This is a genomic window from Curtobacterium sp. MCBD17_032, from assembly GCF_003234855.1.
Taxonomy (GTDB): Bacteria; Actinomycetota; Actinomycetes; order Actinomycetales; family Microbacteriaceae; genus Curtobacterium.
In genome coordinates this window covers 57672-115342 of sequence record NZ_QKTO01000004.1, presented here as the reverse complement: position 1 = coordinate 115342, position 57671 = coordinate 57672, and the positions used below count along the sequence as shown (strand labels likewise).

The 57671-nt window shown below is 70.9% G+C and carries 52 protein-coding genes (2 of these 52 cut by a window edge); 26 read left to right on the top strand and 26 right to left on the bottom strand.

Going from position 1 to position 57671, the window contains the following annotated elements; all coding sequences use genetic code 11:
- Positions 1-528: the 5' portion of a glycosyltransferase family 1 protein gene (locus DEI91_RS08150; RefSeq protein WP_111051920.1), read on the bottom strand. 555 nt of this gene lie to the left of the window's left edge; 528 of the gene's 1083 nt are visible here — the first part of the coding sequence; its start codon is at positions 526-528; the stop codon falls past the left edge of the window.
- Between the two features lie 5 nt (positions 529-533).
- Positions 534-1574, bottom strand: coding sequence for an alpha/beta fold hydrolase (locus DEI91_RS08145; RefSeq protein WP_111051814.1), 1041 nt, complete (start codon positions 1572-1574; stop codon positions 534-536).
- 71 nt (positions 1575-1645) lie between these two features.
- Between DEI91_RS08145 and DEI91_RS08140 the strand changes: the two genes are divergently transcribed.
- From DEI91_RS08140 to DEI91_RS08080, 12 genes are all read left to right on the top strand, one after another.
- Positions 1646-2404, top strand: a complete 759-nt coding sequence (locus tag DEI91_RS08140) for a 3'-5' exonuclease (RefSeq protein WP_375537676.1) — start codon at positions 1646-1648, stop codon at positions 2402-2404.
- Positions 2405-2452: 48 nt separating this feature from the next.
- Positions 2453-3601, top strand: coding sequence for a DUF475 domain-containing protein (locus DEI91_RS08135; RefSeq protein ID WP_258374350.1), 1149 nt, complete (start codon positions 2453-2455; stop codon positions 3599-3601).
- A gap of 48 nt (positions 3602-3649) precedes the next feature.
- A complete protein-coding gene (locus DEI91_RS08130) occupies positions 3650-4234 on the top strand; it encodes a TerD family protein (protein ID WP_111051812.1) in 585 nt (194 codons plus the stop codon).
- A gap of 46 nt (positions 4235-4280) precedes the next feature.
- Positions 4281-4862 carry a TerD family protein gene (locus DEI91_RS08125; RefSeq protein ID WP_111051811.1) on the top strand — a complete coding sequence of 194 codons (582 nt, stop codon included), beginning with the start codon at positions 4281-4283 and terminating at the stop codon, positions 4860-4862.
- Positions 4863-4891: 29 nt separating this feature from the next.
- Complete coding sequence (locus DEI91_RS08120) at positions 4892-5470, top strand: TerD family protein (protein ID WP_111051810.1); 579 nt, start codon at positions 4892-4894, stop codon at positions 5468-5470.
- A gap of 52 nt (positions 5471-5522) precedes the next feature.
- Positions 5523-6743 carry a toxic anion resistance protein gene (locus tag DEI91_RS08115; RefSeq protein ID WP_111051809.1) on the top strand — a complete coding sequence of 407 codons (1221 nt, stop codon included), beginning with the start codon at positions 5523-5525 and terminating at the stop codon, positions 6741-6743.
- Positions 6744-6761: 18 nt separating this feature from the next.
- Positions 6762-7331, top strand: coding sequence for a hypothetical protein (locus DEI91_RS16240; protein ID WP_111051808.1), 570 nt, complete (start codon positions 6762-6764; stop codon positions 7329-7331).
- A complete protein-coding gene (locus tag DEI91_RS08105; protein WP_111051807.1) occupies positions 7328-7888 on the top strand; it encodes a TerD family protein in 561 nt (186 codons plus the stop codon). The genes DEI91_RS16240 and DEI91_RS08105 overlap by 4 nt, the downstream gene beginning before the upstream one ends.
- Positions 7889-8475: 587 nt before the next feature.
- The gene (locus tag DEI91_RS08095) at positions 8476-8889 is read left to right on the top strand and encodes a hypothetical protein (protein ID WP_111051806.1); all 414 of its coding nucleotides are present in this window, start codon (positions 8476-8478) and stop codon (positions 8887-8889) included.
- A gap of 3 nt (positions 8890-8892) precedes the next feature.
- On the top strand, positions 8893-10059 hold the full coding sequence (locus DEI91_RS08090) for an HpcH/HpaI aldolase/citrate lyase family protein (protein ID WP_111051805.1): 1167 nt from the start codon (positions 8893-8895) through the stop codon (positions 10057-10059).
- A complete protein-coding gene (locus DEI91_RS16235; RefSeq protein WP_111051804.1) occupies positions 10056-12800 on the top strand; it encodes a phosphoribosyltransferase domain-containing protein in 2745 nt (914 codons plus the stop codon). The genes DEI91_RS08090 and DEI91_RS16235 overlap by 4 nt, the downstream gene beginning before the upstream one ends.
- Positions 12797-13618 carry an HAD family hydrolase gene (locus DEI91_RS08080; protein WP_111051803.1) on the top strand — a complete coding sequence of 274 codons (822 nt, stop codon included), beginning with the start codon at positions 12797-12799 and terminating at the stop codon, positions 13616-13618. Before DEI91_RS16235 ends, DEI91_RS08080 begins: the two co-directional genes overlap by 4 nt.
- Positions 13619-13720: 102 nt before the next feature.
- On the opposite strand, the gene DEI91_RS08075 is transcribed toward DEI91_RS08080, so the two are convergent.
- From DEI91_RS08075 to glgA, 3 genes are all read right to left on the bottom strand, one after another.
- Positions 13721-13969: a type B 50S ribosomal protein L31 gene (locus DEI91_RS08075; protein WP_017887280.1), complete on the bottom strand. Its 249-nt coding sequence runs from the start codon at positions 13967-13969 to the stop codon at positions 13721-13723.
- 109 nt (positions 13970-14078) lie between these two features.
- Positions 14079-14861, bottom strand: coding sequence for an ABC transporter ATP-binding protein (locus tag DEI91_RS08070; RefSeq protein WP_111051802.1), 783 nt, complete (start codon positions 14859-14861; stop codon positions 14079-14081).
- Between the two features lie 146 nt (positions 14862-15007).
- On the bottom strand, positions 15008-16204 hold the full coding sequence (gene glgA, locus DEI91_RS08065; RefSeq protein WP_111051801.1) for a glycogen synthase: 1197 nt from the start codon (positions 16202-16204) through the stop codon (positions 15008-15010).
- A gap of 47 nt (positions 16205-16251) precedes the next feature.
- Here glgA and glgC point away from each other — a divergent pair, with 47 nt between their 5' ends.
- Both glgC and serB read left to right on the top strand, forming a co-directional pair.
- Complete coding sequence (gene glgC, locus DEI91_RS08060; protein WP_111051800.1) at positions 16252-17493, top strand: glucose-1-phosphate adenylyltransferase; 1242 nt, start codon at positions 16252-16254, stop codon at positions 17491-17493.
- Positions 17494-17608: 115 nt separating this feature from the next.
- A complete protein-coding gene (gene serB, locus DEI91_RS08055; protein ID WP_111051918.1) occupies positions 17609-18247 on the top strand; it encodes a phosphoserine phosphatase SerB in 639 nt (212 codons plus the stop codon).
- Positions 18248-18362: 115 nt separating this feature from the next.
- Here the strand turns inward: serB and fabG are convergent, their stop codons facing one another.
- Positions 18363-19076, bottom strand: coding sequence for a 3-oxoacyl-ACP reductase FabG (gene fabG / locus DEI91_RS08050; protein ID WP_111051799.1), 714 nt, complete (start codon positions 19074-19076; stop codon positions 18363-18365).
- Between the two features lie 165 nt (positions 19077-19241).
- Between fabG and DEI91_RS08045 the strand changes: the two genes are divergently transcribed.
- Genes DEI91_RS08045 through DEI91_RS08035 form a run of 3 tightly spaced genes read left to right on the top strand, consistent with a single transcriptional unit; the run spans position 19242 to position 20997 of the window.
- Positions 19242-19745 (top strand): DUF3099 domain-containing protein, encoded by a 504-nt coding sequence (locus tag DEI91_RS08045; protein WP_181439531.1) that lies wholly within the window; start codon positions 19242-19244, stop codon positions 19743-19745.
- Entirely contained in the window at positions 19745-20020 is a 276-nt protein-coding gene (locus tag DEI91_RS08040) for a hypothetical protein (protein ID WP_111051797.1), read from the top strand. The genes DEI91_RS08045 and DEI91_RS08040 overlap by 1 nt, the downstream gene beginning before the upstream one ends.
- Positions 20017-20997 (top strand): SURF1 family protein, encoded by a 981-nt coding sequence (locus DEI91_RS08035; RefSeq protein ID WP_111051796.1) that lies wholly within the window; start codon positions 20017-20019, stop codon positions 20995-20997. Before DEI91_RS08040 ends, DEI91_RS08035 begins: the two co-directional genes overlap by 4 nt.
- Positions 20998-21033: 36 nt before the next feature.
- Here DEI91_RS08035 and DEI91_RS08030 read toward each other — a convergent pair whose 3' ends face one another.
- The gene (locus DEI91_RS08030; RefSeq protein WP_111051795.1) at positions 21034-22632 is read right to left on the bottom strand and encodes an ABC-F family ATP-binding cassette domain-containing protein; all 1599 of its coding nucleotides are present in this window, start codon (positions 22630-22632) and stop codon (positions 21034-21036) included.
- A gap of 114 nt (positions 22633-22746) precedes the next feature.
- Here DEI91_RS08030 and DEI91_RS08025 point away from each other — a divergent pair, with 114 nt between their 5' ends.
- Positions 22747-23346, top strand: coding sequence for a biotin transporter BioY (locus DEI91_RS08025; protein ID WP_111051794.1), 600 nt, complete (start codon positions 22747-22749; stop codon positions 23344-23346).
- A gap of 133 nt (positions 23347-23479) precedes the next feature.
- Here DEI91_RS08025 and DEI91_RS08020 read toward each other — a convergent pair whose 3' ends face one another.
- From DEI91_RS08020 to sufB, 5 genes are read right to left on the bottom strand one after another with little or no spacing between them, the layout of a single operon-like run.
- A complete protein-coding gene (locus DEI91_RS08020) occupies positions 23480-23809 on the bottom strand; it encodes a metal-sulfur cluster assembly factor (protein WP_110825214.1) in 330 nt (109 codons plus the stop codon).
- 2 nt (positions 23810-23811) lie between these two features.
- Positions 23812-24582 carry a Fe-S cluster assembly ATPase SufC gene (sufC, locus tag DEI91_RS08015; RefSeq protein WP_111051793.1) on the bottom strand — a complete coding sequence of 257 codons (771 nt, stop codon included), beginning with the start codon at positions 24580-24582 and terminating at the stop codon, positions 23812-23814.
- Between the two features lie 56 nt (positions 24583-24638).
- On the bottom strand, positions 24639-24968 hold the full coding sequence (locus tag DEI91_RS08010; protein ID WP_111051792.1) for a non-heme iron oxygenase ferredoxin subunit: 330 nt from the start codon (positions 24966-24968) through the stop codon (positions 24639-24641).
- Positions 24965-26257 (bottom strand): Fe-S cluster assembly protein SufD, encoded by a 1293-nt coding sequence (sufD, locus tag DEI91_RS08005; protein WP_111051791.1) that lies wholly within the window; start codon positions 26255-26257, stop codon positions 24965-24967. The genes DEI91_RS08010 and sufD overlap by 4 nt, the downstream gene beginning before the upstream one ends.
- On the bottom strand, positions 26258-27676 hold the full coding sequence (gene sufB, locus DEI91_RS08000; protein ID WP_111051917.1) for a Fe-S cluster assembly protein SufB: 1419 nt from the start codon (positions 27674-27676) through the stop codon (positions 26258-26260). It lies immediately after the preceding gene.
- Between the two features lie 250 nt (positions 27677-27926).
- Here sufB and DEI91_RS07995 point away from each other — a divergent pair, with 250 nt between their 5' ends.
- Complete coding sequence (locus tag DEI91_RS07995; RefSeq protein WP_111051790.1) at positions 27927-28892, top strand: heme A synthase; 966 nt, start codon at positions 27927-27929, stop codon at positions 28890-28892.
- A gap of 477 nt (positions 28893-29369) precedes the next feature.
- Here DEI91_RS07995 and DEI91_RS07990 read toward each other — a convergent pair whose 3' ends face one another.
- Entirely contained in the window at positions 29370-30347 is a 978-nt protein-coding gene (locus DEI91_RS07990) for a heme o synthase (protein WP_111051789.1), read from the bottom strand.
- A gap of 386 nt (positions 30348-30733) precedes the next feature.
- Here DEI91_RS07990 and tkt point away from each other — a divergent pair, with 386 nt between their 5' ends.
- From tkt to pgl, 6 genes are all read left to right on the top strand, one after another.
- Positions 30734-32830, top strand: a complete 2097-nt coding sequence (gene tkt / locus DEI91_RS07985) for a transketolase (RefSeq protein WP_111051788.1) — start codon at positions 30734-30736, stop codon at positions 32828-32830.
- A 151-nt stretch (positions 32831-32981) separates the two neighbouring features.
- Complete coding sequence (gene tal / locus DEI91_RS07980; RefSeq protein ID WP_111051787.1) at positions 32982-34094, top strand: transaldolase; 1113 nt, start codon at positions 32982-32984, stop codon at positions 34092-34094.
- Positions 34095-34096: 2 nt separating this feature from the next.
- Positions 34097-35695: a glucose-6-phosphate isomerase gene (locus DEI91_RS07975; RefSeq protein ID WP_111051786.1), complete on the top strand. Its 1599-nt coding sequence runs from the start codon at positions 34097-34099 to the stop codon at positions 35693-35695.
- A 20-nt stretch (positions 35696-35715) separates the two neighbouring features.
- Positions 35716-37254, top strand: a complete 1539-nt coding sequence (zwf, locus tag DEI91_RS07970) for a glucose-6-phosphate dehydrogenase (protein ID WP_111051785.1) — start codon at positions 35716-35718, stop codon at positions 37252-37254.
- Entirely contained in the window at positions 37251-38195 is a 945-nt protein-coding gene (locus tag DEI91_RS07965) for a glucose-6-phosphate dehydrogenase assembly protein OpcA (RefSeq protein WP_111051784.1), read from the top strand. Before zwf ends, DEI91_RS07965 begins: the two co-directional genes overlap by 4 nt.
- A 118-nt stretch (positions 38196-38313) precedes the next feature.
- Positions 38314-39084 carry a 6-phosphogluconolactonase gene (pgl, locus tag DEI91_RS07960; protein WP_111051783.1) on the top strand — a complete coding sequence of 257 codons (771 nt, stop codon included), beginning with the start codon at positions 38314-38316 and terminating at the stop codon, positions 39082-39084.
- Positions 39085-39239: 155 nt separating this feature from the next.
- Here pgl and DEI91_RS07955 read toward each other — a convergent pair whose 3' ends face one another.
- The 11 genes from DEI91_RS07955 to uvrB all read right to left on the bottom strand — a co-directional run bounded on the left by DEI91_RS07955 (position 39240) and on the right by uvrB (position 53539).
- Positions 39240-39602 (bottom strand): RNA polymerase-binding protein RbpA, encoded by a 363-nt coding sequence (locus DEI91_RS07955; protein ID WP_110825022.1) that lies wholly within the window; start codon positions 39600-39602, stop codon positions 39240-39242.
- 1 nt (position 39603) lies between these two features.
- A complete protein-coding gene (gene secG / locus DEI91_RS07950) occupies positions 39604-39855 on the bottom strand; it encodes a preprotein translocase subunit SecG (RefSeq protein WP_110825023.1) in 252 nt (83 codons plus the stop codon).
- Between the two features lie 128 nt (positions 39856-39983).
- A complete protein-coding gene (gene tpiA / locus DEI91_RS07945) occupies positions 39984-40763 on the bottom strand; it encodes a triose-phosphate isomerase (RefSeq protein WP_111051782.1) in 780 nt (259 codons plus the stop codon).
- Positions 40764-40806: 43 nt separating this feature from the next.
- The gene (locus tag DEI91_RS07940) at positions 40807-42024 is read right to left on the bottom strand and encodes a phosphoglycerate kinase (RefSeq protein WP_111051781.1); all 1218 of its coding nucleotides are present in this window, start codon (positions 42022-42024) and stop codon (positions 40807-40809) included.
- A 4-nt stretch (positions 42025-42028) separates the two neighbouring features.
- Positions 42029-43033 (bottom strand): type I glyceraldehyde-3-phosphate dehydrogenase, encoded by a 1005-nt coding sequence (gene gap / locus DEI91_RS07935; protein WP_110825025.1) that lies wholly within the window; start codon positions 43031-43033, stop codon positions 42029-42031.
- A gap of 217 nt (positions 43034-43250) precedes the next feature.
- Positions 43251-44231, bottom strand: a complete 981-nt coding sequence (whiA, locus tag DEI91_RS07930; protein ID WP_111051780.1) for a DNA-binding protein WhiA — start codon at positions 44229-44231, stop codon at positions 43251-43253.
- A gap of 78 nt (positions 44232-44309) precedes the next feature.
- On the bottom strand, positions 44310-45197 hold the full coding sequence (gene rapZ / locus DEI91_RS07925) for an RNase adapter RapZ (protein ID WP_111051779.1): 888 nt from the start codon (positions 45195-45197) through the stop codon (positions 44310-44312).
- A 112-nt stretch (positions 45198-45309) separates the two neighbouring features.
- On the bottom strand, positions 45310-47400 hold the full coding sequence (gene uvrC, locus DEI91_RS07920; RefSeq protein ID WP_111051778.1) for an excinuclease ABC subunit UvrC: 2091 nt from the start codon (positions 47398-47400) through the stop codon (positions 45310-45312).
- Positions 47401-50424: an excinuclease ABC subunit UvrA gene (gene uvrA, locus DEI91_RS07915; protein ID WP_258374349.1), complete on the bottom strand. Its 3024-nt coding sequence runs from the start codon at positions 50422-50424 to the stop codon at positions 47401-47403.
- 48 nt (positions 50425-50472) lie between these two features.
- A complete protein-coding gene (locus DEI91_RS07910) occupies positions 50473-51459 on the bottom strand; it encodes an SDR family NAD(P)-dependent oxidoreductase (RefSeq protein WP_111051777.1) in 987 nt (328 codons plus the stop codon).
- The gene (gene uvrB / locus DEI91_RS07905; RefSeq protein WP_111051776.1) at positions 51449-53539 is read right to left on the bottom strand and encodes an excinuclease ABC subunit UvrB; all 2091 of its coding nucleotides are present in this window, start codon (positions 53537-53539) and stop codon (positions 51449-51451) included. The genes DEI91_RS07910 and uvrB overlap by 11 nt, the downstream gene beginning before the upstream one ends.
- A gap of 143 nt (positions 53540-53682) precedes the next feature.
- On the opposite strand from uvrB, the gene DEI91_RS07900 reads away from it, so the two are divergent.
- Positions 53683-55026, top strand: a complete 1344-nt coding sequence (locus DEI91_RS07900) for an MFS transporter (RefSeq protein WP_111051775.1) — start codon at positions 53683-53685, stop codon at positions 55024-55026.
- 49 nt (positions 55027-55075) lie between these two features.
- On the opposite strand, the gene DEI91_RS07895 is transcribed toward DEI91_RS07900, so the two are convergent.
- Positions 55076-56275 (bottom strand): acyltransferase, encoded by a 1200-nt coding sequence (locus DEI91_RS07895; RefSeq protein ID WP_111051774.1) that lies wholly within the window; start codon positions 56273-56275, stop codon positions 55076-55078.
- Positions 56272-57671, bottom strand: partial view of a class I adenylate-forming enzyme family protein gene (locus DEI91_RS07890; RefSeq protein ID WP_181439530.1) — the 3' portion only. It continues 166 nt past the right edge of the window; only the last 1400 of its 1566 coding nucleotides appear in the window; its start codon lies beyond the right edge, outside the window; it ends in the stop codon at positions 56272-56274. The genes DEI91_RS07895 and DEI91_RS07890 overlap by 4 nt, the downstream gene beginning before the upstream one ends.

The window sequence follows — 57671 nt, the reverse complement described above, 5'->3', positions numbered from 1 at the left end:
CCGTGTGACCGGGTCGGCCGCGTTGACCGCGACGGTCACCGGACGACGCGTGAGGCGGTGCTCGGCGATGAGCCCCGCGGTGGTCTCGGAGACCGTCACCACGCCGTCGGCGCCGTTCAGCAGGAGGCGCTGCGGCCACCAGGCCAGGTGGAACGCGCGCCAACCGAGCCGCAACGGCCAGGCGAACTCCCGCGGCGGCGTGCGGTTCCGGTAGTAGATGAGGTCGTGCAGGGTGAGGACGAGCGCGTACCGCCGACCGCGTGACCCCATCGTCTGCATGGGCGAGAAGACGGCGTCGAGGCCGAGCCGGTTCACGTGCCGGGCGACGAGGGGCTCGCCCGGCTCGGTCGGTGCCGGGATGCGCTCCCAGGGCAGCCCCGCGGGGAGCGACGCGAGCTGGCGTTCGTCGGACACGAGCAGGACGTGGTCGTGTCGGTCCGGCAGGTGCGCGACGACGCCCGCCGTGAACCGGCTGATGCCGTCGTGGCGACCGATCCGGACGTAGCGGCAGTCGATGCCGATGCGCAGGCGCGTCACGACGGCTCCCCACCCGTGCGCGGGGGACGACCCGCGGTACGGCCCGACGAGCCCTCGGGGGCGGGTGCCCGTCGCGGGACGCTCCGTCGCTTCCCTCGGCCCGGCGCGCCGGGGGTGGGCTCCTGCATCCTGCGCAGGACCGCCGACGCGGCCGCCTCCGGCGTCTCGTAGTGCACGAGGTGACCGACGCCCGGCACGACGACGAGCTCGGCGTCGCGGAGACGCGACGCGAGGGCGCGCTGCTCCGGCACGGCCGTGATGTCGTCGCGTTCGGCGGCGACCATGAGCACCGGGACCGGGATCCGGTCGGCGAACTGCGAGACGTCGGAGGTGACGGACGTGCGGAACGCCTCGAGGACGCTGGTCCGGTTCGCGAACGCGGAGAAGTAGCGGTCGTGCTGGTCGTGCACCCAGCGTCGGACCGTCGGGTCGGTGGACTTCAGCATGGCGATGCTCATCGCCCGGACGATGCCGCGGTTGCGGAGCAACGCGAGGCCGAGCGCGCGTGGCAGCCGGGCACCGAGGCGGTAGTACGCGATCGCGACGGCGGTGCCGATCGCTCGGGGACCCTGCAGGGCCGGCGCGGCGATCGGGTTGACGAGGACGAGCAGGCGGGTGTCGAGGCCGGCGGCGACCGCGGCGGCGACGACGATCGAGCCGAACGAGTGCCCGAGGACGACGGTGTCACGGTCGAGCCCGAGCGCGGCCCGGAAGCCGTCGAGCCAGTCGACGTAGGCGTGGAGGTCCGCCGTCGGCAGCGGGTCGGAGGCGCCGAAGCCGGGCAGGTCGGGCACGACGACGCGCACGCCCGTCGGGTGACCGGCCACGAGCTGGGCCGCGACGGACTCGAGGCCGTGGTGGTCCCCGCGGAAGCCGTGCACGGCGAGCACGGTCGCCGGAGGGGATCCGCCCGCCGCGTCCACTGCCGGTCCGTACTCCCAGTAGTGCGTCGTCCGGCCGTCGACCTGGACCGCACGGTGCACGACGGGCGTCGCCGCCAGGAGCGACTGGTACGGGGACAGGACGGGCGGTTGCATCGGCGCCAGTCTAGGGAAGGCCGCGGCACGTGCGGTCCGGTCGTGTCGGTGCGGTTGGCTAGCCTGGCCGCGTGACCTCCCCCGCTGCCGCCGTCGACCCGTCGACCCGGCCCCCGCAGGACCTGACGACCCGACCCTGGTGGCACGCGCTCGGTGTCTTCGACCTCGAGACGACCGGCATCGACGTCGAGACCGCACGCATCGTCACCGCGCACGTCGGGCTCATCGACATGACGGGTCGCTCCATCGTCGAGGGTGCGTGGCTCGCCGACCCCGGTGTGGCGATCCCGGAGCAGGCGTCCGCGGTGCACGGCATCACGACCGAGCGCGCCCGCGCCGAAGGCCGCCCCGCCGGAGAGGTCGTGGCCGAGATCGTCGCCGCGGTCGAGGCCGTGTTCGCCCGCGGGATCCCCCTGGTCATCTACAACGCCCCCTACGACCTCACCGTCCTCGACCGGGAGGCCAAGCGGCACGGCATCGCCTCGCCCGTGATCGGGAACGTCGTCGATCCGCTCGTGATGGACAAGGCCCTCGACACCTACCGCAAGGGCAAGCGCACGCTCGAGGCCGCCTCGGCGTGCTACGGCGTCCGACTCGACGACGCCCACGACGCCGGTGCGGACGCCATCGCGGCCGGACGGGTGGCGCAGGCGATCGCCGCGAAGTACCCCGACGACCTCGCGATCAGCGCGGAGGAGCTCCACCGCAAGCAGGTCGTCTGGTGCTCGGAGCAGGCGACCTCGTTCCAGGAGTACATGCGGGCGAAGCGGGACCCGACGTTCACCGCCGACGGCCGCTGGCCCCGCCGCCACTCTGCCCCGGGCATGTAGCATTCCGAACGGGGCGTGCTCGACCGTGCCGTCCCCTCACGACGCACCATGGGGAGATCCGCGCACGTGTTCCTGAAGACCTTCGGGTGGTCCCTGGCCATCACCGTGATCGCCCTGGCCGTGGCGCTCGTGTACGGCGGGTGGAGCGCGGTCATCATCACCGCGATCCTCGGCGTGCTCGAGATCAGCCTCAGCTTCGACAACGCGGTCGTCAACGCCCGCATCCTCGAGCGGATGAACCCGTTCTGGCAGAAGATGTTCCTGACCGTGGGCATCATCATCGCCGTGTTCGGCATGCGCGTGCTCTTCCCGCTCCTCATCGTCGGCGTCACGGCGTCGCTCAACCCGGTCGAGGCCGTCCAGCTCGCGCTGGAGAAGGGCCCGATCGACGAGCCCGGTACGTACGCGTACCTGCTGCACGAGGCACACCCGCAGATCGCGGCCTTCGGCGGCATGTTCCTGCTGATGATCTTCCTCGACTTCATGTTCGAGGAGCGCGAGATCCTGTGGCTCAAGTGGCTCGAGGCGCCGCTGCTGTTCATCGGCAAGCTCCCGATGGTCAACGTCATCGTGGCCCTCGCCGTCCTCGCGGTCGCGGGGACCACCGCCGGCGACCACCAGGCGATCGTCCTCGTGTCCGGGATCGCCGGCCTCGTCACCTACTTCCTCGTGACCGGCCTGGGCGGGTTGTTCGACGTCGACGACCCGGAAGACGACGGCAACTCCTTCGAGACCACCGGCGAGATGGTGGCCGAGGCGAACCGGATCAGCGGCAAGCGCAAGATCGGCACCGTCGCGGGCAAGGCCGCGTTCCTGCTGTTCCTGTACCTCGAGGTCATCGACGCGTCGTTCTCGTTCGACGGCGTCATCGGAGCCTTCGCGATCACGGCCGACCCGATCATCATCGCGCTCGGCCTCGGCCTCATCGGTGCCCTGTTCGTCCGCTCTCTCACCGTCTTCCTGGTCCGACAGGGCACGCTGGACGAGTTCGAGTACCTCGACCACGGTGCGCACTGGGCGATCGGTGCGCTCGCGGCGATCCTGCTCGTCACCATCACCACCGAGGTGAACGAGGTCGTCACCGGCCTCATCGGCGTCGTCTTCATCATCGCCGCGTTCATCTCCTCGGTGGTGCGCAACAAGCACAAGTCCGGCGAGCACCAGCCCGCCGACCAGCACGTCACCGTCGCGTCCTGACACCGGGACAGACCGCACCACCGCAACCACGACGAAGGGTTCACCGCCATGGGTCTCAGCCTCCAGAAGGGCCAAGCGCTCTCGCTCACGAAGAACGACGGGAGTGCACTCACCCGCGTCCGGCTCGGACTCGGGTGGGACGCCGTCACGACGAAGCGCGGGCTGTTCGGCCGCAAGGCGGCCGAGGTCGACCTCGACGCCTCCGCGGTCTTCTTCGGGGCTGACGGCCAGCCGGTGGACTACGTCTGGTTCAACCAGCTCCGGAGCAAGGACGGCTCGGCGCAGCACACCGGCGACAACCTGACCGGTGACGGCGACGGCGACGACGAGGTCATCCGCATCGACCTCAGCGCGGTGCACGGCGCCGTCCAGCAGATCGTCTTCGTCATCAGCAGCTACAGCCGCCAGACGTTCGACAACGTGCAGAACGCCTTCTGCCGGGTGGTCGACGACTCGACGGCCGGCGCGCCCGAGGTCGCGCGCTACCAGCTCACCGACTCCGGGCAGCACACTGCCATGGTCATGGCGAAGGTGTCGCGGACGGGAGCAGGATGGAGCTTCACCGCCATCGGTGAGCGGGCGGACGGCCGCACCGTGCAGGACCTCGTCGGTCCGGCAGCGGCTGCACTCTGACCCGCGACCGTGCACCGGTAGCAGCGCACTGACGGAAGGACGACCGATGGCGACCCTCTCGCTCTCGAAGGGCAACAACCTCTCGCTGACCAAGACCGACCCGGGCCTGCGTCGGGCGATGATCGGTCTCGGTTGGGACCCGCGCACCACCGCCGGGGAGCAGTTCGACCTCGACGCTTCGGCCCTGTTGGTCGGCGCGTCCGGCAAGGTGCGGTCGAACGACGACTTCATCTTCTACAACCAGCTGCAGTCGGTGGACGGCTCCGTCGTGCACCAGGGCGACAACCGCACCGGTGACGGCGACGGGGACGACGAACAGATCCTCATCGACCTCGACCTCGTCGCGGCCGACGTCGTCCGCGTGGTCATCGTCGTCACGATCGACCAGGCCGACGCCCGGCACCAGAACTTCGGTCAGGTCCGCGGTGCGTTCTGCCGGGTCGTCAACGACGAGACCGGCAACGAGGTCGTCCGCTTCGACCTCACCGAGGACGCGGCATCGGAGACCGGCATGATCTTCGCCGAGATCTACCGGTACGACGGCGAGTGGAAGTTCCGCGCCGTCGGTCAGGGCTACGCCACCGGACTCCGCGGTGTCGCGACCGACTACGGCGTCGTGCTCGACTGACACACTCCCCCAACCCGAAAGGACCGATCATGGCCGGACTCTCCCTCAGCAAGGGCGGCAACCTCTCCCTCACGAAGACGAGCCCCGGGCTCACCGTGGCCACCGTCGGCCTCGGCTGGGACCCGCGCACGACCGCCGGGGAGGCCTTCGACCTCGACGCCTCGGCACTGCTCGTCGGCGCCGACGGCAAGGTGCGCTCGGACGCCGACTTCATCTTCTACAACCAGCCCCGCAGCGCCGACGGGTCCGTCGAGCACAAGGGCGACAACCGCACCGGTCAGGGCGACGGCGACGACGAGCAGATCGCGATCGACCTGCAGAGCCTGCCGGCCGACGTCGACCGTGTCGTCGTCGTGGTCTCGATCGACCAGGGCGAAGCCCGTCGGCAGAACTTCGGGCAGGTGCGCAGCGCGTACTCCCGCGTGCTCGACCAGGACGGCACCGAGATCGTGCGCTTCGACCTGTCCGAGGACGCCGCCCCCGAGACCGCGATGATCTTCTCGGAGATCTACCGCAACGGTCCCGAGTGGAAGTTCCGCGCGGTCGGCCAGGGCTACCAGTCCGGCCTCGCCGGCGTGGCGACCGACTTCGGCGTCAACCTCAGCTGACCCGACCAACGCCCAGCAGCACCCGCACCCACCACGTCACAGGAGACCACCGATGCCCGGACCGCTCGCTCCGCCGGAGCCCACCGACCCGTCCCAGGACGCACTCGTCCTCCGCGCTGCCGACGCCGCCGAGGTGGTCGAGCCGGACGACGCCCCCGGGATGGTGCCGGTGGACGCCGGTCGGCAGGCGCAGATCGCGGCGCAGGCCCGCGAGTTCGTGGACGAGGTCGCCGGCCTCGACCCCCGGTCGCCGGCGTTCACCGAGAAGGTGGACGGCATCAACGCCATCGCGAGCTCGGAGATCGCGCGGTCGGGCGGCTTCTCGTCCCGGATGCTCGAGCGGTCGCAGTCGTCGGTGGCGGGTGCCAAGCGCACCGGCGACGGCGCCCAGGTGAAGGTCGCGGCGACCCTCGGGGACCTCCGCTCCACGGTGGAGGACCTCACACCGAACCAGGCCGACCTCAGCACGGGCCGGAAGATCCTCGGCATGATCCCCGGCGGCAACAAGCTGGCGAAGTACTTCCAGCGCTACGAGTCGGCGCAGACCCAGCTCGACAAGATCATCAAGTCGCTCATGGCGGGGCAGGACGAGCTCCGGAAGGACAACGCGACGCTCGCGGACGAGAAGGTCCAGCTGTGGGAGACCATGCAGCAGCTGAGCGAGTACGCCGTGTTCGCGAAGGCGCTCGACGCGGCCACCGTGTCGAAGATCGAGACCCTCCGCAACGGCGGTCGGGTGGAGGAGGCGCAGAAGCTCGAGTCGGACGTGCTGTTCCCCGTGCGCCAGCGGCACCAGGACATCCTGACGCAGCTCGCCGTCTCCGTGCAGGGGTACCTGGCGATGGACCTCGTGCGGAAGAACAACACGGAGCTCATCAAGGGCGTCGAGCGCGCCCGCACCACGACCATCGCGGCGCTCCGCACGGCCGTCGTCGTGGCGCAGGCCCTGGCGAACCAGAAGATGGTCCTCGACCAGATCGACGCGGTGAACAACACCACGAACGCGATGATCCTGCAGACGAGCGAGATGCTCCGTGACCAGACCACGCGGATCCACGAGCAGGCGACGAACTCCGGTGTGAGCGTCGAGACGCTGCAAAAGGCGTTCGACAACGTGTTCCAGACGATGGACGCGATCGACTCGTTCCGCTCGCAGGCCGCGCAGAACATGTCGTCGACCGTCTCGGCGCTCGAGTCGGGCATCCAGCGTGCGAAGCCGTACCTGGAGCGTGCCCGTCAGGGTGAGGACGACCAGCGATCGGTCACACGATGACGACCGCGGTCGACGCCCGTGCGTGATCGATTCCGCGCACTGTTCGGCCGCGACGACGACCAGGACCGCCGTGTCACCGCCCCGGACGCCGAGACGCCCGCGTCTGCCGCGGCTGCCGCGGCGGCGCGCATCGACGTCCGCGGCGGTGGCGGAGCCGCCGACGACGCGACCGCCGCGGCCGGTCTCGACGACCTCCGGGCCTTCGTCCGCGCGGCGGGTGCCGAGCTCCCCACGGTCGTCTCCTCGCGGGTGCGGCACGTCGAGGACCTCCTCCGCGAGGCCGCCGGGACCGTGATCGCGCGCGGTGCGTCAACCGAGCAGCGCTACCTGTTCCAGGCGATCGTCGACGACTACCTGCCCACGCCCGTCCGGACGTACCGGTCCCTGCCCCCGTCGGACCGCACTCCGGACAGCACCGCCACGGCGACCCTCGCCGGCCAACTCGACGTCGTCGCGGAGACGGTGGAGGACATGCACGAACAGATCAGGAGCGGGGCCATCGCCGAGCTCTCCTCGCACGGCCGCTTCCTGCGGGACCGCCTCGGCGACGGCGACGAGGGTCTGCGTCTCCGCGGAGCGGACTCGTGACCGGTCGGCTCGTCCCGGGAGCGAACGCGGCCGTCACCGCGGAGAACCCCGGGCTCACGGCCGTGGTCGTCGGCATCTCGTGGGACCAGATCGCGAGCCGCGGTCCGTCCGCCGAGCTCGTCCCGGTCGCCATCGTGTGCGGGCCGGACGGGAAGGTGCTCTCGGACGACGACCTGGTGTTCTTCAACCAGCTCGAGAACGCGGACGCCTCCGTGCGGTACCTGGACGAGTCCGACCAGGAGGAGATCGACGTCGACCTCGCGTCGGTACCGGACACCGTCGACAAGATCGTGTTCGCGGTCTACCTGGACCCCGACCCGCGGTCGCCGAAGGACCTCGGCTCGGTCCGCTCGATGTCCGTCCGCGTGTGTGCTCCGGACGGGCGAGAGCTCGTCGTCTTCCCGCTGCCGTCCGAGCGCAACCACATGATCGACGCGGTCATCCTCGGCGAGCTGTACCGGCACCGGTCGGAGTGGAAGTTCCGCGCCGTCGGGCAGGGCTACACGACCGGCCTGACGGGGCTGCGCACCGACCACGGCATCGGCCGCGCGCGATGACGACGGGGCACCCGTTCCTCCGCCGTCGCGTCCGTCCCACCCCGACCGGCCAGGAGGCCCGTCCCGGCGCCGCCGTGTCGGCCACGTCTGCCGGACACGGCACCCCGGCCCCGTCCGCCGGACCCGGCAGCCCGGCCACTGGCGCACAGGCCGGGCGGCCGGCCGTCGCGCCTCCGCACACGTCCCCGGCGCCGAGCGGGCCGCCCCTCGGCTCCGGCTCCGGCTCCGGCTCCGGCTCCGGCTCCGGCTCCGGCTCCGGCTCCGGACTGAGCCTGTCCTTCGGCCGACCGTCGCCGACGTCCTCGGGCGGGGCGCGACCGGCTCCGGCCTCCGCGACGGCCGGGCCGTCGTCGGCCGACCCGGCGGCGACCCGCGCGGCGACACCCCGCCCCGCGACCGCAGGGCCCGGCGCGTCGACCGGCCACACGCGCTCCCTAGCGACCGACGCGACCACCTCGGAACGCGTCGCGCGTCGCCTGGCCGAGCGCGCCTCACGAGTCCGTCCCTTCCCGGCACCGGACCCCCGTGACGTCCGCGTCCTCGGTCCTGACGAGCCGGTCGCCCGCATCGACCGTCGCCGGTCCGCCGTGGGCGCGCTGCGCGTCACCGGGTCGACGAGCGTGGCCTGGGAGTCCGACGACCGGGTGGTCGGCGCGATGACCGTCGACGGCGCCACCGCAGGTCGCGCCGTGCAGACGAGGGGCAACCGTCCGCTCGTCGGCTACGACGGCCGCGACGTGCTCGTCGCCCTGCGGCACGTCCGCGCGCTCCGCCGTGCCCTCGTGATGGGTCGGGGCCAGGAGCGCCTCGTCGTGGCACTCCACGACGGCACGACCCTCGCCGTCGACCCCGGCGACGCCGACACGACCGTGGTCCTGGCGCTCTCCGTCATCGACGGTGAACTCGAGCTCCGCGCCGAGCCGTTCCCCAGGGCGTCCCACGACGGGGACGTCTTCGCCGCGTTCGGGTTCGTCCTGTCCGCCCCGACAGTCGGAGTCTGACCCGTGCGCCACTTCGCCGCCATCCCCGACCAGGAACAGCTGTTCCTCCGCCCGCCCGAGGACGTCACCCGGGACAGCGACCAGGACCTCCGCGCGGTGGCCCTCGGAGCGACGCTGTACACGCCGGGGATCCGCCCCGACCTCGTCCGCGACGTCCGCAGGCAGACCGAGCTCGGTGCCGGCTCGATCGTGCTGTGCCTCGAGGACTCCGTCGGGGACGACGACCTGCCGCGTGCCGAGGCGAACGTCGAAGCAGCACTGCGCGCCCTGACCGAGGACGCCGACCCAGCCACGTTGCCGCAGCTGTTCCTCCGCGTCCGGACGCCCGACCACCTCGCCCGCCTCGTCGACCGTCTCGGTGACCGGGCCCTCGACGTGCTCAGCGGTGTCGTCCTGCCGAAGTTCGAGAACGGTGACGGGGCCGGTGCCCGCTGGTTCGACGTGCTCGACGCGGCGAACGTCGACCGCGGGTCCGCTCGTCGGCTGCTCGTCATGCCGATCCTGGAGTCCCCGGCGATCATGCACCGCGAGTCCCGGACCGATGCCCTGGCCGCCGTGCACGACCTGCTGCTCGCACGACGCCGGGACGTGCTCGCGGTGCGCATCGGCGCCACCGACCTGTCCAGCGTGTACGGGCTCCGGCGCCCATCGCACCTGACCGTCTACGACGTGCAGGTCCTCGCGTCGGTGATCGGCGACGTGGTGAACGTCCTCGGCCGTGCCCGCGACGGGTTCGTCGTCGCCGGTCCGGTGTGGGAGCACTACCCGGACTCCGACCGCGTGTTCCGCACCCAGCTCCGGGCGTCGCCGTTCCAGGAGGCCGGGGACCTGGCGCTCCGTCGGCAGCTGCTCCTCGAGGGGTTCGACGGGCTCCTCCGCGAGGTCACCCTCGACCGGGCGAACGGCCTCACCGGCAAGACCGTCATCCACCCGCGCCACGTCCCGCTCGTGCACGCGATGTCCGTGGTGAGCGACGAGGAGTTCTCGGACGCGTCGGACGTGCTCGCGAACGCCACGGGCGGGGTCGCTGCGTCGAAGTACGGCAACAAGATGAACGAGATGAAGCCGCACCAGGCCTGGGCCGAGCGCACCATGCTGCGTGCCCGCGCGTTCGGCGTGACCGCACCGGACGTGACCACCGTCGACCTGCTCGAGCGGAGCCTCCCGTGACCACGACCACGATGCCGACCCCCGCCGACCTCGGTGTCGTGCTCGTCGACGACCCGATGACGGCGGGCGAGGCGACCGTCCCGCTGTCGTCGCTCGTGCGGCTCGCGCTCCGCCGCAACCCGAAGCGGGCACACCTGCTCGTGTCGACCGTGCTCGCGAAGCACGTCCCCACGGTGCCGGCGGTCGCGCTCCTGGCCGGCGAGGCGCTCGGCGCACGCGTCGCCGACGTGCTCGACGGTGGCGCGCGCTTCGACGGTGCCGCGGCGGAGCGTCTCCGCGGGGTGCTCGACACGCAGGCCGCGGCCGTCGACGCCGGAGCGCACGACGCGCTCCACCGGGTGGCGACGACGCTGCGGACGGACCTCGCCGCGTCGCGTCCGACCCTCCCGGACGCCCTGGTCCTCGGTTTCGCGGAGACCGCGACCGCCCTCGGCGCGATGGTCGCCGAGTCGCTCGGTGCGGCGACCCTGCACTCCACCCGGCACGAGCTCCCCGGTGTGTCCGCCGCCGCGGGCTTCGACGAGGCGCACTCGCACGCGACCGCGCACCGGCTCCTCCCGGCGCACGACGACTGGTTGCCGACCGACGGCACGGTCGTCCTCGTCGACGACGAACTCAGCACGGGGGCCACGGCCCGCGCCACGATCCGGGCCCTGCACGCACTCGCGCCGCAGCGGCAGTGGGTGGTCGCGGCACTCGTCGACCTCCGCTCCGACGCCGACGTCGCGGCGACCGAGGCCCTCGCCGTCGAACTCGGCGCCCCCGTCGCCGTCGTCGCGCTCGGGCGCGGACACGTGACGCTCCCGGCGGACCTCCCCACGACCGCCGCGGACGTCGTCGCGACCCTGGCCGCCCCGCTGACCGCGCCCGCCCCGTCCGACCGGCCCGCCCCGTCCGACCGGTCCGGTGCGTCCGACTGGTCCGGTGCGTCCGACTGGTCCGATGCGTCCGGCTGGTCCGGTGCGTCCGGTGCGTCCGGTGCGGACAGGCAGGGCACGTCGGAGGCCGACCTGACCGCGGACGGGAGGCCCGTCCCGGCGCCGGCACGCGCCTCCCGTCCCGAGAGGGTCACCGTGGTGCCCGGCGCGCCGACCGCCGTCGACCGGACCGGCACGCCGGCAGCCCGTGTCCGCACCCCGCGCACCGACGTCGAGGGCACCGCCGCGGACGTCGCGACCGTGCTCGGCGACGTGCCCGGCCGGGTCCTCGTGCTCGGCACCGAGGAGCACATGGCGACCCCGCTCGCGGTGGCCGACGCCCTCCGCCGGCGGACCGGGGCCGGCGTCCTGTCCTCCACGAGCACCCGCTCCCCCGTCGCCGTCCTCGACGACCCGGCGTGGCCGATCCGGTCCGGCATCCGGCACCGCTCACACGACGACACCGTCGACGGCCCCGGCGACCGCTTCGCGTACAACGTCCGCGGCTTCGACGCGGTCGTCGTGCTCCCGGAGCCCGGCACCGATCCGGCCCGGCTGGTGGGCCCGGACGGCCTGCTCGCGGCCCTCGCCGCCGTGACCCCCCGCGTGGTGCTCGTCACGAGCACCCTCGAGGACGCCGCCGTCCGCGCGGGCCGGCCCGGCGCGTCGCCCCGTCCGCTCACGGGACCGTCCTTCGGCTCCTACGAGCCAGACGACGTCACCTGGCTGCTGCAGGACCTGGCCGACGCGGCGCTCGAGGCGGACACCGCGGACCGGGAGCGCGCGATCCAGCTCGAGGGCGCGAACTACGCCGAGTCGCTGCCCGTCGAGTACGTGCCCACCGAGGCCTACGAGGCGTTGTACCGCGACGCGCTCGACCGCTCGGCCGAGCGCATCGCCGAAGCGGTCGGCATCGTCACCGACCTCGTGCTCCGCGACCGCCCCCGCGCCGTGCTCGTGTCCCTCGCGCGCGCCGGGACACCGGTCGGGATCCTCATGCGCCGATGGGCCGCCGAGCAGCGCGGGCTGCGCCTCCAGCACTACACGGCGAGCATCGTCCGCGGGGTCGGCATCGACGAGACAGCGCTCCGCTGGCTCGCCGCGCACCACGACCCGACCCAGGTCGTCTTCGTGGACGGCTGGACGGGGAAGGGTGCCATCACGCGCGAACTCACGGACGCGCTCGACCGGTTCGCCGCGTCCGACGGCCTGCGGTTCGGCGACGAGCTGGCCGTCCTGGCCGACCCCGCCGGGTGCACCCCGCTGCACGGGACCCGGGACGACTACCTCGTGCCCTCGGCCTGCCTGAACTCGACGGTCTCCGGGCTGGTGTCCCGCACCGTCTTCAACCGGGTGTGGACGCCGGAGGGGACCCTGCACGGCGCGAAGCAGTACCGCGGGCTCGCCGGGCGCGACCGCTCCCGGTCCTTCGTCGCCGCGATCACCGCCCGCTTCCCGGCGGTCCGCGATCGGGTGGACGCCGCGGTCGCCGCGGACACCGGGCCGGCGAGCCGTGCCGCCGACTGGCGTGGCATGCGGACCGTCGAGGCCATCGGCGCCGAGTACGGCATCGCGGACCTGCACCTCGTCAAGCCGGGCGTCGGCGAGACCACCCGTGTCCTGCTCCGACGGGTGCCGTGGCAGGTCCTCGTCCGCGACCCCGACGAGGTCGACATCGCGCACGTCGTCGCCCTCGCCCGCGAGCGCGGCGTCCCGGTCGTCACCCGGCCCGACCTGTCCTACAGCTGCGTCGGACTCATCCACCCGCTCGGCAGCCGCGTGACCGGGCCGGCGGCGGCCGAGGCGACCGGAGGCGACGCGTGACCGCCCTCGTCGGGTTCGACCTCGACCGCACCGTCGTCTACTCGTCCGCCGCGCTCATGCTCGACGGTCCGGACGAGGCGGCGCCCTCCCTCGTCGTCACCGAGGTGTACCAGGGCGTGCCGCTGTCCTTCATGACCCGCACGGCGGAGCGCGCCCTGGCGGACCTCGCGGCGGCCGCGGTCGTCGTGCCGGTGACCACCCGGACGGTGGCGCAGTACCGGCGGATCCGCCTGCCGCTGCCCACGGTCGGGTGGGCCGTGACCACGAACGGCGCGGTCGTCCTGCACGACGGCGAGCCGGACCGGGCGTGGACCGAGACGCTCCGCAGCGAGATGGCCGCGACGTCGGCTCCGCTGCCCGAGGTCGAGGCGCGGCTCGCGACCGGTCTGCCGACCGGGGCGGTCCTCCGCACGCGGCGCGCCGAGGACCTGTTCGTGTACGCCATCGTCGAGCGGTCCGAACTGCCGGATGAGGCGGTCGAGTCGTTCGCCGCGGAGCTCGCCGGGCTCGGCTGGCGGGTGTCGGTGCAGGGCCGGAAGCTCTACGCGGTCCCGGCGCCGATCCGGAAGGAGCGTGCCCTGGCGGCCGTCGCCGAGCGGACCGGGGCGACGCGGACCGTCGCTGCCGGGGACTCGCTCCTCGACCGCGAGATGCTCGCCTGGGCGGACGTCGCGATCCGACCGGCCCACGGCGAGTTGCACGCGGTCGGCTGGACGGCACCGAACGTCGTCGTCACGGCCGCCCAGGGCGTGCTGGCGGGCGAGGAGCTCATCCGGCTCGCAGCCGACGCTGTCGCGGACGTCCCCACGCAGGTCTGAGCGGGACGATCGGTCCGACGCGGACCGGCAGGCCCGTCTGGCCGACACGACGAACGGGCGGCCCTCCCGCAGGAGGACCGCCCGTTCGGCGTGTGGGGCTGCTTACTTGCTGAAGCCCTTGAAGCGCTGGTTGAACTTCTCGACGCGGCCGGCCGAGTCGAGGATGCGCTGCTTGCCCGTGTAGAACGGGTGCGAGGCGGACGAGATCTCGACGTCGATGACCGGGTAGGTCGCACCGTCGAGCTCGATGGTCTTGTCGCTGTTCGCGGTCGAACGCGTCAGGAACGTCTCACCGGAAGCCAGGTCACGGAAGACGATGGCGCGGTACTCGGGGTGGGTGTCGGTCTTCATGGGGATTCCTCGGTGGATCGCGATGACGGGAGATGGGAAGTCGTTGGCGGACGCCAGCCGTCAACGTTACCAGAACGCGGGACGGATCGGGAGCGCCGGGTGGGGCGTGTCAGGCTGCCCGGGCGGTCCAGCGCCCGGCGTCCTTCGACACCGAGAGCTCGACACCGAACGCGGTGGTCAGGGTCCCGGCGGTCAGGACCTCGTCGATCGGCCCGGCAGCCTGCACGTGACCGTCCGACAGGACCAGGGCGTGCGTGAAGCCCGCCGGGATCTCCTCGACGTGGTGGGTGACGATGACGATCGCGGGCGAGTCCTCGCTCTGCGCGTAGCCGCCGAGCGTGCGCACGAGGCTCTCCCGCGCGCCGAGGTCGAGCGACGCGGCCGGCTCGTCGAGGAACAGCACCTCGGGGTCGGTCATCACGGCGCGGGCGATCTGGACCCGCTTCTGCTCGCCGTCGCTCAGCTCGCCGAACGTCCGGTCGGTGAAGGCGCCGAGGCCCCACTCCTCGAGCACGCGCTGCGCGCGACGGACGTCGAGCTCCTCGTACTCCTCGTTCCAGCGACCGGTCACCGAGTACGCGGCGGTGAGCACGACGTCGATGACCTTCTCGGTCACCGGGATCCGGCGCGCGAGGGCCGTCGACGCGAAGCCGATCCGCGGGCGGAGGTCGAAGAGGTCGGCGCCGCCGAGCTCGGTGCCGAGCACCTCGACGTCACCCGACGTCGGGAAGGTCTGCGCGCCGGCGATCTGCAGCAGCGTGGTCTTCCCGGCACCGTTGGCACCGAGCACCACCCAGCGCTCGTCGTCCTGCACCTCCCACGAGATCCCGTCGAGGATGGTGGCCCCGTTGCGGACCACGGAGACGTCTGACAAGCGCACGACCGAGGGCATGCGCCCAGCCTACGCGAGCGGACTCCGCTCCCCCGTCAGCGCCGCGCACGACGAGCCGGCGGCCGGACGGACGGGAGGCCCGGTGCCGGTCCCAGGGACCGGCACCGGGCCTCCAGGCGGTCGCCTCGGGCGCGCCTGCGTCGGGCTCAGCGCCCGGCGAGCACCGCGTCGTACACGGAGCGCGTCTTCGTCGCGATGGCGCCCCAGGTGAACTCGCTCTCGACGCGCAGGCGGCCGGCACGACCCATGAGCTTCGCGAGCCCGATGTCCCCGAGCACCTCGTTCAGGGTCGCGGCGAGGTCGGCGACGAACGCGTCGGGGTCCGTCGGCGTGCCGGTGCCGTCCGTGGCCTGGTCGATCGGCACGATGCGTCCGGTCAACCCGTCGGCGACGACCTCGGGGATGCCGCCGGTCCCCGTGCCCACGACGGGGATGCCGCAGGCCATGGCCTCGAGGTTGACGATGCCGAGCGGCTCGTAGATCGACGGGCAGACGAACACCGTCGCGCTGGAGAGCACGTTGACGACCTCACGGTGCTCGAGCATCCGGTCGATCCAGACGACACCGCTGCGGCGGGTCCGGAGGTCCTCGACCAGACCGGTGACCTCGGCGAGGATCTCCGGCGTGTCGGGCGCGCCGGCGCAGAGCACGATCTGGACGTCATCCGGCAGCGAGGCCACCGCGCGGAGCAGGTACGGCAGGCCCTTCTGCCGCGTGATGCGACCGACGAAGACGACGCTCGGGCGGTCCGGGTCGATGCCGAGCGCACGGACGGCGTCGTCGTCGCGCGCGGGTTTCCAGTCGTCGATGTCGATGCCGTTGTAGACGACCTTGACGCGGTCCGGCTCGATCGACGGGTACGAGCGGAGGATGTCCGCGCGCATCGCCTTCGACACCGCGACGACACCGTCCGCGTTCGTGAAGGCCTCGCGCTCCATCCAGCTCGACAGGCGGTACCCGCCGCCGAGCTGCTCGGCCTTCCACGGGCGGAGGGGTTCGAGGCTGTGTGCGGTGACGACGTGCGGGATCCCGTGCGTCAACTGCGCCAACCGGCCCGCGGAGTTCGCGTACCAGGTGTGCGAGTGCACGAGGTCGGCACCCGCCGCGTCGGCGGCGATCTGCACGTCGGTGCCGAGGGTCTGCAGGGCCGGGTTGGCCTGCTCGAGGCCGGCGGGGGTCCGGTAGGCCCACACGCCCTCCTCGTCGCGGAACCCGCCGAAGGCCCGGACGCGGACGTCGGTGTCCGTCCCGGACCGCAGCGCCGCGGTCAGCTGGGCAACGTGGACACCGGCTCCGCCGTACACCTCTGGCGGATACTCCCTGGTCAGTAGATCGACTCGCACGCGTTCACGGTAACGGTTTCCCAGTGCTGACGCCTACTGTGAACGACATGGCAACGAAGAAGGTATTCGGCATCGTCCTCGCCGGGGGCGAGGGCAAACGACTCATGCCGCTCACCGCGGACCGAGCGAAGCCGGCCGTGCCGTTCGGTGGGAACTTCCGCCTCGTGGACTTCGCGCTGTCGAACCTGGTCAACTCCGGGCTCCAGCGCATCGTCGTCCTGACGCAGTACAAGTCGCACTCACTGGACCGGCACGTGTCGCAGACCTGGCGCATGGAGGGGCTGCTCGGCTCCTACGTCGCCTCGGTCCCGGCGCAGCAGCGGCTCGGCAAGCGGTGGTTCGCCGGCTCGGCGGACGCGATCCTGCAGTCCCTCAACCTCATGCGGGACGAGCGGCCCGACATCGTCGTCGTGGTCGGCGCCGACCACGTGTACCGGATGGACTTCTCGCAGATGGTGGAGGCCCACATCGCCTCCGGCCGCAGCGCGACGGTCGCCGCGATCCGGCAGCCCATCGAGCTGGCCGACCAGTTCGGCGTCATCAAGGTGGACGACGCCGACCCGACCCGCATCGAGGCGTTCCTCGAGAAGCCCAAGGACGCCACCGGCCTGCCCGACTCACCCGGCGAGGTCCTCGCGTCCATGGGCAACTACGTCTTCGACGCCGACGCGCTCGTCGACGCGGTGCTCCGCGACGGCCAGGTCGAGTCGTCGAACCACGACATGGGCGGCGACATCATCCCGGACTTCGTCGCACGCGGAGACGCCGGCGTGTACGACCTGCAGCGCAACGAGGTGCCCGGGTCGACCGACCGCGACAAGTACTACTGGCGCGACGTGGGCACGATCGACTCGTTCTTCGACGCGCACATGGACCTCATCGCCCCGGTGCCGGTCTTCAACCTGTACAACCAGGACTGGCCGATCTTCAACCAGCAGACGAACCTGCCGCCGGCGAAGTTCGTCCGCGACGCGAACGGCAACACCGGCGCGACGGTCGACTCGATCGTGTCCCTCGGCTGCCTGCTCTCCGGCGCGCAGGTCGAACGCAGCGTGATCGGGCCGTGGGCGACCATCGACTCGCAGGCACGCGTCCTCGACTCGATCGTCTTCGAGCGCGCGACGATCGGTGCCGGCGCGGTCGTCAACCGGGCGATCCTCGACAAGGACGTCGTCCTCGCCCCGGGCGCCTCGGTGGGGCTCGACCGCGAGGCCGACGAGGCCCGCGGGTTCACCGTCACCGACTCCGGCATCACCGTGGTCGGCAAGGGCGTCCGCGTCGAGGCCTGACCCTCGGATCCTGCCTGACGAGGACCGGCGTCGCCCACGGTGGGTGACGCCGGTCCTCGTCGTCCGGCGACCCGGACCGCCGTCACACGACCCGGCCTCCCGCTACCGTGGTCGGGTGCCGCGCTTCCTCGTCGTCCTCGATGCCGACTCCACACTGCTCGAGGACGAGGTCATCGAGCTCCTCGCCGACGCCGCCGGGACCCGGCCACACGTCCAGGCGATCACCGAGCGCGCCATGCGCGGCGAGATCGACTTCGCCGCGAGCCTCCGGGAGCGGGTCGCGACGCTGGCGGGCCTCCCGACCGGGGTGTTCGCCGCGGCACAGCGGGCCGTCCGGGTGACGCACGGAGCGCGTGCGCTCGTCGACGGTGTCCACGCCGCAGGAGGAACTGTCGGCGTCGTGTCGGGCGGCTTCCACGAGGTCCTCGACCCGTTCGCCGACGGGCTCGGCCTCGACCACTGCCGGGCGAACCGACTCGAGGTGCGGGACGGCGTGCTGACCGGGCGGGTGCTCGGCGACGTCGTCGACGCGCAGGCCAAGGCGGACGCGGTGCTCGCATGGGCGGCGGCGGACGGGGTCGACCCGGCGCGCACCGTGGCGGTCGGTGACGGCGCGAACGACCTCGGGATGATGGCGGTCGCCGCGCTGGCCGTCGCCTTCGACGCGAAGCCGCGGGTCCGCGCCGAGGCCGACGTGGCCGTGGTCGACCGCGACCTGTCGGTCGTCCTCGCGGCGCTCGGCCTGCGCGGCTGACGGCGCGCTGCGCAGTGTCCGCCGGGCCGAGCCTCGGCGCCGCGGCCGGGCCGCGCCTCCCGGAGGCCGAGCGGTGTCCGCCGGGCCGAGCCTCGGCGCGTCGACGATCAGTGCGTCAGTGGCCCATCCCGAGGCCGCCGTCGACCGGGATCACCGCGCCCGAGATGTACCCGGCGCCGTCGCCGGCCAGGAACAGCGTGGCGTCCGCGACGTCGTCCACGCTGCCGTAGCGGGCCGCCGGGATCGCCTTCTTGAACTCGGCCTGCAGCTCGTCCGGGAGCGCCGCCGTCATGTCGGTCTGGATGAACCCGGGGGCGACGACGTTCGCGGTGATCCCGCGCGACCCGAGCTCACGGGTGATCGAGCGGGCCATGCCGACCAGGGCGGCCTTCGACGACGCGTAGTTGACCTGCCCGATCTGGCCGTAGGCACCGACGACGCTCGACATGAGGACGATCCGGCCGAACTTCGCCTTCATCATCCCCTTCGTGGCGCGCTTGACGACGCGGAAGGTGCCGGTGAGGTTCGTGTCGACGACGCTCGTGAAGTCCTCTTCCGACATCCGGAGCAGGAGCTGGTCGTTCGTGATGCCGGCGTTCGCGACGAGGACCTCGACCGGACCGAGTGCGGCCTCGACCTCGGTGAACGCGCGGTCGACCGAAGCGGTGTCGGTGATGTCGGCCTGCACGGTGAGGGCACCATCAGGTCCGCCCTGCCCGTTCCGCGACGTGACGGCGACCCGGTGCCCCGCAGCGACGAACCGGACCGCCAGCGCGTGGCCGATGCCGCGGTTGCCGCCGGTGATGAGGACGGTACGGGGGGTGGTCATGGGCGCTCCGTTCGCTGGTGGTCACTGGCGGGTCCGGACGCCGAGCCCGGACACGCCCGCACGAGCCTACCGGTGCGCTCCGGGCGAACGGCCGGTCCCCGCACGGCCCCGCAGATGTCGTACCCCGGGCGTAAACTGGAGGCCGGCAGACGGAGACCCCACCGCATGAACCGCAAGACGCAGAGCACGCAGCGCATCCAGCTCCAGCGCTCGACCCCGGAGTACGTCACCGCGCGCCCGGTGGGCGCGCAGAACGTCACGACGCTCCCCGACAACCCGGAGATCGATCGGGCGCACCGGCTCTCCCGCTACATCTGGCAGATGGCGTTCCGCGTCGTCTGCTTCGTGGCCGCGGTGCTCATCTGGAGCGCCTGGCACAGCTGGATCGCGGTCGTGCCGATCCTGGCCGCCGCGATCGTGCCCTGGGTGGCGGTCGTCCTCGCGAACGCCGGCAACCGTACCGGCGGCGACGTCGTCCGCCCCGGCGGAGCCGTCGAGCTGTACGCCGCCGACACCCGCCTCCGCGACGAGCAGGAGGAAGCCCGTGCCCAGGCGTACCGCTCCGAGCAGGAGCGACTCCGTAACGCCGCACAGCGGGCACAGGAGGACTGGCAGCGCAACGGTGACCGGTCCCGTGTCTGGCCGACCCGCAACGGTGGCCGCCGCTGATGGGAGCGACGTTCGACCTGTTCACCGAACCCGGGGCGACACCGGTCTGCTCGCGTGCCGGGTGTTCGTCGACGGCCGCGTGGCGTGTCAACTGGCGCAACCCGCGCATCCACGCCGCCGATCGCGTCAAGATCTGGGCGGCGTGTGACGACCACCGCGGCTTCCTCGCCGACTACCTCCGGTCCCGGTCCTTCCCCGTCCGGGTGACCGGCATCGACGAGGACGTCGACGACCTCGACGACACCGCCGCCCGCGTCGCGGGTGACGGGCGATGACGGACGGCTTCGACCCCGGCTCGCGGTACGGTCGTCGCCACGCCGAACGGCTCCGCCGCGCCACCGCACCGTCCACAGGCCAGCCCGACACCGAGGGTGAACGGGCCGGGCAGCCGATCGACCCGTTCGTCGGGTGGGGGTTCGTCCGCAGCCGCCGGTGGCTCGGGTACTTCGCGATCGCCGTCGCCTTCGCCGTCGTGTGCGCCCTGTTCGGCATGTGGCAGTGGGACCGTCGGAACGAGGCGGTCCGACAGAACGCCCAGATCGCCGCGAACTACGACCACGCCCCGGTGCCCCTCGACGACGTCCTCCCGCGCGCCGACACGTGGCGGGAGGACCTCACCTGGCTCCGGGTGAGCGTCACCGGACGGTACGACACCGACCACCAGATGCTCGTCCGGAACCGGGTGCACAACGGTCAGCCCGGGTTCGAGGTCCTCACGCCGCTCGTGACCGCCGACGGCCGGGCCTTCGTCGTGGACCGCGGTTGGGTGCCGACCGGGAACCGCCAGGACAGCCCGGACAGCGTCCCCGCACCGCCGAGCGGCACCGTGACCGTCGTCGTCCGGCTGCAGGAGTCCGAACCCCGTATCCCCGGCCGGAAGGACCCCGCCGGCTCCGACCAGGTGCAGTCGGTCACGCTCGCCGACGTCGCCGACAAGGCGGGGCACCCGATCTGGACGGGGGCCTACGGGCAGCTCGACAGTGAGTGCCCGGCCCCGACCGAAGCCCGTCCGCTCGGGTGGGAACGGCCGAGCGCCGACACCGGTCTGCACTTCAGCTACTTCATCCAGTGGTTCCTGTTCGCGATCGGCGGGTTCGGGTTCCTCGGCTACGTGATGCTGCAGGAGTACCGGAACCTCAACCAGGACGACCCCGAGGAGCGCGAGCGCGCGCTCGACCGCCAGCGTCGCAAGGAGACGAAGCCGAAGTCCGACGCCGAGATCGAGGACGAACTCCTCGAGGCCCGGGGCTGACGTCACGGTCTGGCGGCAGCACCGCCAGACCGTTGCCTACGCAAGCTCGATGAGCTCCGCGTACTCCTTGTTCCAGTGGTCCTCGGTGCCGTCCGGCAGCAGCAGGACGCGCTCCGGGTTGAGCGCCTCGACCGCGCCGGCGTCGTGGGACACCAGGACGACCGCACCCTCGAAGCCGGCCAGGGCGTTCAGGATCTCCTCGCGCGAGGCCGGGTCGAGGTTGTTCGTCGGCTCGTCGAGCAGCAGCACGTTCGCGCCGGAGACCACGATCATCGCGAGCGACAGCCGCGTCTTCTCCCCACCGGACAGGACCCCCGCCTTCTTGTAGCCGTCGTCACCGGTGAACAGGAACGACCCGAGCACCCGGCGGGCCTCGGTCTCGTTGAGGTCGGTCGACGCGGAGACCATGTTCTCGATCACCGTGCGGTTGACGTCGATGTTCTCGTGCTCCTGCGCGTAGTACCCGATCCGCAGACCGTGACCGGGCTGGATCGCCCCGGTGTCCGGCTCGTCGGCTCCGGCCAGGATGCGCAGCAGTGTCGTCTTGCCGGCACCGTTGAACCCCAGGATGACGACGCGTGATCCGCGGTCGATCGCCAGGTCGACCCCCGCGAAGATCTCCAGCGACCCGTAGGACTTGGACAGCCCCTCGGCCATCAGCGGGGTGCGACCGCACGGTGCCGGCGTCGGGAAGCGGATCTTCGCGACCCGGTCGGCGACGCGCTCGTCCTCGAGGCCCGCGAGCAGCTTCTCCGCGCGCGCCACCATCTGGTGCGCAGCAGCCGCCTTCGACGCCTTCGCACCGAAGCGCGCGGCCTGGTCCTTCAGCGTCGCGGCCTTCTTCTCGGCACCGGCACGCTCCTTGCGGCGGCGCTCCTCGTCGGCGACACGCTGCCGCTGGTACAGCTTCCAGCCCATGTTGTAGATGTCGATGGTCTGCCGGTTGGCGTCCAGGTAGAAGACGCGGTTGACGACCTCCTCGACGAGTTCCACGTCGTGGGAGATGACGATGACGCCGCCGGGGTAGGTCTTCAGGTGCTCGCGCAGCCAGACGACCGAGTCCGCGTCGAGGTGGTTGGTCGGCTCGTCGAGGATCATCGTGTCGGCGTCGGAGAACAGGATGCGGGCGAGTTCGATGCGCCGTCGCTGGCCACCGGACAGCGTCTTCAGCTGCTGGTCGAGGATGCGGTCCGGCAGCTTGAGGTTCGACGCGATCGAGGCCGCCTCCGCCTCGGCCGCGTAGCCGCCGAGGGCGTTGAACTCGTCGTCGAGGCGCGAGTAGCGCTTCATCGCCTTCTCGGCGACGGCAGCGTCCTCGCTGGCCATGTCGAGCGTCGCCTTGCGGATCCCGTCGACGAGCTCACCGAGGCCACGGGCGTCGAGGATGCGCTTGCGAGCGGTGTCCTCGGGGTTGCCGGACCGGGGGTCCTGCGGCAGGTAGCCGATCTGTCCGGACCGGTCGATCTTGCCGTCGGTCGGGGCGGTCTCGCCCGCCAACGCCTTGGTCATCGTGGTCTTGCCGGCGCCGTTGCGGCCGACGAGGCCGATCTTGTCCCCCCGCTCGACGCGGAAGGACACGTTCTCCATCAGGAGGCGAGCCCCGACGCGGATCTCGAGGTCGTGCACGGCAAGCACAGAGGTCGTCCAATCAGTTGGTGGATGTGCACAACGGTGTGTGCGGGAGGTGCACCGCTACGCTGACGGGACCGATGGTCCGAAACGGACCAGCAGTCCATTCTAGGAGAATCCATGACGAACGCCACCGGGTTCGCTCCCCGCGCAGTCCTCGCCGACCGTCTGCGCACGCACGGCCTCGCCACCGACGCCGCGCTCGTCGCCGGCGGCGCCCTGTTCACGGCCGTACTGGCCCAGGTCGAGGTACCGATGTGGCCGGTCCCCGTCACCGGACAGACCCTGGCCGTCGTGCTCGTCGGGGCGACCCTCGGAGCGCGCCGCGGTGTCCTGTCGATGCTCGTCTACGCGATCGCCGGTCTCGCCGGTGCTCCGTTCTTCGCCGACATGAACGGCGGCCTGCAGGCGCTCACCCTGCCGAGCTTCGGGTACGTCATCGGGTTCATCCCGGCCGCGGCACTCATCGGCTGGCTCGCCCGCCGGAACTGGGACCGCAAGGTCGGTCGTGCCGTCCTGGCGTTCACCCTCGCGAGTGCGGTCCCGTTCGTGACCGGCCTGCCGTACCTCGCCGTCGTGCTCGGTCAGCTCGGTGCCCCGAACGACCCGCAGTCCGTCCTCGCGGCCGGTCTGTACCCGTTCATCGTCGGCGGGATCGCGAAGGCGCTCATCGCTGCCGGCGTGCTGCCCCTGGTGTGGAAGGCCGTCGGCCGCCGCTGAGGCACCGCGGCGACACGAGGGCCCCACACCGTCACTCCGGTGCGGGGCCCTCGTGCGCGGCGGGCACGGCCCCACGACGGACGGGAGGCCCGGTACCAGCTGGTACCGGGCCTCCCGTCGTGCGTCTGGTCGGCTAGATCGAGAAGCCGAGGGCCCGCATCATCTCGCGGCCGTCGTCCGTGATCCGCTCCGGACCCCACGGCGGCATCCACACCCAGTTGATGCGGAAGGCGTCGACGATGCCGTCGAGGGCGTTCGCCGTGTCGTTCTCGATGACGTCGGTCAGGGGGCACCCTGCGCTCGTCAGCGTCATGCTGATGATGAGGGCGCTGGCCTCGTCGTCCCAGGCGAGGTCGTAGATCAGGCCGAGGTCGACGATGTTGACGCCGAGCTCCGGGTCCTGGACCTCCTTCAGGCCCTCGACGACCTCGTCGAACTTCTCAGGGGCGAGTGTCGTGATCATCGTCACTCCGCCGTCGCCGCAGCGGCCTGCACGTAGCGGTCGTAGCCCTCGTTCTCGAGGCGCTCGGCCAGCTCCGGACCGCCCTGCTCGGCGACCTTGCCCGCGACGAACACGTGCACGAAGTCCGGCGTGATGTACCGGAGGATGCGCGTGTAGTGGGTGATGAGCAGCACGCCGAGTCCGGTCGCGGCCTTGGCGCGGTTGACACCCTCCGAGACGATCTTGAGCGCGTCGACGTCGAGACCCGAGTCGGTCTCGTCGAGCACCGCGAACTTCGGCTTGAGGAGCTCGAGCTGCATGATCTCGTGGCGCTTCTTCTCGCCGCCGGAGAACCCCTCGTTGACGTTGCGCTCAGCGAACGACGGGTCCATCTTGAGGTCGGCCATCGACGAGCGGAGGTCCTTGACCCAGCCGCGGAGCGCCGGTGCCTCGCCGTCGATCGCGGTCTTCGCGGTGCGCAGGAAGTTCGACACCGTCACGCCGGGGATCTCGACCGGGTACTGCATGGCGAGGAACATGCCCGCCCGTGCGCGCTCGTCGACGCTCATGGCGAGCACGTCCTCACCGTCGAGCGTGATCGACCCACCGGTGACGTGGTACCGCGGGTGCCCGGCGATCGTGTAGGCGAGGGTCGACTTCCCGGAGCCGTTCGGGCCCATGATCGCGTGGATCTCGCCCTCGTTGATCGTCAGGTCGACGCCCTTGAGGATCTCCTTCGTGCCCTGGTCGGTGTCGATCGAGACCTGCAGGTCGCGGATTTCGAGAGTGGACATTGCGTTCCTTCGGTCGTGGCTAGGGTGCGGCGTCAGCCGCGGGAGAAGTGGACGGGTCAGTCGACGGGGACCGGGTCGTGGACGTCGACGTACACGTCGCCGTCCCGCACCTCGACCCGGAAGACCGGGACCGGCTCGTACGCCGGGAAGTTCTTCGGCTTGCCGGTCGTCAGGGAGAACTGCGAGCCGTGCGCCCAGCACTCCAGCGAGTCGTCCTCGACGAAGCCCTCGGACAGCGAGATCTCCCCGTGCGTGCAGGTGTCGCCGATGGCGTGCACCGTGCCCGCCGAGTCCTTGACGATCGCGACCGCCGTGCCGCCGACGACGACGCGCATCGGGCTGTCGACGGCGATGTCGGCTTCGGCGCAGACCTTCTCGGCCATCAGGCGTCCGTTCCGGTCGAATCGACGCCGACCAGGTCGGCGGCGGGTCCGGCGAGGACCGTGCGCCCCTCGGCCAGTTCCTGCTCGACCGCGGCGATCAGACGCTCCTCGAGCGCAGGTGCGCCGATCTTCTGGATGACCTCGACGAGGAAGCCGAGGACGACGAGGCGACGCGCTTCCTCCTCGGGGATGCCACGGGCCTGCAGGTAGAAGAGCTGCTCGTCGTCGAAGCGGCCGGTGGCGCTGGCGTGGCCCGCACCCTCGATGTCGCCGGTCTCGATCTCGAGGTTCGGGATGCTGTCCGCACGAGTGCCGTCGGTGAGCACGAGGTTGCGGTTCTGCTCGTAGGAGTCGGTGCCCGGAGCCGTCCGACCGATGAGGACGTCACCGATCCACACCGTGTGGGCTCCCGCACCCTGCAGTGCGCCCTTGTAGTTGACCCGGCTGCGGGTGTTGGGAGCGTCGTGGTCCACGTAGACCTGCTGCTCGATGTACTGCCCGGCGTCCGCGAAGTACACCCCGTACATCTCCGCATCGGCGCCCTGGGCGCCGAGGTGCGTCGACGGGTTGACCCGGACGACGTCCCCGCCGAGCGAGACGACCACGTGCTTGAGGAAGGCGTCCCGCCCGACCTCGGCGAAGTGGGTCGACACGTGCACGGCGTCGTCGTCCCAGTCCTGCACGGTGACGACGGTCAGGCGCGCGCCGTCCCGCACGACGATCTCGAGGTTCTCGCTGAGCAGCGCCGTCCCCCGGTTGTCGATCACGACGATGCCCTCGGCGTGCTGCTCCGCCGTGATGACGGTGTGCGCAGCTCGCGGCTGGCTCCCGAAGTCCGACCGCGTGACCGTGATGAACTCGTGCTCGTCGGTCGCCTTCACGGTGATCGCGAGGACGGCGTCACGCGCGCTCCAGGCAGCGGCTGCCGCCCGGTCCTCCGGGAGGCCGGCACCACCGACGCGGGGGTCGTCGCTCCGACCCCACTCGACGTCGGCGCCGGCGGACTGGGTCGCGAGGAAGGGGTACGCCGAGCCGTCCAGCGCACGCTCGAGGAGCGGCCGGATCTTGTCGAGCGGGGCGAACTTCCAGTTGACCTCGCGGCCGGTCACGGCGGGGAAGGCGTCGACGTCGCCCGAGCGGAACCGCTCGGAGCGCGTCTGCACCGGCACCTTCGTGTCCCAGCCGCCGTCCGAGTGCGCCCGGGCGCCGTGCTGGTCCGTGCCGCCCGACGAGAGCGTGCTCGCGGGCTCCGTCGGCTGGTCGATGTGGGGAGGAGGGGTGGTGCTGGACATCTAGCCGACGGATCCTTCCATGCTCATCTCGATGAGCTTGTTGAGTTCGAGTGCGTACTCCATCGGGAGCTCGCGAGCGATCGGCTCGATGAACCCGCGCACGATCATCGCCATGGCCTCGTCCTCGGGCATGCCGCGGGACATGAGGTAGAACAGCTGCTCTTCGCTGACGCGGGAGACCGTCGCCTCGTGCCCGAGCTGCACGTCATCGACGCGGATGTCGATCGCCGGGTAGGTGTCACTGCGCGAGACGGTGTCGACGAGCAGGGCGTCGCAGCGGACCGTGTTGGCCGAGTGGTGCGCGGCCGGGTCGACACGGACCTCGCCGCGGTACCCGGCACGACCGCCACCACGGGCGATCGACTTCGAGACGATCGACGACGTCGTGTACGGCGCCATGTGGATCATCTTCGCGCCGGCGTCCTGGTGCTGCCCCGGACCGGCGAAGGCGACCGAGAGGGTCTCGCCCTTGGCGTGCTCGCCGGCGAGGTAGATCGACGGGTACTTCATCGTGACCTTGGACCCGATGTTGCCGTCGATCCACTCCATCGTCGCGCCTTCGTGTGCGATCGCACGCTTGGTGACGAGGTTGTAGACGTTGTTCGACCAGTTCTGGATCGTCGTGTAGCGCACGCGGGCGTTCTTCTTCACGATGATCTCGACGACGGCCGAGTGCAGCGAGTCCGACTTGTAGATCGGGGCGGTGCAGCCCTCGATGTAGTGGATGTAGGAGTCCTCGTCCGCGATGATCAGCGTCCGCTCGAACTGGCCCATGTTCTCGGTGTTGATCCGGAAGTAGGCCTGCAGCGGGATCTCGACGTGGACGCCCTTCGGGACGTAGACGAACGAGCCGCCCGACCACACGGCCGTGTTCAGCGCGGCGAACTTGTTGTCGCCGGACGGGATCACGGTGCCGAAGTACTCCTGGAACAGCTCCGGGTGCTCACGGAGCGCCGTGTCGGTGTCCATGAAGATGACGCCCTGCTGCTCCAGGTCCTCGCGGATCTGGTGGTACACGACCTCGGACTCGTACTGCGCGGCGACGCCGGCGACGAGACGCTGCCGCTCGGCCTCGGGGATGCCCAGGCGCTCGTACGTCGTGCGGATGTCCTCGGGGAGGTCCTCCCACGACGCGGCCTGGTTCTCCGTCGACTTCACGAAGTACTTGATGTTGTCGAAGTCGATGTCCGACAGGTCGGCACCCCACGCGGGCATCGGCTTGCGGTCGAAGATCTTCAGCGCCTTGAGGCGGTTCGCCCGCATCCACTCCGGTTCGCCCTTGCGCTCGGAGATGTCGGTGACGACCTCGTCCGAGAGCCCGCGGCGCGCGGAGGCACCGGCAGCGTCGGAGTCGGCCCAGCCGAATTCGTACTGGCCGAGCCCTTCGAGTTCTGGACGGTCGATGAGCACGTCGGACATGGTCTCCTCGTTTCCTTCTCGCAACAGCGTCTCCGGGGTGAACCCGGTGGTGTCGGACACCATTCCACCGCGGACCGCCGACACGACGGCCCGGGTGTTGCTGCCTCGCAACGTCGATGCTTCCACGCAGTCCTGGCATCGAGCGGCGATCACGGCCCATTCGGAGCCGGCGCCTGCCTAGACTTGACTGCTGCTGAACCCTCGAATCCTACAGGTCCAGGGCCCGGAACAACAGGAAGGCACCACCCTCGTGACTCGCGTCGCACCGTCCGTCGAGCAGGACAGCCCGACCTCGACCCGCTGGTGGTCGCTCCCCCGGGCCGTGGACCGCCGCGTCGTCGCCCTCGCCTGGGCCTCCTTCGTCGTCGAGGTCGTCCTCATCGGCACCGGTGGGCTCGTCCGCCTCACCGCGTCCGGTCTCGGGTGCCCCACCTGGCCGAAGTGCACGACGGACTCGCTCGTGTCGACGCCCGAGATGGGCATCCACGGGGTCATCGAGTTCGGCAACCGGCTGCTGACGTTCGTGCTCGTCATCGTCGCGATCGCGATGTTCCTGGCCGTCGTCCGGATGCGGAAGACCCGCCCCGAACTGTTCTGGCTGGCGTTCGCCCAGGGCGCAGCGATCCCGGTGCAGGCCGTGATCGGCGGCGTGTCGGTGATCACGAACCTCAACCCGTACGTGGTCGGACTGCACTTCGTCGTGTCCGCCGTGCTCACGAGCGTCACCGCTGCCCTCGTGTACCGCTCGGTCAACGGACCGCGGGTCCGCGACCGGATCGTCCCGCCGTGGTACCTCGGCGTCGTCCGGGGCGCGGTCGCTGCCGTCGCGGTGACGGTCCTGGTCGGCATCCTCACGACCGGCAGTGGCCCGCACGCCGGGGCGAGCGAACGTGTCGACGGTGGGGCCCTGCACCGGACCGGCTTCGACACCGAGCTCCTGCAGCACCTGCACGCGGTCCCCGCCTACGTCACGTTCGCGCTCACCCTGGTCCTGGTCATCGGTGCGGTGCGGCTCCGGATGTCGAGTCGTGCAGCGCTCCTGCTGCTCGTGGTCGAGTTCGTGCAGATCGCCGTCGGACTCACCCAGGCGAAGACCGGCCTGCCCGTCGGGCTCGTCGGCGCCCACATGGTGCTCGCCGGTCTGCTCGTCGCGGCGATGACCGCCGTGGTGCTGTCCACGCGGTCGAGCGCCGGCCGGTACGCCGTCAGCGCCTGACGCAGCCCACGCGCCGCACACACCGACGCGTCCGACGCGCCGACGCGCCCGACGCACCCGACGCGCTCGACGCGGCACCCGGCGATCCGTGCGACCCCAGGCCGTCGCCGCGTCGTCCCTGTCGGGAGGCCACGGTCGCCCGGACCGACCACGTCCGGACCGCAGCGTCGACGGTGTGTGCGCCAGGGCCTCCCGGTCGAGGGCCCGCTCGCACCGGCTCGCAGTGTCGCCGCGTGCCGTCGTGCTGCCGTGGGCTCACCCGCCACCGGCCAGCGGGGTGCTGTGGAGGCACGCCGCGCCGGGCAGGCGCGCTCCGCGGAGGAGGGCTCGCTCCGCCGAGACCGGCTCCGCCGAGGAACTGTGCGGTCCGTCGCACCCCGACGGACCGATCGACCCGCGGAACGGAGCGGGGACCACAGGACCTGCGGACGACGACGGGCCCGGTCCCCGTCGGAGGCCGGGCCCGTCGCGACGGCGTCAGATGGTGAAGGTGAAGACCTGCGGCAGCAGCGGGTCGATGCCCACGGCGATGAAGAGCAGCGTCAGGTAGGTGATCGAGCTGCGGAAGACGCGCATCGGCTGCACCTGCTCCATGTGCTGGATCGCCCGGTTGTACAGCAGGTGCGACTCCACGACGAACCAGATCCCGGCTGCGAGCGCGACCACCGTGTACAGCGGCCCCATGTTCGCCACGGGGACGAGCAGCAGCGAGCACACCAGCGTCGCCCAGGCGTACAGCACGACCTGGAGCCCGACGACGGTGCGACCACGGACGACCGCGAGCATCGGGACGTCGGCGGCGTCGTAGTCGTCGCGGTACTTCATCGACAGCGGCCAGTAGTGCGGGGGCGTCCAGAGGAAGATGACCATGAACAGGATCACCGGCGCCCACGTCAGCGACCCGGTGACGGCCGCCCACCCGATGAGCACCGGCATGCAGCCCGCGGACCCGCCCCAGACGATGTTCTGCGGGGTACGGCGCTTGAGCCAGAGCGTGTACACGAAGACGTAGATGAGGATCGCGGCGATGCTCAGCGCAGCGGCGAGCCAGTTCACGAAGACGACGAGGACCACCGTCGACGCGATGCCGAGAGCCCACGAGAACACGAGCGCCTCGCGGTCGGAGAGCTCACCCGTCACCAGCGGTCGCGTGCTCGTGCGCTTCATCAGGCGGTCGATGTCGCGGTCGATGTAACAGTTGAAGGCCGAGGCCGAGCCGGCGGACATCGCGCCGCCGAGCATCGTCCAGAAGACGAGCCACAGGTCGGGCACGCCGCGTTCGGCGAGGAACATCGTCGGCGCCGTCGTGACGAGCAGCAGCTCCATGACGCGCGGCTTGGTGAGCGAGACGTACGCCCGGACCTTGCGGGACAGCATCGACCGACGAACGGTGTCTGGCCTGGTCACGGTGGCAGTCGGCAAGGGAACCTCAGTCTGTTTCGCTGCAGTCCGCATGCTCGGGTGGACGTCACCGTCGGCGTCCGGGCATGCGTGTCCGCGGGGTGATCGCGGGTCACCGACAGTTTACGGGATGGACGGAGCCGCGACGATGTCCCGCTGCCGCGTCCGGGTCGGATCTGCAGGCTGTCCACAGCACGGCCCACCCCGTCAGCCGACCCGCGTGCCACGGTCTCCACGGCCCGCCGGTCACCTGGACACCTTCTGAGTGCCGGTTCACTATGCTGGAGAGGCCCTCCCGCAGCGTGCCCCGATGACGTCGGCCGCGTTCGAGCCGGTCGGCTGCCGGCAACGGCACCGCGACGGAGCCCCGGGTCGGCAACATGTCCGTGCGATGGCACGAGCCCTCGCACATGTCGCATCAATGAAGGGTCAACATCCAAGTGGCTGAATTCACCTGGGACGCCATCGACCGGAAGGCCGTCGACACGGCCCGCGTCCTCGCCGCCGACTCTGTCGAGGCGGCCGGCAACGGTCACCCCGGCACCGCGATGAGCCTCGCGCCGCTGGCTCACCTCCTGTTCCAGAAGGTGATGCGCCGCGACCCGAGCGACTCCACGTGGATCGGCCGCGACCGCTTCATCCTCTCGGCGGGCCACGCCTCGATCCTGCAGTACGTGCAGTTCTACCTGCACGGCTACGGCCTCGAGCTCGACGACCTGCAGCACCTGCGCAAGTGGGGCTCGAAGACCCCGGGCCACCCGGAGTACGGCCACACCGACGGCGTCGAGATCACCACCGGCCCGCTCGGCCAGGGCCTCGCCTCCTCTGTCGGCTTCGCCTACGCGCAGCGCTTCGAGCGCGGCCTGTTCGACCCCGAGACTCCGGCGGGCCAGTCGCCGTTCGACCACTACACCTACGTGATCGCCGGTGACGGTGACATGCAGGAGGGCGTCACGAACGAGGCCGCGAGCCTCGCCGGCCGCCAGCAGCTCGGCAACCTCATCGCGTTCTACGACTCGAACCAGATCTCGATCGAGGACGACACCGACATCGCGTTCTCCGAGGACGTCCACGCCCGCTACGAGGCGCTCGGCTGGCACGTCCAGGTCGTCGACTGGAAGAAGACCGGCGAGTACAGCGAGGACGCCGAGGCGCTCTTCGCCGCCGTCGAGGCCGCCAAGCAGGTCACCGACAAGCCGTCGCTCATCGTCCTCAAGACGATCATCGGGTGGCCGTCGCCGACCAAGCAGAACTCCGGCAAGATCCACGGTTCCGCGCTCGGCGCCGACGAGCTGAAGGGCCTCAAGGAGGTCCTCGGCTTCGACCCGGAGAAGACCTTCGACGTCGACCCCGAGGTCCTCGACTACACCCGTGGCGCGATCGCCAAGGGCCAGGCCGAGCACGCCGAGTGGCAGAAGTCGTTCGACGCGTGGGCAGCGGCCAACGCCGACAAGAAGGCGCTGTTCGACCGCGTCCAGGCGAAGGAGCTCCCGGAGGGCCTCGAGGCCGCGCTCCCGGTCTTCACCTCGGAGAAGGCCGTCTCGACCCGCGCCGCCTCCGGCAAGGTCATCAACGCCATCGCACCGCTCATGCCCGAGTTCTGGGGTGGGTCGGCCGACCTCGCCGAGTCGAACCTCACCACCATCGAGGACGGCCGTTCCTTCGGTCCTGCCGAGGCCACGACGAAGACCTGGACCACCGACCCGTTCGGCCGCGTCCTGCACTTCGGCATCCGCGAGCACGCCATGGGTTCGATCCTCAACGGCATCGTCCTGCACGGGAACACCCGCCCCTTCGGTGGGACGTTCCTGATCTTCAGCGACTACATGCGTCCGGCGGTCCGTCTCGCCGCCCTCATGAAGGCCCCCGCGATCTACGTCTGGACCCACGACTCCATCGCCCTCGGCGAGGACGGCCCGACGCACCAGCCGGTCGAGCAGATCAGCGCCCTCCGCGCGATCCCGGGCCTGGACGTCGTCCGCCCCGCGGACGCCAACGAGGTCGCCTACGCCTGGCTCGAGATGCTCAAGCACCAGGACCGCCCGGCCGGCATCGCGCTGAGCCGTCAGAACCTCCCGGTCTTCGAGCGCGGCGAGGGCGACGCCTCCGGCGAGACGCTCGCCTCGGCGAAGAACGTCGCCAAGGGCGCCTACGTCCTGGCAGAGGCCCCGAACGGCACGCCGGACGTCATCCTCATCGCCACCGGCTCCGAGGTGCAGATCGCGCTCGACGCCCGTGAGCAGCTCAAGGGCGAGGGCGTCAACGCCCGCGTCGTGTCGGCTCCGTCGCTCGAGTGGTTCCACGAGCAGGACGAGGCGTACCGCGAGTCGGTCCTGCCGAAGGCCGTCAAGGCCCGCGTCTCGGTCGAGGCCGGGATCGCGATGAGCTGGCGCGACATCGTGGGCGACGCCGGCCGCAGCGTGTCGATCGAGCACTTCGGTGCCTCGGCCGACTACCAGAAGCTGTTCGAGGAGTTCGGCTTCACGACCGAGCACGTCATCTCGGCGGCCAAGGAATCGATCGCAGCAGCCTCCTGACCCCCTGGGCCGGGTCCGGACTCCGGGCCCGGCCCTTCCGCACGGGAGGCCCGCAGCGACTCCGCCGCGGACCTCCCGTCCCGGGGCCACGGCCCCCGCACAGACCCCGGCTGCAGCAGCCGACGAACGAAACGAAGAAGAGAAGAAGCGAATGACTGACACCACTCCCACCGAAGCCCTCTCCGCCGTCGGCGTGAGCATCTGGCTCGACGACCTGTCCCGCGAGCTCCTTGAGACCGGCCGTCTCGAGAACCTCATCGCGGACCGCAACGTCGTCGGCGTCACCACCAACCCGACGATCTTCGCCTCGGCCCTCGCCAAGGGCGAGCGCTACGACGCGCAGGTCAAGGAGCTGGCCGCGGCCGGCACCGACGTGACCAACGCGATCTTCGAGATCACGACGCGTGACGTCGCCGACGCGTCCGACATCTTCGCCCCGATCTACGCCTCCTCGAACGGCTTCGACGGCCGCGTCTCCATCGAGGTCGAGCCGGGTCTCGCGCACGACACGGCGAAGACCATCGAGCAGGCGAAGTTCCTGTTCGACAAGGTCGGCAAGGAGAACGTCCTCATCAAGATCCCGGCGACGGTCGACGGCCTCGAGGCCATCACCGAGGTCATCGGTGCGGGCATCTCGGTCAACGTCACCCTGATCTTCTCGCTCGAGCGCTACCGCGCCGTGATCGACGCCTACCTCGGTGGGCTCGAGAAGGCCAAGGCCGCCGGCCACGACCTCTCCAAGATCCACTCCGTCGCCTCGTTCTTCGTCTCGCGCGTCGACTCCGAGATCGACAAGCGCCTCGACGCGATCGGCACCGACGAGGCCACCGCGCTGAAGTCGAAGGCCGGCATCGCCAACGCGCAGCTCGCGTACCAGGTCTGGACCCAGGCCTTCGCGACCGAGCGTGCCCTCGGCCTGCTCGAGTCCGGCGCGAACACGCAGCGTCCGCTCTGGGCCTCGACCGGCGTCAAGGACCCGTCGCTGCCCGACACGCTGTACGTGACCGAGCTCGCCGCCCCGAACACCGTCAACACGATGCCCGGGAAGACCCTCGAGGCCACGTTCGACCACGGTGAGGTCCACGGCGACGCGATCGCCGGCACCTTCGACGACGCGAACCAGGTCATGGACCAGCTCGCCGCCGTCGGTGTCGACTACGACGACGTCGTCGCGCTCCTCGAGAAGGAAGCCGTCGAGAAGTTCAACGTCTCGTGGGGCGAGCTCGTCGACACGGTCCAGACCGCGCTCGAGAACGCCAAGTAGGAGTGACCGTCTCCATCGCCGCCAGCGGTGACGCGGCGCGGGCCATCGACACGGTGGTCCCGCGCCTCGTCGCCGACCTGGTGGCGTCCGGGATCACCGCGCAGGACGCCGCCCTCTGGGGTCCCGACGCGGAGGACGAGGCGTCGCGACGGCTCGGCTGGGTGGAGGCGGTCTCCGTCTCCCGTCCGCTCGTCGCCGAGGTCGCCGCGCTCCGTGAGCAGCTGCTCGCCCAGGGCGTCGACCGGGTCGTGCTGGCGGGGATGGGCGGCTCGTCGCTCGCACCCGAGGTCATCACCCGGACGGCCGGGGTCCCGCTCGTCGTCCTCGACTCCACCGACCCCGCGCAGGTGCGCGCGGCGCTGACCGACCTCGAGCGCACGGTGCTCGTGGTGTCGTCGAAGTCCGGATCGACCGTCGAGACCGACTCGCAGCGTCGGGTCTTCGAGCAGGCGTTCCAGGACGCCGGCATCGACCCCGCTGGACGGATCGTCGTCGTCACCGACCCGGGCTCCGCGCTCGAGTCGACGGCACGCGAAGCCGGGTACCGCGTCTTCACCGCCGACCCGTCCGTCGGCGGCCGGTACTCCGCGCTGACGGCGTTCGGGCTCGTCCCCGCCGGCCTCGCCGGAGCCGACATCGCCGAGTTGCTCGACGAGGCCGACGCCATCTCGGTGCTCCTCGCGGTCGACACCGACGAGAACCCCGGCCTCGTGCTCGGGGCCGTCCTGGGCGGGACCGCTCCCCTGCGGGACAAGATCGGGATCGTCGCCGACGGCACGCACATCCTCGGTCTCGGTGACTGGATCGAACAACTCCTCGCCGAGTCGACGGGCAAGGACGGCCGCGGTCTCCTGCCGGTCGTCCTCGACCTCGACTCCCCCGAGGTGACCGCGGGTCTGTCCGACCTGCAGGTCGTCCGGCTGGTCGGTTCCCGCGAGGACGAACGGCACGTCGCGGCCGGCGAGCTCGAGATCACGGGCACGCTCGGCGGGCAGTTCCTCGTCTGGGAGTACGCGGTCGCGGTCGCCGGACGCCTGCTCGGGATCAACCCGTTCGACCAGCCCGACGTCGAGGCCGCGAAGGTCGCCGCACGCGCCCTGCTCGACGCCCCCACGTCCACAACCGCCCTCCCCGCGTTCGAGGAGGACGGCATCGCCGTCTCCGCAGCCGGCGGACTCGAGACCGGCGCGTCGCTCACCCAGGCCGTGTCGAGCCTCCTGGCCGCCGTCGGCGAGGACGGCTACCTGGCCGTGCAGGCCTACGTGGACCGCACCGCGGGCCACGGCCTGGAGGCCCTCCGTGACCTCCTCGCCGAGCGCACCGGTCGTCCCGTCACCTTCGGGTACGGACCCCGGTTCCTGCACTCCACCGGCCAGTACCACAAGGGCGGTCCCGCGAACGGCGTCTTCCTGCAGATCGTCTCCGACGAGCAGGACGACCTGGCCGTCCCCGGCCGCCCCTTCACCTTCGGTCGGCTCATCCGAGCCCAGGCCGCCGGCGACGCGAGCGTCCTCGCCGAACACGGCCGCCCGGTGCTGACCCTGTCGACGCGGGACCTCTCCGCAGCGACGGCGGTCGTCACGGCTGCAGTCACCACCTGATTCACAAGGAGTTCACCGACATGTCACCGGTGGCGATCACCCCGGAACACAACCCGCTCCGGCTGCCCACGGACCGTCGACTGAACCGGATCGCGGGTCCCAGCACCCTCATCATCTTCGGAGTCACGGGAGACCTCTCCCGGAAGAAGCTGATGCCCGCGGTCTACGACCTCGCCAACCGGGGGCTCCTGCCTCCCGGTTTCGCGCTGGTCGGGTTCGCTCGGCGCGACTGGGAGGACCAGGACTTCTCCCAGCTCGTCCACGACGCCGTCAAGGAGCACTCGCGGACCCCGTTCGACGAGGACGTCTGGCGTCAACTCGAACAGGGCATCCGCTTCGTCCAGGGGTCGTTCGACGACCCCGAGGCGTTCACGCTCCTCAAGGAGACGGTCGACACGCTGGACGCCGAACGCGGCACCCTCGGGAACCACGCGTTCTACCTGTCCATCCCGCCGAAGATGTTCCCGGTCGTCACCGAGCAGCTCAAGCTGTCCGGCCTGACCGAGAAGCGCGACGGGTCGTGGAGCCGCGTCGTGGTCGAGAAGCCGTTCGGCTCCGACCTCCGCACGGCCCGCGAACTGAACGCGATCGTCGAGAGCGTCTTCGCGCCGGACGACGTCTTCCGCATCGACCACTACCTCGGCAAGGAGACCGTCCAGAACCTCCTGACGCTCCGGTTCGCGAACCAGATGTACGAACCCATCTGGAACTCGAACTACGTCGACCACGTGCAGATCACGATGGCCGAGGACATCGGGGTCGCGGGACGTGCCGCCTACTACGACGGCATCGGTGCAGCGCGGGACGTCATCCAGAACCACCTGCTCCAGCTCCTCGCCCTCACGGCGATGGAGGAACCGGTGTCGTTCAAGGCCGGCCACCTCCGCGCCGAGAAGGAGAAGGTGCTCTCCGCGGTCCGGCTCCCCGAGGACCTGTCCACGGCGACCAGCCGCGGCCAGTACGCCGGTGGCTGGCAGGGCGGCGAGAAGGTGCTCGGCTTCCTCGAGGAAGCGGGCATGAACCCCGAGTCCACGACCGAGACCTACGCAGCCATCCGGCTCGACATCGCGACCCGCCGCTGGCAGGGTGTCCCGTTCTACCTGCGGGCCGGCAAGCGTCTCGGTCGCCGCGTCACCGAGATCGCGATCGTGTTCAAGCGCGTCCCGGAGGACGTGTTCGGCATCGAGCAGTCCCCGCTCGGGCAGAACGCGCTCGTCATCCGCGTGCAGCCGGACGAGGGCGTCACGCTCCGGTTCGGCTCGAAGGTCCCCGGCGTCGGGACGCAGGTCCGCGACGTGACGATGGACTTCGGCTACGGCCACGCGTTCACCGAGGCCTCCCCCGAGGCCTACGAACGGCTCATCCTCGACGTGCTCCTCGGTGACCCGCCGCTGTTCCCGCGGCACCAGGAGGTCGAGCTGTCCTGGAAGATCCTCGACCCGATCGAGGAGTTCTGGCGGACACAGGGCCAGCCCGAACAGTACCGTCCCGGCACCTGGGGCCCGGCTTCGGCCGACGAGCTCCTCGCCCGCGACGGTCGGACCTGGAGGCGTCCATGAAGATCGACCTGCCGAACACCACCGTGTCGAAGATCCAGAAGACCCTGGTGCACATCCGCGAGGAGGGCGGCGCCGTCGCCCTCGGTCGCGTGCTGACCCTCGTCGTCTCGACCGCCCTCGGGCGCGAGGAAGAGGCGATCGAGGCGGCGAACCAGGCGTCCCGGGAACACCCGATGCGCGTCGTGATCGTCTCGAGGAACGAGGGCGACGTCGCGTCGCCCGGTCGCCTCGACGCGCAGATCCGCGTCGGCAGCGACGCGGGCGCCAGTGAGGTCATCGTCCTCCGGGCCTACGGCGAGACCGGGTCGGACGAGGAGAGCCTGGTCACCGGGTTGCTGCTCCCCGACGCGCCCGTCGTGGCCTGGTGGCCGGAAGCCGCGCCGGAGAAGCCGTCGGTCTCGCCGCTCGGTCGCATCGCCCAGCGCCGGATCACCGACGCCGCCGCGCAGAAGGACCCGAACGCCGCCATCATGGCGCTCGCGGACTCCTACGCACCCGGCGACACGGACTTCGCGTGGACCCGGCTCACGCTGTGGCGGAACCAGCTCGCCGCAGCGCTCGACCAGCCGCCGTTCGAGCCGATCACCGCGGTGGAGGTCACCGGCGCCTTCGACAGCCCGTCGACGGTGCTCCTCGCCGCCTGGCTCGGACTGCAGCTGCAGGTCCCGGTCGAGGTGTCGACCTCGCCCCGCGCCACCGGTTCGAGCGGCATCCACGGTGTGAAGCTCGTACGCGACTCCGGCACCATCGAGCTCGAGCGGTCGCTGGTCGACGTGGCGACGCTGTCGATGCCCGGACAGCCGACGCACGACCTGTCCCTGCCGCGCCGCAACCTGCGCGACTGCCTGGCCGAGGAACTCCGTAGACTCGACCCGGACGTCCTCTTCGGAGACGTCGTCAAGCACGGGGTGGCCAAGCTCCGCGAACGCATCGCGGGCTGACCACCGCCACGGTCCGACCGTCCGTCCTCCCCGCCCTGCCCGTCAGGTCGGCAGGTCGGACGGCCGGCCGGACCGACCGCGGTCACACCGGTGACCGCACCACGAACACGGGAGTCACGTGACCAACGAACGGCGGGTGCTGGTGCACCCCGACAAGCAGGCCCTCGGCGCCTCCGTCGCCGCACGCTTCATCACGAAGATCATCGACGTGCTCGACGAGCAGGGACGGGCCGACATCGCGATCAGCGGTGGATCGGTGTCGACCCTCGTCCTCGCGGCGATCGGTCAGTCCCAGGCGCAGGAGAGCGTCGACTGGTCGAAGGTGCACGTCTGGTGGGTCGACGAGCGCTGGGTGCCCGCGGGTGACGCGGACCGCAACGACGCGGGCACGCAGACCGACTTCCTCGACCACGTGGGCATCCCGACCGAGAACGTCCATCCGATGGCGACGTCGGACGCGGGCCTCACCATCGACGAGGCAGCGGCGCAGTACGAGCGCGAGCTGCACGACGCCGCTCCCGACTCCGCCGACGCGCCGCGCTTCGACATCACGCTCCTCGGTGTCGGGCCGGACGGGCACACCGCGTCGCTGTTCCCGGAGTTCCCCCAGCTCCGCGTGACCGACCGCATGGTCGTGCCCGTCGACGACTCCCCCAAGCCCCCGGCACAGCGCCTGACGCTCACCTACCCGGTGATCAACGCGTCGCAGCGCGTCTGGGTGATCCTGTCCGGCGCCGAGAAGGCGTCCGTCCTCGGGCTCGCCCTCGCCGGTGCCGCCGTGGACGAGGTCCCCGTCGGCGGCGTGCAGGGCCGGAAGCGCACCGTGTTCTTCGTCGACCAGGACGCCGCCCGCGACGTCCCGGAGAACCTCATCGCGTCGACCTACTGACGCATCGCACGACGGACGGGAGGCCCGGTACCAGCTGGTACCGGGCCTCCCGTCCGTCTGCGGTCCGCCCGCCGACCGTGCGCCGCGGCGCGGTCCTGGACCTGCCATGACGAAGGCCCCCGCACCATCGGTGCGGGGGCCTTCGGACGTCTGCGCTACTTGGCGGCGGTGCCGCGGCGCTGCCGCAGCTGCTGCAACGCGTCCTCGAGGAGCTGCGCTGCCTCTTCCTCGGTGCGCCGTTCCTTCACGTACGCGAGGTGCGTCTTGTACGGCTCGGTCTTCGCGACCTGCGGCGGGTTCTCCTTGTCGCGACCGGCCGGGAGACCGGTGGACGGCGAGTCGACCGTCTCAGGGATCTCCTCGTCGGGCAGGTTCGCGGCGAAGTACCGCACGACTTCGTTGCCCATCGCGTCCCAGTACGAGATCGCGACGCGCTCGGCCTGGACGCCGCGGTCCTGCTCGCCCATCGGGCCGGCGCCGACGCGCGACCCACGGATGGCGCTTCCTCCGGATGCCATGTCAGCTCCCTGCCGTGAACTTGTTGATGAGACCGAGCACGATGATGCTCGAGATCCAGAGGAGCCCGAGGATCACGGTGATCCGGTTCAGGTTGCGCTCGGCGACGCCGGATGCCCCGAGGTTGCTCGTCACACCACCGCCGAACATGTCGGAGAGGCCGCCACCGCGGCCCTTGTGCAGGAGGATGAGGAGCGTGAGCAGGAGGCTCGTGATCGCGAGCAGGACCTGCAGCACGACGGAGAGTATCGCCACGACGTACCTTTCGTGTCAGTCAGCCATCCGAGTATACCGGTCACGCGGGGTGCGCTCCGGACCCGGACGGGGTGTGTGCACAGCACGAGGCGCGACGGGTCGAACCCGCCGCGCCTCGTGCGGTCGTTCTAGAGACCGACGTGCTGCTGGAAGCGCGCGATCGCCGCGAACTCCTGCACGTCGAGCGATGCGCCGCCGACGAGCGCCCCGTCGATGTCGGGCTCACGGAGGAAGCCGGCGATGTTGCCCGACTTGACCGAGCCACCGTAGAGCACGCGCGTGGTCGCAGCGAGCTCGTCGCCCCAGGCCGCGGCGACCCCGCGACGCAGGGCGGCGCAGTCCTCCTGGGCCTGCTCGGCAGTGGCGGCCTGGCCGGAACCGATCGCCCAGACGGGTTCGTACGCCACGACGATCTCGGACGGCGTGACCGCGTCGAGGACGACCTGGAGCTGCTCGACCGGGACGACGCCGGCGCCGCGCTGCTCACGCTGCTCGCCGGTCTCCCCGACGCAGACGACCGGCACGATGCCGTGCTTGACGGCTGCGGCGGTCTTCGCGGCGACGACCTCGTCGGTCTCCCCGTGCATCGTCCGGCGCTCCGAGTGCCCGACGATGACGTACTGCGCGTCGAGGGCGGCCAGGAAGGCACCCGAGACGTCACCGGTGTACGCGCCGGAGTCGAACTGCGACAGGTCCTGCGCGCCGAACCGGATCTGCAGCTTGTCGGCTGCGATCAGGGTCTGCACGCTCCGCAGGTCGGTGAAGGGCGGGAACACCGCGACCTCGACGTCGTCGTGGTCGTGGCGGGCGTCCTTCAGCGTCCACGCGAGCTTCTGCACGGTGGCGATCGCCTGGAGGTGGTCCAGGTTCATCTTCCAGTTGCCGGCGATGAAGGGGGTGCGGTTCATGCTTCGTCCTTCCCGGCGATCCCCGCGATGGAGGGCGTGCGGGTCATCGGGTCCACCCCAGGGCTTCGAGGCCGGGCAGCGACTTGCCCTCGAGGAACTCGAGGCTCGCTCCTCCACCGGTCGAGATGTGCCCGAACCGGTCGTCGGAGAACCCGAGCGACCGGACGGCCGCCGCGGAGTCGCCACCGCCGACCACGCCGAGGCCGTCGACCTCGGTCAGGGCCTGCGCGACGGTCTTCGTACCGGCCGCGAACGCCGGGAACTCGAACACGCCCATCGGGCCGTTCCAGAACACCGTCTTCGAACCGGACACCGCCGCCGCGAACCGCGACGCCGTCTCCGGGCCGATGTCGAGACCGATGCCGTCCGCACCGAACGACGAGGACTCGATCGCGTCGGCCGCGACGGTCTCGTGATCGGCGTCAGCGGCGAACCCTGAGGCGACCACGACGTCGGTCGGCAGGTCGATCGTCACCCCGAGCTCGTCGGCCTTCGCCAGGTACGCGCGCACGGTGTCGAGCTGGTCCTGCTCGAGCAGCGACTTCGCGACCCCGTGGCCCTGGGCCGCGAGGAACGTGAAGAGCATGCCGCCGCCGATGCAGAGCGTGTCCACCTGCGGGAGCAGGTGCTCGATGACGCCGAGCTTGTCGCTCACCTTCGACCCACCGAGCACGACCGTGTACGGCCGCTGCGGGTCCTTCGTCAGGCGCTCGAGCACGGTCAGCTCGGACTCGATGAGGGAGCCGGCGGCGCTGGGGAGCGCGGCGGCGAGCTCGTACACCGAGGCCTGCTTGCGGTGCACGACACCGAAGCCGTCCGACACGAAGGCGTCGCCCAGTGCCGCGATCCGCTCGGCGAACTCCGTGCGCGACGCCTCGTCCTTCGCGGTCTCCTCCGGGTTGAACCGGAGGTTCTCGAGCAGCAGCACGTCGCCGTCCCCGAGGGCCTCGGCAGCCGCGGTCGCTTCGTCGCCGACGGTCTCGCCGACGAAGGTCACCGCCTTGCCCAGCAACTCGGACAGCCGCTGCGCCACGGGGGCGAGCGAGTACTCCGGGGCCGGCGACCCATCGGGCCGACCGAGGTGCGAGATCACGATGACCCGCGCTCCGGCGTTCACCAGGGTGTTCAGCGTGCCGAGCGACGCCCGCACACGGCCGTCGTCCGTGATCGTGCCGTCCTTCAGCGGGACGTTCAGGTCACAGCGGACGACGACGCGCTTGCCGGCGAGGTCGCCGAGGTCCTCGAGGGTGCGGAGTGCCATCAGGTCAGAGCTTCTCGCCCACGAACTCGGTCAGGTCGACCAGACGGTTCGAGTAGCCCCACTCGTTGTCGTACCACGAGGTGATCTTGACGAGGTTGCCCATGACCTTGGTCAGGCCGGAGTCGTAGATCGAGGAGTGCGGGTCCGTCGTGATGTCGGTCGACACCAGCGGGTCCTCGCTGTAGAGCAGGATGCCCTTGAGCGGGCCCTCGGCAGCGGCCTTGTAGACGGCGTTGATCTCGTCGACCGTGACGTCCGACTTGGTCTCGAGCGTGAGGTCCGTGATCGAGCCGGTCGGGACCGGCACGCGGAGTGCGAAGCCGTCGAGCTTGCCGGCGAGCTCGGGGAGGACCAAGCCGATGGCCTTGGCCGCACCGGTCGAGGTCGGGACGATGTTCAGGGCGGCGGCGCGGGCACGACGCGGGTCCTTGTGCGGGCCGTCCTGGAGGTTCTGGTCGGCGGTGTAGGCGTGGACCGTCGTCATGAGACCACGCTCGATGCCGAACGCGTCGTGGAACACCTTGGCGAGCGGCGCGAGGCTGTTCGTGGTGCACGAGGCGTTGGAGATGATGTGGTGGTTCGCCGCGTCGTAGGTGTCCTCGTTCACGCCGAGGACGATCGTGACGTCGTCACCGGTCGCCGGGGCGGAGATGATGACCTTCTTGGCACCCGCGTCGATGTGCTTCTGCGCGTCGGCGGCCTTCGTGAAGAAGCCGGTCGACTCGATGACGATGTCGACACCGAGCTCGCCCCAGGGGAGGTTGGCGGGGTCGCGCTCGGCGAGGACCTTGATGGCCTTGCCGTCGACCACGATGTTGTCGCCGTCGAGCTCGACGGAGACACCGAGCTTGCCGGTGATCGAGTCGTACTTGAGCAGGTTCGCGAGCGCGGCGTTGTCGGTGAGGTCGTTCACCGCCACGATCTCGAGGTCGCTGCCCTTGGCCAGAGCGGCCCGGAAGAAGTTACGGCCGATCCGGCCGAAGCCGTTGATACCGATCTTGACGGTCAATGGAGCTCCTGTTGGGTGTGGAGCGCCTCGGGAGGCGCTGCTTTTCGGAGTGTGGAGGCGTCGTCGGGGACGACGGCCGGCCCACGTGTGGTGGACGATACGCCCCGTAACGTCGCCGGAACGACCCTAGCAGTCGGACCCCCTCGGACCACCTGCATGACGTCTGCTCGTGCGCGTCGACGTCGGGTGGTCGAGGGGGTCCCGGGGACGACCTGGCTCAGGCGCCTTCGAGCTCCTCGGGCACGCTCGCCTCGGTGCCGGGGACGCCCAGGTCCGACGCGCGCTTGTCCGCCATCGCGAGCAGCCGGCGGATCCGTCCGGCGATGGCGTCCTTCGTCATGGGCGGGTCCGCGTGCTGGCCGAGCTCGTCGAGCGAGGCGTCGCGGTGCTCGAGACGCAGGGCACCGGCGTACTGCAGGTGGTCGGGGACGTCGTCGCCGAGGATCTCGAGTGCACGCTCGACGCGGGCACACGCCGCGACCGCGGCCTGAGCGGAGCGACGGAGGTTCGCGTCGTCGAAGTTGACGAGCCGGTTGGCGGTGGCACGGACCTCGCGGCGCTGGCGCATCTCCTCCCAGTCGGCGGTGGTCCGGGCCGCGCCCATCGCGGTGAGCATCTGCCCGATCGCCTCGCCGTCGCGGATGACGACGCGGTGCACGCCCCGGACCTCCCGGCCCTTCGCGGCGATCCCCAGCCGGGATGCGGCGCCGACGAGCGCCATCGCGGCCTCGTTGCCCGGGCAGGTGACCTCGAGCGCAGCGGCGCGGCCCGGGTCGGTGAGGGTGCCGGAGGCGAGGAACGCGCCGCGCCAGATGGCGGCCAGGTCCTCGCGGGTGCCGGTCGTCAAGCGGTTCGGCAGACCGCGCACGGGGCGGCGACGGGCGTCCATGAGTCCGGTCTGACGGGCGAGCGTCTCGCCGGCCTCGAGGACACGGACGAGGTACCGGGTGCCGCGCCGGGACGAGGCCGTCGACCCGACGGACGCCTCGCTGCGCACGCCGTACAGCTCGGCGAGGTCCTTGCGGACGCGGTGCACGATGATCCGGGTGTCGAGTTCGACCTCGACCGCGATCCGGCCGGAGATGACGTGCAGCCCTCCCGCGAACCGGAGGACGGTCGCGAGTTCGGCGGCGCGGACCGTGTTCCGGTTGACGACGACCCTGGCCAGCTCGTCCTTCACCTCGGCAGTCAACGGCACGGCATCATTCCTTACGTTCTTCGGGGTGGGGTTCCGCGGTCCCGGGGCGCACGCGTGTGGAGACGGCCGGTGGGACGGTCACTCCCGGCCGAGATCTCGGTTCTTCACACGCACGGCGACGTCGGGCATCCCGCGGAGGAGGCTCGCCAGCTCGGCGACGATGGCGACCGAACGGTGCTTGCCGCCGGTACAGCCGATGGCGATCGTAGCGTGTCTTTTGTTCTCCCGCTGGTACCCCTCGAACACCGGCTCGAGGACGGAGGCGTAGCGCTCGACGAACGAGCGGGCTCCCGGCTGCTCGAGGACGTAGTCGGAGACGGGCGCGTCGAGGCCCGTGTGCGGCCGCAGTTCGGGCACCCAGTAGGGGTTCGGGATGAAGCGCACGTCGGCCACCATGTCGGCGTCCGCGGGGAGGCCGTACTTGAAGCCGAAGCTCATCAGGGTGACCTGCACACCGACGAAACGGTCCTCGGCGAACCGCTCGGTCACCGCGTTCGCGAGCTGGTGGATGTTCAGGTCGGACGTGTCGATGACCACGTCCGACGCCTCCCGCAGCCCGAGCAGCCGCGTGCGTTCGCGGGCGATGCCGTCGAGCAGGGTGTCCTCGCCCTGGAGCGGGTGCGGACGGCGGACCTGCTCGAACCGACGCACCAGGACCTCGTCGGTGGCCTCGAGGAACAGCACGCGGACGCGCGCGCTGGTGCTCTCCCGCACCTGCTGGACCGCGTGCTCGGGGTCGGTGAAGAACCGGCCCCCGCGCACGTCGACGACGGTGGCGATCTTCGGGATCGACTCCCCCGCCCGGTCGGCGAGGTCGGTGAGCGGTCCGAGCATCTGGGTGGGGAGGTTGTCGACCACGTACCAACCGAGGTCCTCGAGCGCCTTCCCCACGGTGGACCGGCCGGCGCCGGACATGCCGGTGACGATGAGCACGTCGTGCTGCTGCTGGGAGGAGGTGTCGGTCATCTGCGAAGGAGCTCCGTCGTGGTCGGGCCGGGCGGGTCGCCCGGCCGGTGCGAGCGCCGCCGGCCCAGGTCGGAGACCAGGCTACCGTCCGGCCGGGAGGCCCGTGCGGATCTCATGCGGGCCGCTGCGGCCCGTCGGGACCCGCGTCGGGGACGCGCACCGGGCCTCCCGACCGGGCGCCGACCGGGTCGGCACCCGTGTCCGGTGCGCCGGTCAGAGTGGGAGCACTGGTCGGGGTGGGAGCGCTGGCCGGGGTGGGCGCACTGGCCGATTCCGGGGCGCTCACCGGGACGGTGGTGAGCTTGCGCACCACGGCGGCCGCGGTCGCGGGTCCGACACCCGGTACCTCGGCGACCTCCTCCGCGGTGGCCTGCCGGAGCCGGGCGACCGAGCCGAAGTGCTTCAGCAGCGCGGCGACACGGCTCGGCCCGAGCCCGGGGATCTCCGACAGCTGCGACTTGACGTCCCGCTTGCGCCGCGTGCGCTGGTGCGTGATCGCGAAGCGGTGGGCTTCGTCACGAAGGCGCTGGATCAGGAAGAGCGCCTCCGAGTTGCGGGGCAGGATCACCGGGAAGTCGTCGTCGGGCAGCCAGAGCTCCTCGAGCCGCTTCGCGATGCCGACGAGCGCGATGTCCGTCACCCCGGCCTCGTCGAGCGCACGCTTCGCCGCCGCGACCTGCGGTTGTCCGCCGTCGACGACGAGGAGCTGCGGGCGGTACGCGAAGCGCTTCGTCGGCTTCGTGCCCTCGACGACGTCGTCCGCGGTCGCGTCCGGCACGTCCGGGACGGCCGCGTCCTCGTCGAGGCGGGCGAGCCGTCGGGTGAGGACCTGGTACATGCTGTCGGTGTCGTCGGTCGTCTCGGCGATCGTGTACCGGCGGTACTGGTCCTTGCGGGGCAGCCCGTCCTCGAAGACGACCATCGAGGCGACGACGTTCGTCCCCTGCAGGTGCGAGATGTCGTAGCACTCCATCCGCAGCGGCGCCTCCGTCATGCCGAGGGCCTCCTGGATGTCGGCGAGGGCCGCCGCCCGGGTCGTGTAGTCGGCCGAGCGCTTCGTCTTGTACAGCATGAGCGCCTGCTGGGCGTTCTGCGAAGCGGTGCGGGCAAGACCGGCGCGGTCACCACGCTGGGCGGTGCTGAGCTTCGTGCCACGACCGCCCCTGCGGTCGCTCAGCCACTGCTGCAGGGCGTCGGCGTCGTCGGGCAGGACCGGGACCACGACCTCGCGCGGGGGCTCCTCGCCGCCGGCGCCGGCGGGCAGCTCGCTGCCGGTGTAGACGCCCTGGACGATCTGCTCGACGAGGTCGCCCGTGCTGATGTCGAGCTCCTTGTCGACCACCCAGCCGCGGACACCGCGGATGCGGCCGCCCCGCACCGAGAACAGCTGCACGGCGGCGGCGAGCTCGTCCTCGGCGATGCCGAACAGGTCGAGGTCCACCGAGTCCTTCAGGACCACGGCGGACTTCTCGAGGACGGCTTCGAGGGCCTCGACCTGGTCGCGGTACCGCGCTGCCTGCTCGTACTGCATGGCGTCGGCCGAGGCGGCCATGCGCTGCCGCAGCTGCGTGATCACACGGCGGTCGTAGCTGCCCATGAAGCGGACGAACTCCTCGACCAGCGCCCGGTGCTCCTCGATCGTGACGCGCTGCGAGCACGGCCCTCCGCACTTGCCGATCTGCCCCGGGAAGCAGGGCTTGCCGGTCTGCATCGCCCGCTTGTACGACGACTCGGAGCAGGTGCGGATCGGGAACACCTTGATCATGAGGTCGATCGTGTCGTGCACCGCCCAGATCTTCGGGTAGGGCCCGAAGTACTTCGCACCCTTGATCTTGCGGTTGCGTGTCACCATCACCCGCGGCGCTTCGTCCGCCATCGTGATCGCCATGTACGGGTACGACTTGTCGTCCCGGAACTTGACGTTGAACGGCGGGTCGAACTCCTTGATCCAGGTGTACTCGAGCTGGAGCGCCTCGATCTCGGAACCGACCGTGGTCCACTCGACGCTGCGGGCCGTGAGGACCATGCGCCGGGTGCGCTCGTGCAGGGTCGGCAGCGGTGCGAAGTAGTTGCTCAGCCGGGCGCGGAGGTTCTTCGCCTTGCCGACGTAGAGCACACGGCCGTTCTCGTCTCGCCACCGGTACACCCCCGGATCGGTCGGGATCTCACCGGCCTTGGGACGCCATGCGACGGTGTCCGCCACCTACCGAGCACCCGCCGTCGTCGCCGTGGCGCCGCGCACCGCACCCTGACGGCCCTGCACGGACCGCTGCTTGCCGACGCGCGCGTCCTGCGCGTCCAGGATCTCCCGCAGGAAGACGCCCGTGTGGCTCTCGGGCACGTCGGCGACGTGCTCCGGCGTGCCGGTCGCGAGCACGGTCCCGCCGCCGGAGCCACCCTCCGGGCCCATGTCGATGAGCCAGTCGGCGGACTTGATGACGTCGAGGTTGTGCTCGATCGTGATGACCGTGTTGCCCTTGTCGACCAGGCTCTGCAGCACGAGGAGCAGCTTGCGGACGTCCTCGAAGTGCAGACCGGTGGTCGGCTCGTCGAGCACGTACACCGTGCGGCCGTTCGACCGACGCTGGAGCTCGGTGGCGAGCTTGACGCGCTGGGCCTCACCGCCGGACAACGTCGTCGCGCTCTGGCCGAGCCGGACGTACCCGAGGCCCACGTCGACGAGGGTCGCCATGTAGCGGTGGATGGCGGATATCGGCTCGAAGAACTCGGCGGCCTCGCTGATCGGCATGTCGAGCACCTCGGAGATGTTCTTGCCCTTGTAGTGCACCTGCAGCGTCTCGCGGTTGTACCGGGCGCCGCCGCAGACCTCGCACGCGACGTACACGTCGGGCAGGAAGTTCATCTCGATCTTGATCGTGCCGTCACCGGAGCAGTTCTCGCAGCGCCCGCCCTTGACGTTGAAGCTGAAGCGTCCGGGCTGGTACCCGCGGGTCTTCGCCTCCTGCGTCTCCGCGAACAACTGCCGGATGCGGTCGAACACGCCCGTGTAGGTCGCCGGGTTGGACCGCGGGGTGCGGCCGATCGGGGCCTGGTCGACGTGCACGACCTTGTCGAGCTGGTCGAGCCCCTTCACGCGGGTGTGCTTGCCCGCGATGTGCCGGGCACCGTTGAGCTGGTTGGCGAGCACCTTGTACAGGATGTCGTTGACCAGCGTCGACTTGCCGGACCCGCTCACCCCGGTCACCGCGGTGAACACCCCGAGCGGGAAGTCGACGTCGACGTCCTTGAGGTTGTTCGCCCGGGCACCCTGCACGCTGATGACGCGCTTGCGGTTCACCGTCCGACGCTCGGACGGCATCTCGATCGCCCGACGTCCGGCCAGGTAGTCGCCCGTGATCGACTCGCGGTTCTCGATCATGTCCGCGTACGAGCCCGAGTGCACGACGTTGCCGCCGTTCACGCCCGCGCCCGGACCGATGTCGACGACCCAGTCGGCGGTGCGGATCGTGTCCTCGTCGTGCTCGACGACGATGAGCGTGTTGCCGAGGTCCTTGAGCTTGACGAGGGTGTCGATGAGCCGGCGGTTGTCGCGCTGGTGCAGCCCGATGCTCGGCTCGTCGAGGACGTACAGCACGCCCGTCAGGCCGGACCCGATCTGGGTCGCGAGCCGGATGCGCTGCGCCTCGCCACCCGAGAGCCCGCCGGCGCCGCGTGCCAGAGTCAGGTAGTTGAGTCCGACCTCGAGCAGGAACTCGAGCCGCGCGCGGATCTCCCGCAGCACGGCGGCGGCGATGTGCGCCTCCCGAGTGGTGAGCGTGATGTCCGCCATGAAGGCGTACGCCTCGTCGAGGGCCATGTCCGTGACGTCGGCGATGCTGCGTCCGTCCACGGTCACCGCCAGGACCTCCGGCTTGAGGCGGGTGCCGTCACAGACGGGGCACGGCACCTCGCGCAGGTAGCCCTGGAACCGCTGCCGCTGCGAGTCGGTCTCGGCCTCCGCGAACTTGCGTTCGATGTAGGGCATGACGCCCTCGAAGCCGCTCGTGTACCGCATCTCGCGACCGAAGCGGTTCTTCCACGACACCGAGACCTCGAAGTCCTTGCCGGTGAGGATGGCAGCCTGCACCGACGAGGGCAGCTGGTTCCACGGGGTGTCGAGACGGAACCCGAGCTCCTTGCCGAGGCCGGCGAGGAGCTTCTCGAAGTACGAGTACAGACCGCTCGTCCCGGTCCAGGGCAGCAGGACGCCGTCGGCGAGCGAGGCCTCCGGGTCGCCGAGCACGAGGTCCGGGTCGACCGACATGCGGGTGCCGAGGCCGGAGCACTCCGGGCAGGCGCCGAACGGGGCGTTGAACGAGAAGGTGCGCGGCTCGATCTCGGTGAGCGCGAGCGGGTGGTTGTTCGGGCAGGAGAGGTTCTCGGAGTACGTCCGGACCGCGCCGGGGCCCTCGTGGTCGACGAGGTCGATCGCGACGGTGCCGTTCGTCAGCCGCAGTGCCGTCTCGAGGGAGTCCGTCAGGCGGCCGAGGATGTCGTCACTGGCGACCAGTCGGTCGATGATGACCGAGATGTCGTGCTTGACCTGCTTCTTGAGCGTCGGCGGGTTGCTCAGCTGGATGCGCTCCCCGTCGACGATCGCGCGTGCGTAGCCGGACGCGGCGAGCTCCTGGAAGAGGTCGACGAACTCGCCCTTCTTCTTCGACACGATGGGCGCGAGCACCTGGAACCGGGTGCCGGTCTCCTGCGTCATGAGCTGGTCGGCGATCTGCTGCACGCTCTGCTTGCTGATGACCTCACCGCAGACGGGGCAGTGCGGGATGCCGATGCGTGCCCAGAGCAGACGCATGTAGTCGTAGACCTCGGTGATGGTGCCCACCGTCGACCGCGGGTTGCGGTTCGTCGACTTCTGGTCGATCGACACCGCCGGCGAGAGGCCCTCGATGAAGTCGACGTCCGGGCGGTCGACCTGGCCGAGGAACTGGCGCGCGTAGGCGGACAGGGACTCGACGTAGCGGCGCTGTCCCTCGGCGAAGATCGTGTCGAACGCCAGGGAGGACTTACCGGAGCCGGACAGCCCGGTGAAGACGACGAGCGAGTCACGCGGGATCTCGAGGTCGACGTCGCGGAGGTTGTGCACGCGAGCGCCACGGACGCTCAGCGTCGAGGTGTCGTGCGGAGCCGTCCCGCCCGGCAGGTGCAGGTCCGACGGCTCGTCGAAGTCGTCCGGGTCGGACATGGCGGTTCCGCGGTCAGAGGTGATGGTCATCGCAGACGATTCTACGAAGCCGCTCCGACAAACGTCCGCCGGGGACCGTCAGCCGAGTGCGTCGAGAGCGAACGCGACCCCGGATGCGGCTTCACTCGCCGCCCACAGTCGGGCCGCTTCGCCGCGGTCGTGGGCGCGCGGCTCGGCCGGCACGACGGCCGCACGACCGCGGAGCTGGAACCAGCCGTCGGGTCCCCAGTACTCCCCCGACCGCACGTCCGATCCCACGGTGGCGTGGACGAGCGGCACCGCCCCGGCGTCCTTGCCCTGCGCGATCCAGCGCTGACCCGGCACGATCCACGAGGGCTGCTCGTGGGCGAGCCCGGGCCCCGTGGAACCGGGGCGCACGGGGCCGGGGTGCGCGGGGCCGGACGTCGCGGGGCTCGTCCCGGTCAACGAGTCGAGCGCCAGGCCCGGGTGCGCGACGACGCTCGTCACGGGCGACCCGGCGTCGGCGAGCCGCTGCGCGAGCTCGAACCCGAAGAGCATCACCGCGAGCTTGCTCCGTGCGTACTGGCGGTAGCCGTTGTAGTGCCCGGCACCGAGCGGGTCCCGGCGGTCGAGCGTCACCCAGCGGTGCGAGATGGACCCGAGGTGCACGACCCGACCGCCCGTGGCGGTGAGCAGCGGCAGCACGAGGCCGGTCCACGCGAAGTGGCCCAGGTGGTTCGTCCCGACCTGCAGTTCGTGTCCCTGCGCGGTGGAACGCCGCTCGCGCGACCCGACCACGCCCGCGTTGTTGAGGACTGCGTGCACCGGTCCGAGGGCTGCGAGGGAGTCGGCTGCCGAGCGGACGGAGTCGAGGTCGGCGAGGTCGAGGTGCACGTGCTCGAGCGTCGCGTCGGGGACACGCGTGCGGATGCTGCGTTCCGCGGCGGCCGCCTTCTCGGGGCTCCGCGTCGCGAGGACCACGCGGTGCCCCGAGGCGGCGAGCTGCTCCGCGGCCTGGTACCCGAGGCCGGCGCTGGCACCCGTCACGACGACGGTCCGCTGACCGTCCCCGGACGCCGTCGGCGCCCCCGGCTCAGACGACATGGCCCGCCGACTCCATCTGCCGCAGAGCCTTCTTGAGGTCCTGCACCTCGTCGCGGAGCCGAGCCGCCAGTTCGAACTTCAACTCGGCCGCGGCCTGCAGCATCTGGTCGTTGAGGTCGGCGATGGTCGCCTCGAGCTGCGTCGCGCCCTCACCGGCGATGCCCTCGCGTCGGAGGGACGGCGTGGGAGCCCGTCGCCCGTCCCGGACGCCACCACCACGACGCTCGAGGAGCTCGCGGGTGTCGTCGCTCTCGCGGTTGAGGACCTCGGTGATGTCCGCGATCTTCTTGCGGAGCGGCTGCGGGTCGATCCCGTGCTCGAGGTTGTAGGCCACCTGCTTCTCGCGGCGGCGGTCGGTCTCCTCGATGGCCTGCTTCATCGAGTCGGTCATCTTGTCGGCGTACATGAGCACCTGCCCGGAGACGTTGCGGGCCGCACGACCGATGGTCTGGATGAGCGACGTCGACGACCGCAGGAAGCCCTCCTTGTCGGCGTCGAGGATCGCGACGAGGGAGACCTCGGGCAGGTCGAGGCCCTCGCGGAGCAGGTTGATGCCGATCAGGACGTCGTAGACGCCCTGGCGCAGCTCGGTCAGGAGCTCGACGCGCTTCAGGGTGTCCACGTCCGAGTGCAGGTACCGCACGCGCACGCCGGCGTTCCCGAGGAAGTCGGTCAGTTCCTCCGCCATCCGCTTGGTCAGGGTGGTGACGAGGACACGCTCGTCCTTCTCTGTGCGCTTCGTGATCTCCTCGAGCAGGTCGTCGATCTGGCCGTCGCTCGGCTTGATGACGATCTCGGGATCGACCAGGCCGGTCGGACGGATGATCTGCTCGACGACGCTGTCCGTGATGCCGAGCTCGTACTTGCCCGGGGTGGCGGACAGGAAGACCTTCTGCCCGACGCGGTCGAGGAACTCCTCCCACTTGAGCGGGCGGTTGTCCATCGCGCTCGGCAACCGGAACCCGTGCTCGACGAGCGTGCGCTTGCGCGAGGCGTCCCCCTCGTACATCGCACCGATCTGCGGCACGGTGACGTGCGACTCGTCGATGATGAGGAGGAAGTCGTCCGGGAAGTAGTCGATGAGGCAGTGCGGCGCCTCCCCGGGTCCCCGGCCTTCCATGTGGCGTGAGTAGTTCTCGATGCCGGAGCAGAACCCGATCTGCTCCATCATCTCGATGTCGAAGGTGGTGCGCATCCGCAGGCGCTGGGCCTCGAGCAGCTTCCCCTGGCCCTCGAGCTCGGCGAGCCGCTCGGCCAGTTCCTCCTTGATCGAGCTGATCGCCCGGTGCATGACGTCAGTGTCCGCGACGTAGTGCGACGCCGGGAAGATCGACACGGCCGGCAGGTCGTCGATCACGTTGCCGGTCAGCGGGTGGAGGGACGAGAGGGCTTCGATCTCGTCGCCGAACATCTCGATGCGGATCGCGTGCTCCTCGTACATCGGGATGATCTCGAGGGTGTCGCCGCGGACCCGGAAGGTGCCCCGCGCGAAGTCGACGTCGTTGCGCTGGTACTGCATGCTGACGAACTTCCGCACGAGCTGGTCCCGTGAGATGGTCTGACCGATGTGCAGCGCGACCGAGGCGTTCATGTACTGCTCCGGCGTCCCGAGGCCGTAGATGCAGGACACGGTGGAGACCACGACGGAGTCACGTCGGCTGAGGAGCGAGTTCGTCGTCGAGTGCCGGAGCCGCTCGACCTCGGCGTTCACGGAGGAGTCCTTCTCGATGAAGGTGTCCGTCTGCGGGACGTACGCCTCGGGCTGGTAGTAGTCGTAGTACGACACGAAGTACTCGACGGCGTTGTTCGGCATGAGCCCGCGGAACTCGTTCGCGAGCTGCGCGGCCAGCGTCTTGTTGTGCGCGAGCACGAGCGTCGGGCGCTGCACCTGTTCGATGAGCCACGCCGTCGTCGCCGACTTGCCGGTACCGGTCGCGCCGAGCAGCACGACGTCGGTCTCACCCGCGTTGATGCGACCGGCGAGCTCGGCGATCGCCGCGGGCTGGTCACCGCTCGGTGAGTACTCGCTGATGACCTCGAACGGACGGATGGCACGCGTGGGCTTGACGGCGACTCCCATGCCGTCCACAGTAGGCGCGCCTACCGACATCGGACGGCTCTGCTCGCCCACGGCGTACTGTCGGCTGACAGCGGACTCCGAGGGTCCTGATCGGCGACGGTCGTAGCCTCCGGTCCGTTCAGCAACCCGACCGAAGAGGCCCCATGACCACGGCCCCCGCTGCGGCGCCAGCACCGATCCCGACGAAGGGCACCCCGTTCCGCGGACGCATCCGCGGCCGGGTACTCGTCCTGCTCTGCTTCATGTACGCGATCTCGTACATCGACCGGACGAACATCTCCACGGCCCTGCCGCACATCACCGAGGAGTTCGGGCTCACCGAGTCCGCCGCCGGGTACGTCGTGGCGGCCTTCTCACTCCCCTACGCGCTGCTCCAGGTGTTCGGTGGGACGATCAGCGAGAAGGCCGGTCCGCGCCGCGCGCTCTTCGTCATCACCGTGGTGTGGGGCGTCGCGACGCTCTGGACCGGTCTCGCGGTCGGGTTCTGGACCCTGCTCGCCGCACGGCTCCTCCTCGGCCTCAGCGAAGCAGCCGCCTTCCCGTCCGCGACCCAGGCGATGAGCCGGTGGATCCCGCGCGACCGGAACGGATTCGCGCAGGGCGTCGTGCACTCGGCCGCCCGCCTCGGCAACGCCCTCGCGCCCCTCCTCGTGGCGTACTTCATCGCGATCAGCGGATGGCGCCTCGCCTTCTTCGCCACGGCCCTCCTGTCCGTCGCCTGGGGCATCGTCTGGTTCGTCGCCTTCCGGGACCGCCCCGAGGACGCTCGCGGGATCACTGCGACCGAGCTGGCGGAGCTCCCGCCCGTGGAGACCCGGGCGACCCGGCCGCCTGTCCCGTGGCGGGCCCTCGCGAAGCAGGTCCTGCCGGTCTCCTTCGTCGACTTCGGCTACGGCTGGACGCTCTGGGTGTTCCTCACCTGGATCCCGACGTTCCTCAGCGACGAGTACGACCTCGAGATCACGGCCTTCGCCTGGTTCACCACCGCGGTGCTGCTCGCCGGGGTCGTCGGCGACACCGTCGGCGGCATGCTGAGCGACCGGATCATCCACCGCGGCGGGAACAGCCGCCACGCACGTCGTCTGGTCCTGGTCGTCGGGCTCGGCGGGTCGCTGGTGTGCCTGCTCCCCTTGCTCGTCGCCGGACAGAGCCTCGCGGTGGCCACGGTGTCGCTCGCGCTGTCGTTCTTCTTCCTCGAGCTCTGCAACGCCAACCTGTGGGCCATCCCGATGGACGTCGCGCCGCAGTGGTCGGGCACGGCGTCCGGCTTCATGAACACCGGCTTCGGCGTGGCGGGCGTCGTCTCCCCCATCGTCTTCGGCACGCTCATCGAGGCCTCCGGGTGGCAGATCCCGTTCGCCATCTCCTGCGTCCTGCTCGCGGCCGCGGCGGTCGTCGCATGGGTGATGGACCCGCAGCGGCTCACCATGACCGACGGGGTCCTCGAGGTCGGCGTCCCGGCCGCCGAGCGCGACGGGACCCGCTGACCGCCGCCCGTTCGGGAGGCCCGCAGCACCGCCGGACGGGTGGGTCGCGTCAGCCCGCGGTGCGTCCCGCGCGCCGCCGCGCGAGCGACGGTCGACCGGTGAGCGGCACGCTGAACGGTGTCCAGCGGAACGCCTCGGTCACGGCGACCGACAGCACGAGCACGAGCACGTACGTCACGACGGTCAGCCAGGGCTCCGGGACGACCGACTCGAGCCAGCTGTCGCCGTACAGCAGGATCCAGATCAGGAACGGGTGGCTGAGGAAGATCCCGAACGACCGGTCCGAGGCGTAGTCGACGACACGGGCCAGCAACCCGTCGGCTCGGCGGCGGTCCGCCCACGCCGCACCGATCGTCAGGAACCCGACGAAGACCGCGGCGCTCCACAGGACCTGGACGGGCTGCAGCGGCGTGCCGGCGGCGTACAGGGACTGCCCGAGGCCGACCTGCAGCCACCAGACCCCGAGCGTGACGGCTCCCGCCCCGGCGAACGCCCACAGGACGGCCCGTCGGTGCTGGCGGATGAAGCGCAGGAACGGGTCGGCGTGGTCGGCCGCGACCGCGCCCGCCACGATGAAGAACGCGTACGAGAAGAAGAACTGCTTCTGGTAGCCGTGCAACCAGTCGATCGAGTGGGGCTGGTACTTGTAGGCGGCGAAGACGGCCAGCTGCACGACGAACGCCACGACGAGCAGCGTGACGTGGTGCCGTCGGGTGACCCGCACCAGCCAGACGATCACGGGCAGGAGCAGGTACACCTGCATCGTCACGAGCAGGAAGTACAGGTGGTACCAGGCGGTGCCGGTCACGATCCCCTCGGCGGCGGACGTCACGAGCGCCGGGACGTCGCCTCGGGTCGTGCCGCTGATGAGCCAGGCCGCCAGGACGTAGACGAACGACCAGGCGAGGTACGGCACGCCGACGAGCAGGAACCGGCGGGGCCAGAACTGCGCCAGCGGCCGGGGGCGGAGCGACCAGCTGTAGACGAGGACGAACGCGGTCAGCGAGAAGAACACCAGGCGGGTGAAGTGCAGCAGCCCGAGCACGGCGTACAGCGGGACGTCGTCGTCCGCGATGGTGTGGCTCGTCGTGTGCACGCCGATCACGCAGGCGAAGGTGAGGATGCGGAGGACGTCGACCTCGTACAGGTGCCGGGGACGCCCGGATGCCGTCCGGGTCGGTGTCTGCACGCCCGTCGCGCCCGGGCTCGTCGCCGCGGTCGCCGCGGGTGAGGTGGTGCGGGCGTTCACCGGGACTCGGTCATCGCTCGGACGCGTGCCCGCTGCACCTTGCCGGTGGGCGCACGTGGCAGGTCCGGCACCAGGGAGATCTCGGCCGGGCGACGGAACCGTGTCAGGGCGGTCTCCGCCAGCGTCGCGAGGTCGTCGAGCAAGCCCTTGGTGTCGACGTCGTCCTGGGCGATCACGTACGCGACCGGGACGGCGCCGAGCACGTCGTGCGGACGGCCGACCACGACGGCCTCGAGCACACGCGGGTCGCGGAGCAGGACGTCCTCCACCTCGGACGGGTACACCTTCTCCCCGCCGCGGTTGATGACGTCGTCGGAGCGCCCCGCGAGGGACACCCACCCGTCGGCCGAGACGGACCCGAGGTCACCCGTGGCCAGCCACCCTGCCTCGTCGAACCGGTCGGCCGCGCGGCCCCCGAGGTACGACCGGACGATGCCCGGTCCGCGCACCCAGAGCGCACCGATCTCCCCAGCCGGCAGCACGCTGCCGTCGTCGCCCCGGACCTGCACCTCGGAGCCGACGGGCAGTCCGACGGACCCGGGTCGCGCCGGTGCGCCGAGCGGTGTCGCGGTGATCTGGCTGGCCGCCTCGGTCATGCCCCAGCTCACCACGAGCGGGACGTCGCCGAGGGCGGCCCGCACCGGGTCGGGCAGCGGCGCCGACGCGCTCCGGACGAAGCGGAGCGATGCCGGGAACGCGATCGGACCGGTCTTGGCGAGCACCGCGAGGACCGCGGGTACCGCGTTCACCCAGGTGATCCGCCGGTCCTCGAGCAACTCCCAGAAGCCGGTCCGCCGGAACCGACGGTCGAGCACGAGCGTCGCGCCGGCGACGAGGGTGGCGAGGAGACCGACGACCTCCGCGTTGACGTGGAAGAGCGGGAGCGAGTTGAACCCTCGGTCGTGCTCGGTCAGCCGGTTGTGTGTCGCCACCGCCCGGGCGACGACGAGCAGCTGCGACTCGGGCAGTTCGACGCCCTTCGGCGTGCCGGTGGACCCGGACGTGAACAGGACGACCGACCCCTGGCCCGGCCCGTCCGTGACGGCGTCCGCCACGTCGCCGTCGCGCACGCCGACCGGGAGGCCCGTGGCCGGGTCCACCCCGGCGGCGGGCGCTCCGGGGACGGTCGCGTCCTCGGCACGATCGGACACCACCATGACCGCGCCGCCGAGGAGCGCCGCGAGACGAGCGGGTTCGGTGACCGGCTGCCCGGTGTCCACCGGGACCGACCGGCGGCCGGACGCCACGGCCGCGAGGTGGACGACGGCGAAGGCGAGCGGATCGCCGACGTCGACGAGGACCCCGCCGGACGCCGGCACCCCGATCGCGTCGAAGGTGCGCGACCAGGCGGTCACGGCCCGGTGCAGTGCGCGGTACGTCAGCACACGGTCCGACC

Bases quoted from the DNA above. Each gene is read 5' to 3' on its own strand.
- glgC (WP_111051800.1), top strand. From the start codon at position 16,252: ATGGCAACGAAGAAGGTATTCGGCATCGTCCTCGCCGGGGGCGAGGGC.
- DEI91_RS07940 (WP_111051781.1), bottom strand. From the start codon at position 42,024: ATGGCACTCCGCACCCTCGAGGACCTCGGCGACCTCGCCGGCAAGCGC.
- DEI91_RS08145 (WP_111051814.1), bottom strand. From the start codon at position 1,574: ATGCAACCGCCCGTCCTGTCCCCGTACCAGTCGCTCCTGGCGGCGACG.
- DEI91_RS07900 (WP_111051775.1), top strand. From the start codon at position 53,683: ATGACCACGGCCCCCGCTGCGGCGCCAGCACCGATCCCGACGAAGGGC.
- DEI91_RS08130 (WP_111051812.1), top strand. From the start codon at position 3,650: ATGGGTCTCAGCCTCCAGAAGGGCCAAGCGCTCTCGCTCACGAAGAAC.
- sufD (WP_111051791.1), bottom strand. From the start codon at position 26,257: ATGTCCAGCACCACCCCTCCTCCCCACATCGACCAGCCGACGGAGCCC.
- DEI91_RS08035 (WP_111051796.1), top strand. From the start codon at position 20,017: ATGACGGACGGCTTCGACCCCGGCTCGCGGTACGGTCGTCGCCACGCC.
- DEI91_RS08120 (WP_111051810.1), top strand. From the start codon at position 4,892: ATGGCCGGACTCTCCCTCAGCAAGGGCGGCAACCTCTCCCTCACGAAG.
- uvrA (WP_258374349.1), bottom strand. From the start codon at position 50,424: ATGACCATCACCTCTGACCGCGGAACCGCCATGTCCGACCCGGACGAC.
- DEI91_RS08125 (WP_111051811.1), top strand. From the start codon at position 4,281: ATGGCGACCCTCTCGCTCTCGAAGGGCAACAACCTCTCGCTGACCAAG.
- DEI91_RS07955 (WP_110825022.1), bottom strand. From the start codon at position 39,602: ATGGCATCCGGAGGAAGCGCCATCCGTGGGTCGCGCGTCGGCGCCGGC.
- DEI91_RS07990 (WP_111051789.1), bottom strand. From the start codon at position 30,347: ATGCGGACTGCAGCGAAACAGACTGAGGTTCCCTTGCCGACTGCCACC.
- tal (WP_111051787.1), top strand. From the start codon at position 32,982: ATGACTGACACCACTCCCACCGAAGCCCTCTCCGCCGTCGGCGTGAGC.
- rapZ (WP_111051779.1), bottom strand. From the start codon at position 45,197: ATGACCGACACCTCCTCCCAGCAGCAGCACGACGTGCTCATCGTCACC.
- tpiA (WP_111051782.1), bottom strand. From the start codon at position 40,763: ATGAACCGCACCCCCTTCATCGCCGGCAACTGGAAGATGAACCTGGAC.
- DEI91_RS08045 (WP_181439531.1), top strand. From the start codon at position 19,242: ATGAACCGCAAGACGCAGAGCACGCAGCGCATCCAGCTCCAGCGCTCG.
- sufB (WP_111051917.1), bottom strand. From the start codon at position 27,676: ATGTCCGACGTGCTCATCGACCGTCCAGAACTCGAAGGGCTCGGCCAG.
- uvrB (WP_111051776.1), bottom strand. From the start codon at position 53,539: ATGGGAGTCGCCGTCAAGCCCACGCGTGCCATCCGTCCGTTCGAGGTC.
- DEI91_RS08075 (WP_017887280.1), bottom strand. From the start codon at position 13,969: ATGAAGACCGACACCCACCCCGAGTACCGCGCCATCGTCTTCCGTGAC.
- fabG (WP_111051799.1), bottom strand. From the start codon at position 19,076: ATGACCACCCCCCGTACCGTCCTCATCACCGGCGGCAACCGCGGCATC.
- DEI91_RS07965 (WP_111051784.1), top strand. From the start codon at position 37,251: ATGAAGATCGACCTGCCGAACACCACCGTGTCGAAGATCCAGAAGACC.
- DEI91_RS08070 (WP_111051802.1), bottom strand. From the start codon at position 14,861: ATGCCCTCGGTCGTGCGCTTGTCAGACGTCTCCGTGGTCCGCAACGGG.
- DEI91_RS08020 (WP_110825214.1), bottom strand. From the start codon at position 23,809: ATGATCACGACACTCGCCCCTGAGAAGTTCGACGAGGTCGTCGAGGGC.
- DEI91_RS08135 (WP_258374350.1), top strand. From the start codon at position 2,453: ATGGGGAGATCCGCGCACGTGTTCCTGAAGACCTTCGGGTGGTCCCTG.
- zwf (WP_111051785.1), top strand. From the start codon at position 35,716: ATGTCACCGGTGGCGATCACCCCGGAACACAACCCGCTCCGGCTGCCC.
- DEI91_RS08025 (WP_111051794.1), top strand. From the start codon at position 22,747: ATGACGAACGCCACCGGGTTCGCTCCCCGCGCAGTCCTCGCCGACCGT.
- sufC (WP_111051793.1), bottom strand. From the start codon at position 24,582: ATGTCCACTCTCGAAATCCGCGACCTGCAGGTCTCGATCGACACCGAC.
- DEI91_RS08115 (WP_111051809.1), top strand. From the start codon at position 5,523: ATGCCCGGACCGCTCGCTCCGCCGGAGCCCACCGACCCGTCCCAGGAC.
- DEI91_RS07910 (WP_111051777.1), bottom strand. From the start codon at position 51,459: ATGTCGTCTGAGCCGGGGGCGCCGACGGCGTCCGGGGACGGTCAGCGG.
- DEI91_RS08040 (WP_111051797.1), top strand. From the start codon at position 19,745: ATGGGAGCGACGTTCGACCTGTTCACCGAACCCGGGGCGACACCGGTC.